54 protein-coding genes and 1 tRNA gene (1 of these 55 running past the window's edge) are annotated in these 57,671 nt (G+C 51.7%); 13 read left to right on the top strand and 42 right to left on the bottom strand.

Features of this window, described 5'->3' with window-relative positions:
• The 8 genes from A3844_RS27325 to hemE form a co-directional block, all read right to left on the bottom strand.
• Positions 1-481, bottom strand: the 5' portion of a protein-coding gene (locus tag A3844_RS27325; protein WP_074109099.1) for a TetR/AcrR family transcriptional regulator. Its footprint begins 125 nt before the window's first position; only the first 481 of its 606 coding nucleotides appear in the window; the start codon lies at positions 479-481; its stop codon lies off the left edge, out of view.
• A 74-nt stretch (positions 482-555) separates the two neighbouring features.
• Positions 556-1,356, bottom strand: a complete 801-nt coding sequence (locus tag A3844_RS27320; protein ID WP_074109144.1) for a DUF92 domain-containing protein — start codon at positions 1,354-1,356, stop codon at positions 556-558.
• A 24-nt stretch (positions 1,357-1,380) separates the two neighbouring features.
• Positions 1,381-2,004: a fumarylacetoacetate hydrolase family protein gene (locus A3844_RS27315; RefSeq protein WP_074109098.1), complete on the bottom strand. Its 624-nt coding sequence runs from the start codon at positions 2,002-2,004 to the stop codon at positions 1,381-1,383.
• 40 nt (positions 2,005-2,044) lie between these two features.
• The gene (locus tag A3844_RS27310) at positions 2,045-2,776 is read right to left on the bottom strand and encodes a glycerophosphodiester phosphodiesterase (protein WP_074109097.1); all 732 of its coding nucleotides are present in this window, start codon (positions 2,774-2,776) and stop codon (positions 2,045-2,047) included.
• 39 nt (positions 2,777-2,815) lie between these two features.
• The gene (locus A3844_RS27305) at positions 2,816-4,201 is read right to left on the bottom strand and encodes a CapA family protein (RefSeq protein ID WP_074109096.1); all 1,386 of its coding nucleotides are present in this window, start codon (positions 4,199-4,201) and stop codon (positions 2,816-2,818) included.
• 140 nt (positions 4,202-4,341) lie between these two features.
• Positions 4,342-5,832: a protoporphyrinogen oxidase gene (hemG, locus tag A3844_RS27300; RefSeq protein ID WP_074109095.1), complete on the bottom strand. Its 1,491-nt coding sequence runs from the start codon at positions 5,830-5,832 to the stop codon at positions 4,342-4,344.
• Positions 5,829-6,785, bottom strand: a complete 957-nt coding sequence (gene hemH / locus A3844_RS27295) for a ferrochelatase (RefSeq protein WP_074109094.1) — start codon at positions 6,783-6,785, stop codon at positions 5,829-5,831. The genes hemG and hemH overlap by 4 nt, the downstream gene beginning before the upstream one ends.
• A 46-nt stretch (positions 6,786-6,831) precedes the next feature.
• On the bottom strand, positions 6,832-7,899 hold the full coding sequence (gene hemE / locus A3844_RS27290) for a uroporphyrinogen decarboxylase (protein ID WP_074109093.1): 1,068 nt from the start codon (positions 7,897-7,899) through the stop codon (positions 6,832-6,834).
• A 223-nt stretch (positions 7,900-8,122) separates the two neighbouring features.
• Between hemE and A3844_RS27285 the strand changes: the two genes are divergently transcribed.
• Positions 8,123-9,340, top strand: coding sequence for an MFS transporter (locus tag A3844_RS27285; protein WP_074109092.1), 1,218 nt, complete (start codon positions 8,123-8,125; stop codon positions 9,338-9,340).
• A 19-nt stretch (positions 9,341-9,359) separates the two neighbouring features.
• Here A3844_RS27285 and A3844_RS27280 read toward each other — a convergent pair whose 3' ends face one another.
• Positions 9,360-9,989, bottom strand: a complete 630-nt coding sequence (locus A3844_RS27280; protein ID WP_074109091.1) for an O-methyltransferase — start codon at positions 9,987-9,989, stop codon at positions 9,360-9,362.
• A 193-nt stretch (positions 9,990-10,182) separates the two neighbouring features.
• Between A3844_RS27280 and A3844_RS27275 the strand changes: the two genes are divergently transcribed.
• Positions 10,183-11,322: a THUMP domain-containing class I SAM-dependent RNA methyltransferase gene (locus A3844_RS27275; protein WP_074109090.1), complete on the top strand. Its 1,140-nt coding sequence runs from the start codon at positions 10,183-10,185 to the stop codon at positions 11,320-11,322.
• An 82-nt stretch (positions 11,323-11,404) separates the two neighbouring features.
• Here A3844_RS27275 and A3844_RS27270 read toward each other — a convergent pair whose 3' ends face one another.
• The 10 genes from A3844_RS27270 to A3844_RS27225 all read right to left on the bottom strand — a co-directional run bounded on the left by A3844_RS27270 (position 11,405) and on the right by A3844_RS27225 (position 18,204).
• The gene (locus tag A3844_RS27270) at positions 11,405-12,229 is read right to left on the bottom strand and encodes an aldo/keto reductase (protein ID WP_074109089.1); all 825 of its coding nucleotides are present in this window, start codon (positions 12,227-12,229) and stop codon (positions 11,405-11,407) included.
• A 153-nt stretch (positions 12,230-12,382) separates the two neighbouring features.
• Complete coding sequence (locus A3844_RS27265) at positions 12,383-12,622, bottom strand: YuzB family protein (RefSeq protein WP_074086075.1); 240 nt, start codon at positions 12,620-12,622, stop codon at positions 12,383-12,385.
• A 41-nt stretch (positions 12,623-12,663) separates the two neighbouring features.
• A complete protein-coding gene (locus A3844_RS27260; protein ID WP_074086074.1) occupies positions 12,664-12,966 on the bottom strand; it encodes a HesB/IscA family protein in 303 nt (100 codons plus the stop codon).
• Between the two features lie 125 nt (positions 12,967-13,091).
• The gene (locus A3844_RS27255) at positions 13,092-13,343 is read right to left on the bottom strand and encodes a hypothetical protein (protein ID WP_074086073.1); all 252 of its coding nucleotides are present in this window, start codon (positions 13,341-13,343) and stop codon (positions 13,092-13,094) included.
• A 134-nt stretch (positions 13,344-13,477) separates the two neighbouring features.
• Positions 13,478-14,686 (bottom strand): M14 family metallopeptidase, encoded by a 1,209-nt coding sequence (locus A3844_RS27250; RefSeq protein WP_074109088.1) that lies wholly within the window; start codon positions 14,684-14,686, stop codon positions 13,478-13,480.
• 242 nt (positions 14,687-14,928) lie between these two features.
• Positions 14,929-15,735, bottom strand: coding sequence for a glutamate racemase (gene racE / locus A3844_RS27245; protein ID WP_074086071.1), 807 nt, complete (start codon positions 15,733-15,735; stop codon positions 14,929-14,931).
• A gap of 223 nt (positions 15,736-15,958) precedes the next feature.
• Positions 15,959-16,411 (bottom strand): YtxH domain-containing protein, encoded by a 453-nt coding sequence (locus A3844_RS27240; protein WP_074109087.1) that lies wholly within the window; start codon positions 16,409-16,411, stop codon positions 15,959-15,961.
• A 103-nt stretch (positions 16,412-16,514) separates the two neighbouring features.
• Positions 16,515-17,180, bottom strand: a complete 666-nt coding sequence (locus A3844_RS27235; protein WP_208619464.1) for a helix-turn-helix transcriptional regulator — start codon at positions 17,178-17,180, stop codon at positions 16,515-16,517.
• A 74-nt stretch (positions 17,181-17,254) separates the two neighbouring features.
• Positions 17,255-17,695, bottom strand: coding sequence for a DUF86 domain-containing protein (locus A3844_RS27230; RefSeq protein ID WP_074086069.1), 441 nt, complete (start codon positions 17,693-17,695; stop codon positions 17,255-17,257).
• 221 nt (positions 17,696-17,916) lie between these two features.
• The gene (locus A3844_RS27225) at positions 17,917-18,204 is read right to left on the bottom strand and encodes a Dabb family protein (protein ID WP_074086068.1); all 288 of its coding nucleotides are present in this window, start codon (positions 18,202-18,204) and stop codon (positions 17,917-17,919) included.
• Positions 18,205-18,405: 201 nt separating this feature from the next.
• On the opposite strand from A3844_RS27225, the gene A3844_RS27220 reads away from it, so the two are divergent.
• Positions 18,406-18,990 (top strand): helix-turn-helix domain-containing protein, encoded by a 585-nt coding sequence (locus A3844_RS27220; RefSeq protein WP_074086067.1) that lies wholly within the window; start codon positions 18,406-18,408, stop codon positions 18,988-18,990.
• Positions 18,991-19,286: 296 nt separating this feature from the next.
• A complete protein-coding gene (locus tag A3844_RS27215) occupies positions 19,287-20,093 on the top strand; it encodes an MBL fold metallo-hydrolase (RefSeq protein WP_143186202.1) in 807 nt (268 codons plus the stop codon).
• 59 nt (positions 20,094-20,152) lie between these two features.
• Here A3844_RS27215 and A3844_RS27210 read toward each other — a convergent pair whose 3' ends face one another.
• The 9 genes from A3844_RS27210 to rpmG all read right to left on the bottom strand — a co-directional run bounded on the left by A3844_RS27210 (position 20,153) and on the right by rpmG (position 26,787).
• A complete protein-coding gene (locus tag A3844_RS27210) occupies positions 20,153-20,779 on the bottom strand; it encodes a class I SAM-dependent methyltransferase (RefSeq protein WP_074101008.1) in 627 nt (208 codons plus the stop codon).
• Between the two features lie 14 nt (positions 20,780-20,793).
• Positions 20,794-21,552 carry a GNAT family N-acetyltransferase gene (locus tag A3844_RS27205; protein ID WP_074109086.1) on the bottom strand — a complete coding sequence of 253 codons (759 nt, stop codon included), beginning with the start codon at positions 21,550-21,552 and terminating at the stop codon, positions 20,794-20,796.
• Positions 21,553-21,570: 18 nt separating this feature from the next.
• The gene (locus tag A3844_RS27200) at positions 21,571-21,987 is read right to left on the bottom strand and encodes a DUF6157 family protein (protein ID WP_074109085.1); all 417 of its coding nucleotides are present in this window, start codon (positions 21,985-21,987) and stop codon (positions 21,571-21,573) included.
• A gap of 179 nt (positions 21,988-22,166) precedes the next feature.
• Positions 22,167-22,436 carry a 30S ribosomal protein S14 gene (rpsN, locus tag A3844_RS27195; RefSeq protein WP_074101006.1) on the bottom strand — a complete coding sequence of 90 codons (270 nt, stop codon included), beginning with the start codon at positions 22,434-22,436 and terminating at the stop codon, positions 22,167-22,169.
• A 42-nt stretch (positions 22,437-22,478) separates the two neighbouring features.
• Positions 22,479-23,552: a metal ABC transporter substrate-binding protein gene (locus A3844_RS27190; protein ID WP_074109084.1), complete on the bottom strand. Its 1,074-nt coding sequence runs from the start codon at positions 23,550-23,552 to the stop codon at positions 22,479-22,481.
• A gap of 20 nt (positions 23,553-23,572) precedes the next feature.
• Positions 23,573-24,406 carry a metal ABC transporter permease gene (locus A3844_RS27185; RefSeq protein ID WP_074109083.1) on the bottom strand — a complete coding sequence of 278 codons (834 nt, stop codon included), beginning with the start codon at positions 24,404-24,406 and terminating at the stop codon, positions 23,573-23,575.
• On the bottom strand, positions 24,352-25,059 hold the full coding sequence (locus A3844_RS27180) for a metal ABC transporter ATP-binding protein (protein WP_074109082.1): 708 nt from the start codon (positions 25,057-25,059) through the stop codon (positions 24,352-24,354). Before A3844_RS27180 ends, A3844_RS27185 begins: the two co-directional genes overlap by 55 nt.
• A gap of 306 nt (positions 25,060-25,365) precedes the next feature.
• The gene (locus A3844_RS27175; protein WP_074086059.1) at positions 25,366-26,571 is read right to left on the bottom strand and encodes a GTP-binding protein; all 1,206 of its coding nucleotides are present in this window, start codon (positions 26,569-26,571) and stop codon (positions 25,366-25,368) included.
• 66 nt (positions 26,572-26,637) lie between these two features.
• On the bottom strand, positions 26,638-26,787 hold the full coding sequence (gene rpmG / locus A3844_RS27170; RefSeq protein ID WP_074086058.1) for a 50S ribosomal protein L33: 150 nt from the start codon (positions 26,785-26,787) through the stop codon (positions 26,638-26,640).
• Positions 26,788-26,986: 199 nt separating this feature from the next.
• On the opposite strand from rpmG, the gene A3844_RS27165 reads away from it, so the two are divergent.
• The 3 genes from A3844_RS27165 to A3844_RS27155 are packed head-to-tail and all read left to right on the top strand — an operon-like array spanning position 26,987 to position 29,919.
• Positions 26,987-28,027, top strand: coding sequence for a CobW family GTP-binding protein (locus A3844_RS27165; RefSeq protein ID WP_074109081.1), 1,041 nt, complete (start codon positions 26,987-26,989; stop codon positions 28,025-28,027).
• Entirely contained in the window at positions 28,024-29,013 is a 990-nt protein-coding gene (locus A3844_RS27160; RefSeq protein ID WP_143192173.1) for a permease, read from the top strand. Before A3844_RS27165 ends, A3844_RS27160 begins: the two co-directional genes overlap by 4 nt.
• Before the next feature lie 30 nt (positions 29,014-29,043).
• Positions 29,044-29,919 carry a TIGR03943 family putative permease subunit gene (locus A3844_RS27155; protein ID WP_074109080.1) on the top strand — a complete coding sequence of 292 codons (876 nt, stop codon included), beginning with the start codon at positions 29,044-29,046 and terminating at the stop codon, positions 29,917-29,919.
• Between the two features lie 25 nt (positions 29,920-29,944).
• Here the strand turns inward: A3844_RS27155 and A3844_RS27150 are convergent, their stop codons facing one another.
• The 4 genes from A3844_RS27150 to A3844_RS27135 form a co-directional block, all read right to left on the bottom strand.
• A complete protein-coding gene (locus A3844_RS27150; protein WP_074100999.1) occupies positions 29,945-30,133 on the bottom strand; it encodes a DUF6954 family protein in 189 nt (62 codons plus the stop codon).
• Positions 30,134-30,162: 29 nt separating this feature from the next.
• Entirely contained in the window at positions 30,163-33,636 is a 3,474-nt protein-coding gene (locus tag A3844_RS27145) for a PAS domain S-box protein (RefSeq protein WP_074109079.1), read from the bottom strand.
• Between the two features lie 107 nt (positions 33,637-33,743).
• Positions 33,744-34,721, bottom strand: coding sequence for a HAMP domain-containing sensor histidine kinase (locus A3844_RS27140; protein ID WP_244169868.1), 978 nt, complete (start codon positions 34,719-34,721; stop codon positions 33,744-33,746).
• An 83-nt stretch (positions 34,722-34,804) separates the two neighbouring features.
• Positions 34,805-35,521, bottom strand: coding sequence for a response regulator transcription factor (locus A3844_RS27135; protein ID WP_074109077.1), 717 nt, complete (start codon positions 35,519-35,521; stop codon positions 34,805-34,807).
• A gap of 167 nt (positions 35,522-35,688) precedes the next feature.
• Here A3844_RS27135 and A3844_RS27130 point away from each other — a divergent pair, with 167 nt between their 5' ends.
• Positions 35,689-37,596 (top strand): serine hydrolase domain-containing protein, encoded by a 1,908-nt coding sequence (locus A3844_RS27130; protein WP_167374751.1) that lies wholly within the window; start codon positions 35,689-35,691, stop codon positions 37,594-37,596.
• 110 nt (positions 37,597-37,706) lie between these two features.
• Here A3844_RS27130 and A3844_RS27125 read toward each other — a convergent pair.
• The 3 genes from A3844_RS27125 to A3844_RS33225 form a co-directional block, all read right to left on the bottom strand.
• Positions 37,707-37,790: transfer RNA gene (locus A3844_RS27125), tRNA-Leu, on the bottom strand.
• Positions 37,791-38,007: 217 nt separating this feature from the next.
• Positions 38,008-39,237 carry a CynX/NimT family MFS transporter gene (locus A3844_RS27120; protein WP_074109076.1) on the bottom strand — a complete coding sequence of 410 codons (1,230 nt, stop codon included), beginning with the start codon at positions 39,235-39,237 and terminating at the stop codon, positions 38,008-38,010.
• Between the two features lie 202 nt (positions 39,238-39,439).
• Positions 39,440-39,541 carry a YjcZ family sporulation protein gene (locus tag A3844_RS33225; RefSeq protein ID WP_208619463.1) on the bottom strand — a complete coding sequence of 34 codons (102 nt, stop codon included), beginning with the start codon at positions 39,539-39,541 and terminating at the stop codon, positions 39,440-39,442.
• 221 nt (positions 39,542-39,762) lie between these two features.
• On the opposite strand from A3844_RS33225, the gene A3844_RS27115 reads away from it, so the two are divergent.
• The gene (locus tag A3844_RS27115) at positions 39,763-41,478 is read left to right on the top strand and encodes an ABC transporter ATP-binding protein (protein ID WP_074109075.1); all 1,716 of its coding nucleotides are present in this window, start codon (positions 39,763-39,765) and stop codon (positions 41,476-41,478) included.
• 311 nt (positions 41,479-41,789) lie between these two features.
• Here the strand turns inward: A3844_RS27115 and A3844_RS27110 are convergent, their stop codons facing one another.
• On the bottom strand, positions 41,790-42,542 hold the full coding sequence (locus tag A3844_RS27110; RefSeq protein ID WP_074109074.1) for an AraC family transcriptional regulator: 753 nt from the start codon (positions 42,540-42,542) through the stop codon (positions 41,790-41,792).
• Between the two features lie 130 nt (positions 42,543-42,672).
• Between A3844_RS27110 and A3844_RS27105 the strand changes: the two genes are divergently transcribed.
• Positions 42,673-44,934: an FAD-dependent oxidoreductase gene (locus tag A3844_RS27105; RefSeq protein ID WP_074109073.1), complete on the top strand. Its 2,262-nt coding sequence runs from the start codon at positions 42,673-42,675 to the stop codon at positions 44,932-44,934.
• Between the two features lie 699 nt (positions 44,935-45,633).
• On the opposite strand, the gene A3844_RS27100 is transcribed toward A3844_RS27105, so the two are convergent.
• Together A3844_RS27100 and A3844_RS27095 are read right to left on the bottom strand one after the other, a co-directional pair.
• Complete coding sequence (locus A3844_RS27100; RefSeq protein WP_074100991.1) at positions 45,634-47,079, bottom strand: DEAD/DEAH box helicase; 1,446 nt, start codon at positions 47,077-47,079, stop codon at positions 45,634-45,636.
• Positions 47,080-47,115: 36 nt separating this feature from the next.
• Positions 47,116-47,778 (bottom strand): HD domain-containing protein, encoded by a 663-nt coding sequence (locus A3844_RS27095; protein ID WP_074100990.1) that lies wholly within the window; start codon positions 47,776-47,778, stop codon positions 47,116-47,118.
• A gap of 274 nt (positions 47,779-48,052) precedes the next feature.
• Between A3844_RS27095 and A3844_RS27090 the strand changes: the two genes are divergently transcribed.
• A complete protein-coding gene (locus A3844_RS27090; RefSeq protein WP_074109072.1) occupies positions 48,053-49,327 on the top strand; it encodes a histidine--tRNA ligase in 1,275 nt (424 codons plus the stop codon).
• Entirely contained in the window at positions 49,324-49,467 is a 144-nt protein-coding gene (locus A3844_RS34075; RefSeq protein WP_371916095.1) for a GNAT family N-acetyltransferase, read from the top strand. Before A3844_RS27090 ends, A3844_RS34075 begins: the two co-directional genes overlap by 4 nt.
• A 20-nt stretch (positions 49,468-49,487) precedes the next feature.
• Here the strand turns inward: A3844_RS34075 and A3844_RS27085 are convergent, their stop codons facing one another.
• The 4 genes from A3844_RS27085 to A3844_RS27070 all read right to left on the bottom strand — a co-directional run bounded on the left by A3844_RS27085 (position 49,488) and on the right by A3844_RS27070 (position 54,936).
• Positions 49,488-50,636 (bottom strand): amidohydrolase family protein, encoded by a 1,149-nt coding sequence (locus A3844_RS27085; protein WP_074109071.1) that lies wholly within the window; start codon positions 50,634-50,636, stop codon positions 49,488-49,490.
• Between the two features lie 218 nt (positions 50,637-50,854).
• Positions 50,855-51,121 (bottom strand): CD3324 family protein, encoded by a 267-nt coding sequence (locus A3844_RS27080; RefSeq protein ID WP_074086043.1) that lies wholly within the window; start codon positions 51,119-51,121, stop codon positions 50,855-50,857.
• A 274-nt stretch (positions 51,122-51,395) separates the two neighbouring features.
• Positions 51,396-52,694, bottom strand: coding sequence for a helix-turn-helix domain-containing protein (locus A3844_RS27075; protein WP_074109070.1), 1,299 nt, complete (start codon positions 52,692-52,694; stop codon positions 51,396-51,398).
• A gap of 205 nt (positions 52,695-52,899) precedes the next feature.
• Positions 52,900-54,936, bottom strand: a complete 2,037-nt coding sequence (locus tag A3844_RS27070; protein WP_074100986.1) for a methyl-accepting chemotaxis protein — start codon at positions 54,934-54,936, stop codon at positions 52,900-52,902.
• Positions 54,937-55,733: 797 nt separating this feature from the next.
• On the opposite strand from A3844_RS27070, the gene A3844_RS27065 reads away from it, so the two are divergent.
• Complete coding sequence (locus A3844_RS27065) at positions 55,734-57,293, top strand: IS1182 family transposase (RefSeq protein WP_074100985.1); 1,560 nt, start codon at positions 55,734-55,736, stop codon at positions 57,291-57,293.
• Positions 57,294-57,671 lie beyond the last annotated feature (378 nt).

Genomic DNA, 57,671 nt, shown 5'->3' with positions numbered 1-57,671 from the left:
GAATATCCATTTTCAGCCGGTCCAGCATGCCGATGTACGACTTCGCCATCAGCTCCGGCTCGGACGCCCCGCCTTCCAGCAGCACCTTCACTACAGCCTGCATATACTCGTCCATAAAAAGCGCCATGTAGGCTACCAGCTCAGGATTGTTATTCGGCGCCCGAAAAAAAAGCTTCGTGTGCTGCTTGCGCTCGTAATAGTAAAATAAATGATGCGCTGCAATGACAGACAGCTTCCCGGTCAGACTGCCGCTGGCCCGCAGCTTGCCTTCCAATTGCTGAAGAAAACCTTCACAGTCCCGCCGGGTGACCGCCATGAACAAATCCTCTTTATTTTTGAAATATAAATACACCGTGCCCTTAGCAATCCCTGCACGTTCTGCCACTTCCGACATCTTCGTTTCGTAGAAGCCGCCTGAACCGAAGAGCTCGTAAGCGGCATCCAGAATGGCTGTATGTTTGTGAATGGACGCGCTGCTCACCGGTTCACCTCCTTCAATATTGCGAATATAGGTTTATAACTAATATGAAAAGCACAAAAATCTGCCGCTTCGCATCATAGCCCGCCGACCAGCAAGGCGGTAAGACCGCCCAGAATGGAGCTGACGGCATTGACTGCATCGTTGTCCATCCAGCGCCAGCCGCGGGCGTATACCGTGGGCTGACCGCAATGCCGCGAGGCTTCCACCTCGCGGCCGCATACGGTGCAGCGGTTCATGCGCTGCACCGTTGCCCCCAGGAACGAGTCGGCGAACGCGCCGACGAGCCCCCCTAGAAGTCCTGCCAGCGTAAGCAGCAGGACGGAGTGCTCAGGCATGCCGGAGGCTGCCCTCAGCAGCCACGAGGCAGCGCCGATCATGGCGCCGCCTGCAGCGGCAGCCAGGGTGCCCGGCAGCGAGACACCACCCGAGGTGCCGGGCGGCAGAATACGCCCCGTCAGCACAGAGCGGGGCGGCTTCTTGGCGAGGGTGCCAATCTCCGTCGCCCAAGTGTCGGACGTCACGGTCGCCATGACGCCAATGAACAGATATCCCCAGAGCTCCAGGGGAAATATGGCGTTCAAGAGCACCAGCAGCATGCCAAGCCCGCCGTTGGCGAATACCTGGCCGGCGTCCCGGCGTCCTGTTTTGTCATAGGTGGCTTCCAGTTCTGCCTTATTCTCATGGTGAAGCTTCGAGAGCAGGCTGGAAGAGATAAAAAACAGCAGCAAAATCCCAAACCAAAAGGCATTCCCTGCCCCAAAGTAGATCGTTCCCATCGCAACCGCAGCCAGCATCCCGGAAAAGCTGAGCGATTGCTTATAATAAGCCGCCCCAGCCACCAGCAAGGCGCCGCAGAAGCCGATCACCCATTGCAGCACTTCAAGTCCCGTTAGCATATGCTAACCGATGAGACAGGTGCCCAATAAGCGGTCGCCCCAAAACAATTCGAACGAATCGCCTGAAGCCACAGGGCCGACACCTGCCGGAGTACCGGTAAATATAATATCATCTTTGCCCAAACCATAACGGGCGGCAATGAACTCTACAATTTTTTGCAGTGAAAAAATCATGTTCTTGACGTTCCCGCGCTGCACCTCCACACCATTCTTGCGAACGGTGTAATCCGTCGCTTCCAGCTCATCCGTTTCCGGAAACGCAATATAGGGAGTCAACGGCGCCGCATTCTTGAAGCCTTTGGCGGGCGTCCAGGGCAGCCCCTTCTTTTGCAGATCGTTGTGCACATCGCGCAGGGTAAAATCCAGCCCCAGGGCCATAACATCCACCAGCTCCTGCACGCTCATGCCAGGTACATAGTCCCTAGCAATCCGCAGAACAATCTCACCTTCGTAATGAATCAGTCCGGCATCCTTCGGAAGCTGAATCATAGCCTTGTCGAGGGGAACCGCTGCATGAGAAGGCTTCAGAAAGATCAATGGCTCCACCGGCACCTTGTTGCCCAGCTCCTCCGCATGTTGCTTGTAGTTTCGCCCAACACAGTAGATATTGTTAACATCAGCGCACATTCATTCTTCAGCTCTCTTTCCCGTCAATTATAAGCTTAAGCTATATTTCCAGAAAGGTATCGCCCCAAATGTCGGGACGATTCGTACAGATCATGATATCGGAATGCATCGCAGCCAGACGGCGCATTTCTTTTGCCTTATTCACCGTCCAGGCCATCACCCGTACCCCGCGCTCGGCAAGCAGCTTCGCCAGACCCGGATTCAGCCGGTCAAAGCTGATGGACAGAAAGGAGCAGTCCAGCTCCTTCAGCTTCCTCGCCGGGTCACCGGATCTGGCATCATAGATCAATCCTGTGCGGAAACGCGGGTCCAGTTCCTTGATCCGCTGCAGCGAGCCGGCATCGAACGAGGTTAGAACTACCTCATCACGCATGCCGTGAGTGTTGACAAGATCAATCACAGCTTTTTCCAGCCCGGGATACATGTCACCGCTAGTCTTCAGCTCAATGTTCAATCGCAACCTGCCGGAGGCAAGCTGCAGCACCTCTTCCAGTGAAGGAACGCGTTCTCCGCGAAATGCACGGCCTTTCCAGCTCCCTGCATCCAGACGCCGGACATGTTCATAATCCATATTTTTGACTTTGCCGTGTCCGTTGGTGGTGCGGTCTAGCGAGAAGTCATGAATGACTACGGGGACACCATCTCTGGTAAGCTGAACATCAATCTCCATCCATCGTACAAAAGGGAGTGCAATGGCCATCCTTATGGCAGCAAGGGTGTTCTCCGGAGCTTTTCCGGAAAATCCGCGATGGGCTACACACATATTTTTCATCGTTAGCACCTCCGGCAGAAGTATGGTCTATGCCTGCGCCTACTTGGCAACCTCAACTACGCTTCCATCATTGCCGATCCTTACAAGTCCGGAGGACAGGGATTCCACTTTGTGCAGCAGCAACTGGCCGTCCACTTCATTCATCGGCACCGGCTGTGCCAGCTCCGCATTCATCGGTCTGAGCTTCATCGAACACTGCCCTTGTGCGCTGCACTCCGCCTGAAACACAGCGGTATCCCAGGTAGCCCGGGTTTGGGAACGAGTGAAAATAAAGTTGCCCGCGCTGTAGGCGATCCATTTGCCCTTATAGGGCTCAATCCCCTGCAGCACATGAGGATGCCCGCCCATGACCAGATCCGCTCCCGCATCTATGAAGCTGTGCCCGAGTGCCTGCTGGACGGAATCATATTGTTCCATCCGTTCTTTGCCCCAATGAACCATTACAATGACCAGATCTGCTTGGGTCCTGGCGGCAGCGATAGCCTTCAGCGCTTCCGCACTGTCATATACTGAAGCCACTCCGGGTTTGCCAGCCTCTGCCTTCCATTCCATCACAGGCATTACACGTGTGAATCCAAGCAAAGCGATACGAATGCCATTTCGCTCAAAATATTTTGCGCCGTATGCCTCGGCTGCGTCCACTCCGCCCCCTACATACGGAATGCCGCGTTTGCTCAAATGTTCAATAGTGTCCAGCAAGCCTTCCTCACCCTGGTCAAGCGTATGATTGTTCGCCAGATTCACCGCATCCACACCTGCAGCCTTCAAGGAATCCAATGCCTTGGGATCTCCCTTGAATACAAACTGCTTGTTAGCGGCACCAACCCCTCCGCTGGTGATTGGCGTTTCCAGATTTAGAACAGTCAGATCATCCTTCTTGAACATGCCATCCAGAGCGGTGTAAGAGTAGTCATAGCCTTTTTGCTGCAGGATCTCACCCGCTTTGCCTGAGAAAATGACATCTCCCGCAAAATTCAGCTTCACGGTCTTCCCGGCATTCTCTGGAAGGCCTGAAATTGGGCTGCTGCCGGAATTCTGATCGGAGCCCTTACCATCGGGATCATCTGTCCCTTCCGGTACCGTGCTTACTTCAGGAGCAAGCGAAGGAACGGGGTCCGTAGGTGCCGGAGTTGTCTGCACAGCCGGTTCAGATGAAGGCTCCAGTTCTGGTGAAGATTCCGGAGTCGGCTGAGAGGATACTGTAGCCTCGGGTACTGCGTCTCCCTGCTCCGGTGATGGAGAACTAAATATTGCTGCAGCCGGCGGGGGATTGTCGCTTGAATCTCGATCGCCCATAAAAGCATAAGTCAGCAGTGCAGCGATCATTAGAAGCAGGCTTGCGTTAATCCATGCCCAAACCATTCTGCGCCGGCGCTTACTGCTTTGCTTGTTATTTTTTCGGGTACGTGAACGCGGCGGATACATGAGTGCAAGTAATCTCCTTTGCCCTAAAATTGTTTCTATTATAGCATAAGTCCAGCCCCATCCTCCAAATAGAGAGGCTCACCCAAAGCGGACAAGTAAAAACGGTGAAGCGCGCCTTATGGTGCACTTCACCGTTACGATTAACTCATTACAGCAGCCTGCTCCGGCTGACTTTCGAGGCTTCCGGCAGCATTCTCCGCCGTCAGCTTGGCCTGCTTGATGCAATCCGGCATGCCAATGCCGTCATAACCTGCGCCAAAAGCATACACTCCAGGCAGCTTCTGTCCGAGCTCGCTGCGCAGTCCGGCAATCCTGGACGGATGTCCCACGGGATATTGCGGCATGGAATGTTTCAACCTTGTAATTTCCGTAAACAGCGGCTTGGCGGAAATACCCATAATCTCCCGCAGGTCCTTGCGCACCAGCTCAGCCAGTCCCTCATCCGGCAAGTCTACATTCTGCTCATCGCCAGACCGGCCGACATAGCATCGCAAAAGGACGCGGTCATCCGGGCTGGTGTGCAGCCATTTCGTGGAGGTCCAGGTGCAGGCCGTTATATTACGTCCTTCCTTACGCGGAACCAGAAAGCCGGAACCGTCATATTCAGTCACAATATCCTGCTTCGCAAAAGCCATGACTACATTCGCAACCGATACATAGTTAACATTGTCCAACGCTGACACATCCACATGCGGACGAAGCAGCTCCGCAGCAGCATAATTCTGCACGGTGACGTAGATATCATCCGCCGTCAGCCGCTCCCCGTTATCCAATACTACTTCATAACGAGGTGCAGGCACGGTTTCCGAAGTCTGTGAAGCCCAAACTGAGGACTCTGTTCCGCTTAAGGCCTTTATGGCTGTAACTCCCATTCCCGTCCGCTGCTCGACATCATGCAGTTCATGAATCAAGGCATGGACGAGACTCTGGAGACCTTTACGGAAGGTGAGAAAAGCGCTTTTTTTGGTGCCTGTATGCGTTTCAGCCGGTTTCCGTCCCGTCGTCATCCCGCGAATGAGGCTTCCGTACCGCTGCTCTACTTCACCGAATTGCGGAAACGTAGCCTGCAGGCTGATCTTGCGCATATCTCCGGCATAAATGCCGGCAAGCAGCGGCTCAGTCATATTCTCCAGAACTTCTGTCCCCAGCCGCCGTTCGATCAAATCACCTAACGATTCATCCTCAGAGCTGCGCCGCGGCGGAATGATGAAATCCATCATCGCCCTCATTTTGCCGCCAAAAGTGACGAGACCGCTCTTCAGGAACGGCTTGAGCTCTGTGGGAATACCCAACACAAGACCGGCTGGCATGGGATGCAGCTTGCCACGCTGCAGTATGTACGTCTTCTTGGCATTAGGGTTCGTGGTTACCAGCTCATGATCGATCCCCAATTCTTTCGCCAGCTCGCTCATAGCCGTCTTGCGGGCCAGAAAAGAGTCTGGTCCCTTCTCAATCACAAAACCCTCGCGGTGCAGCGTTTCTATCTTGCCGCCAAGGCTCCCTTCCTTCTCGACCAGAACGATATCCGGCTGTATCCCGGCTTCCCGGTAATATTTGCGGACATAAAAAGCGGCGCTGAGGCCGCTGAGGCCTCCGCCGATAATCACTACTTTACGGGCAGTGCCAGTCATGATCGGCCCACCTTCAGCCCTATGGTCTTGGTGCGCACTACATCACTCAGCACAGACATATACGCTGGGTCACTGTTGAGCGAATCAATACGCATCAGCCGCATATCCAGCTCAGAAGCCAAAGCCTGCGCTTCAATATCCAGGTCATACAGCACCTCCAAATGGTCGGAGACAAATCCAACCGGAGCAACCAGCACATATTTCACCTGCGCCTCACTAAGCTCATGCAGCGTCACCAGAATGTCCGGTCCAAGCCATGGCTCGGCTGTACGGCCGGCGCTTTGCCAGGTGAACTGCCAGGAGCTGACTCCCGCCAGCTTGGCGACAGCTTCGGAGGTGGCCAGCAGCTGATCACGGTAGGGATCTCCCATCGACAGAATACGCTCAGGCAGACTATGTGCGCTGAACAAGACTCGCACCTCTTCACGCACCGCACCTGCTTCCTCAAACAGGTCCAGCTTGGCCGACACTCTGCGGCTAAGAACATCGATCAGCTCCGGATGAAGGTGATAACTCTCCACGAACGCCATTTCGATTCCACTTGCCTCCGCCTTATCCTTGGCACGTTTGATATAGGTGCCTACACTCATGACGGAATAATGCGGCGCGAGCACAATGCCCACAGCATGGGTAATTCCATCCCGGACCATCGCTTCTACACCGTCCTCAATAAAAGGGTGTGCATGCTTGAGCCCCTGATAGCAGACATATTCTACTTCTTCACCGGTATGACCGCTGTTCAGCGCGGCTTGCAGCGCTTCCACTTGACGGTCCGTGTTCTCCCGCAGCGGAAAAACCCCGCCGACTATAGCTTCATAGCGGTCCTTCAATTCCTTCAATTGCTCCGGAGACGGCGCATTGCCCCGTCGGATATGCGTATAATAGGCTTCTACCCCTTCCAGACTTTCAGGAGTGCCGTAAGACATAACGAGTACACCAATTTTGGTAGTCATGGATTCCATCCCTTTCTGCGGATCATAGGCGCAACAGGTGATCTGATTATAATGAAAGACGAGGGGTTGGGGTTTTCTTCAGCGCCTCGCGGGAATAGTCGTGGATATATTCCGTCAATTCCTTTAGCGTGTCCAAAGATGCCTCGGGAAATAATCCATGCCCCAAATTAAAAATGTAACCCGGCTCAAGCATGCCTTCATCTATAATCGCCTTGGCCCGTTCCTTGAGCAGATCCATCGGAGCCGTCAGCAGATAAGGGTCCAAATTGCCTTGAACCGCAAACCCGCCGCCGGTGCGCTGTCTGCCTTCCGTAATGCTGACGCGCCAGTCGAGTCCGATTACATCCGCCTGAAGATTCCTCAGGCTTGACAGCAGCTCTCCTGAGCTGACACCAGGGAAATAAATCTTCGGCACATCAAGATCCGAAAGCCCGGCAAAAATACGGGAAATGGTCGGCAGCACGTAGTGCTCGAAATCAAGTGGTGCGAGTGCACCTACCCAGCTGTCGAATAGCTGAACGGCTTTGCCTCCGCTGGCTACATGGGCACGCAAATAAGCGATCACCATATCGCCAAGCTTATCCATCAGCTTGAACCATACCTTAGGCTGGCTGTACATTAGCTCCTTGGTGCGGTGGTAGCTCTTCGAAGGCCTGCCTTCGATCAAATAGCTGGCAATGGTGAAGGGTGCTCCCGCGAAAGTAATCAGCGGCACTTCCAGCTCTTTGTCCAGAATGGCAATGGTCTTCAGGATGTGGCTGAGGTCTCCTTCCACATCAATAGGCTTCAGGCGGTCTACATCGGCAGCACTGCGAATCGGGTTCTCAATAACGGGGCCGATGTTCTTCACGATATCGAACTTTATCCCCAGCGAAGCTACCGGATTCATAATATCAGAGTACAATATGGCGGCATCCACGCCCAGCTTGCGTACAGGCATCATAGTGACCTCCGCTGCCAGCTCCGGCTGCCCGCAAATTTCGAGCAGCGAGTAATTTTCTTTAATTTTACGGTATTCGGGATCATACCGGCCAGCTTGCCGCATGTACCATACGGGAATGTGCTCCGTGTCTTGCTTCCTGCAGGCGCGGATAAAAGTGTCATTGTAGGTCATGATAAGATCTCCATTTGTTGATAGAATGTGGTAACGCTTATCCTTTATTATGCTCTTTTTAAAAGTTCGGAACAACCGCCGAACCCGCGAGGTAATGACAATCCCATGACATTACTATGACAAGTGTTGCATCAACAATCCCTGAAACTATGATATACTGATTGAATGTCTTTTTTTGAGAGCTCGTGAATCTTTGAATCCCTTGAAAGGAAGTGAAAGCACTTTGAAGAATTGGGAGACCTGGAAAGTCAACCTCATTGTGCTTTGGTTCGGTCAATTTCTGGTTAATGCCGGTATGACCATGATTACCCCATTCCTGTCCCTGTATCTGGCTAAAGACCTGGGAGTTCATGGGGATGCGCTAGGGATGTGGGCCGGACTTATTTTTGCAGCTAACTTTATGACCTCATTCCTGTTTCAGCCGCTGTGGGGCAAGCTGGCCGACAAATACGGACGCAAAATCATGCTGTTGCGCTCCAGCTTTGGCATGGCGATAGTTATAGTGCTGATGGGCTTTGCCCAGACACCTATGCAACTGCTGCTGCTCCGTCTGCTCAACGGAACGATCTCCGGATTCAATCCGGCTTCCATCGCACTTGTTTCGGGCAATACCCCGAAAGCCCGCATGGGCTTTGCCATGGGGCTGATGCAGTCCGGCTCGGTGGCCGGAACCATTCTCGGTCCGCTGATCGGCGGGGCTCTGGCCGACTGGATCGGGTACCGCCCGATCTTTTATATCGTGGGCGCCTTATTATTTGCCGCATCCCTACTGGCATTATTTCTCGTGAAAGAGAAGTTCGACCGGGCCGAAGCTGCTCAGGTCCCGCAGATTTCTGTCTTTGCAGGCTTCAAGGAGCTGGCCAAGGTCCCGCAGCTTCCTGCATTGTTCGGTGTAACATTTCTCCTGCAGTTTGCCATGATCGCCCCGATGACCCTGCTTCCGCTCTATGTAGAGAAGCTGCATGGCACCGCCGTGGACATTGCCTTCTGGGCAGGAGTCGTCAGCGCGGTTACGGGCGTGTCTAACATGCTGGCATCACCTGTACTCGGCAAGCTGAGCGATAAGGTTGGCGCTCACCGGATTCTTACCTACGCCCTGATCGGCGCTGCATTGTTTATCATTCCGCAGGCTTTTGTGACAACCGTCTGGCAGCTGGTTGTCGTCCGTTTCCTCATGGGTGTCTTCATGGGCGGCCTGCTGCCGAGCGTCAACGCTCTCATCCGCTCCTATACGCCTGACGGCAAGGAGAGCCGGGCCTTCGGTTTCAACAGCAGCATGCTGGCTCTCGGGAACATGCTTGGAGCAGTTATCGGCGGCTTTCTGTCCGGCTATATCGGCATTGAAGGATTATTCCTCATCTCCGGCGGCTTCCTGCTGGTCAATACGGTATGGGTACGGCTGAAGCTGTACAAAGACACAGCGCCGCGATTATTCCGCTGATAAGTCCAGCGGCTGCATGCTATTTGACAATCGCCAGTGCCAGGCCATCGTAGGCGGGGAGCAGTGTACTTGTCAGCCGTTCATCACTGGCAATCATCTCATTGAAGCGGCGCATAGCCTGTACGGCAGGTCCGTTCTTCTCTGTATTCAAAGTGCGTCCGCGCAGAAAAATATTATCTCCGGCGATTACCGCACCCGGTGATGCGAGCTTGATGGCATATTCCAGATAATTCGGATAGTTCTCCTTATCGGCATCAATAAAGAAGAAATCAAAGGTCCGTCCCTCCGCTTCCAGCAGCTTCAGACTGTCCAGCGCAGGGCCGAGCTTGTATTCTACGGCTTCACCGAATCCGGCCTCTTCCAGGTGCCGTCCCGCAAGCTCCGCATATTCGGCTTTCAGTTCCAGCGAGGTCAGCCGCCCCCCGTTTTGGAGTCCGCGGCAGAGGCAGATACCGCTATACCCGCCGAGTGCCCCAATCTCCAAAATACGGGTAGAGCGGGACATCGCAACCAGCATGGTCAGCATTCGTCCATAACCCGGTGCGATGGACACCTCAGGCATGCCGCTCTCTTTAATAGCCTGCTTCACCTTAAGCAGGAGCGTGTCCTCTGTATATAAATGTTCACTATATTCTTCTTGATTGGGCATATGTATTCTCCTTTGTGGTTAGTACTGTTCCTAGAACATCAAGCGGGCAGAATACGGCAGGACGGGCATTGTGCTGCGTCCATCATTCCCCTATACTTGATAAGCAAGCCGTATGAGGACTACCGGAAGCACCGCTTCCCTTATTGTAAAGGTTATATGTATTCATCCACAAGTTAAACGGAGTTGAGCGAATTTGGGCAAATTACAATTGATTGCTACCGCCCCCATGGGGCTGGAAGCTGTTGTAGCACGTGAATTAAACGAACTGGGTTATGAGACTACGGTCGAGAATGGCCGGGTATTGTTCAGTGGAGATTACATCGATATCTGCCGCTGTAATCTTTGGCTCAGGACTTCTGACCGTGTTTTAGTGAAAATGGGCCAGTTCCCGACCAAAACCTTCGACGAGCTGTTTGAAGGCGTCAAAGCCATGGAGTGGCAGGACTGGATTCCCGAAAACGGAGAATTCCCTGTAGAAGGAAGGTCGCATAAATCCCAGCTTACCAGCGTACCTGCCTGTCAGGGCATTGTCAAGAAAGCTATTGTCGAAAAGCTGAAGCTATCCTATCGTACCGAATGGTTCCCGGAAAACGGCCCACGGTATGTGGTAGAAGTGATTCTTCTAAATGATACCGCTCTGATTACGCTGGATACCACCGGTCCTGCGCTGCACAAACGCGGATACCGCCGCCAGGCAACGGAAGCACCGCTGAAGGAAACCATGGCTGCCGCGCTGATCCAGATCAGCCGCTGGAACGGCCACCGTCCGCTGTATGATCCATGTTGCGGCTCCGGCACGCTCCTGATTGAAGCGGCGATGATTGCCTGGAATATTGCGCCAGGCCTGCGGCGCTCATTTCCATCCGAACATTGGCCGGAAATCCCGCAGCGTCTCTGGGAAGAAGCACGCGAGGAAGCCTTTGACGCTGTCCGCGACGACTATCCGCTGCAGCTGACCGGCACAGACATCGATCCCGCAGCGATTGAAATCGCCGAAGCCAATGCCAAGAGTGCCGGACTTGCCGGCGAGATCACATTTCAGGCTATAGCTGCCGCTAAGGCCAGACCGCAAGGCGAATACGGCTGCATCATCACCAATCCCCCTTATGGGGAACGGATCAGTAATGACAAGGAAGTGGAGAAGCTCACCCGCCAATTCGGTGAAATGATGCTGTATCTTCCGACATGGTCCTTTTTCGCCATCAGCCCCTATAAGGAATTCGAACAATTCTACGGACGCAAGGCGGACAAACGGCGCAAGCTGTACAACGGTCGTATCGAGTGCCAGTATTATCAATACCTGGGCCCCCTCCCTCCGCGCAATCCGCAATAAACCAGCATACAGGCAGGCAACACCACTCTGCAAAAATAAATAAACGGACATTTCCCAATAAGGAATATGTCCGTTTTTGTATTTAGAATAGCACCTTGTCCGGATCGGAGCCCACTCGCTCACCGGCATCCAGTCCGCTGATGGCAGCCAGCTCATCCGCCGACAGCTCGAAATCGAAGATTTCGCTGTTTTCCTTAATTCTCGATGCAGTTACCGATTTCGGGATGATCACGATTCCGTTCTGCAGCCCCCACCGTAAAATAACCTGGGATACCGCCTTGCTGTGCTTGCCTGCAATTCCTTGCAGCAGCTCATTATCCTGCAGTCTGCCCTTCATCAGAGGGGCCCAGGCTTCAATCTGAATGGAGCGGCTGGCGCAGTAGTCATGCAGCTCCTTTTGGATAAAACGCGGATGCAGCTCCACCTGGTTCACCGCAGGCACTGTTTCACTATCCTTACGCAATTCTTCCAGATGGTGAATCTGGAAATTGCTCACGCCTATTGCCCGGACGCGGCCTTCAGCATATAGCCGTTCCAGTGCACGCCAGGTAGCTTTATATTTATCCGTGCCCGGCCAGTGGATCAAATAGAGATCAATGATGTCCAGACCCAGCTTTTTGCTGCTGATTTCGAAGGCTCTTAATGTCTCATCGTAGCCTTGGTCGGAATTCCATACCTTTGTCGTGACGAAAAGATTATCCCGCGCAACGCCGCTGGCAGCTATCGAGCGGCCTACCTCTTCCTCATTGCCATAGACCGCAGCGGTATCAATACTCCGGTATCCCAGCTCCAGTGCAGTTGCAACAGCCTGGGCTACCTCTTCGCCCTCTGCCTTGTAAGTACCCAGTCCAAACCGGGGCATGACAATCCCGTTATTCAGAATCGTTCCATCGGCAATATGCTTCATTGGCTCCATTACCTCCTATGTATCTATCTGATTTTGAGAACCTCACCATTATATCATGGGCCTCCGCGCAAACCCAAACACGCAGGATAGGGGCGGAAAAAGCAAAAAACCCCCCGCTTCTCTCAGCGGAGGTGATGCTGCAACACTGTGTGCCTAGTCCTTAGTAACCGGCTGTTTCACAAATGCCTCGGCTTTGGCCAGCACCTCATCTTCAGTAGGGGCACTGACATACCGTCCGTTAATATAGACAAACGGCCGCTTGCCGCAAGGGCCGCAATAGGAGATACACCCGGTTTTAATCTCGGCGTCCGGCGCCATCTTGCGCAGCTTGGGGAGGATACTTTTCATCTTGATATGATTACATTCGTCACAAATACGTATATCGTTAGCCATGGAGCAACCCTTCTTTATGTCCGTAAAATACGGGCGAACACTTAGTGATCGCCATGATTTCCTTTAGACGGATTAGTGATAACAAAACCTTCTTCTGGGAAGTACAGATAATCGATCTTCACACCGTCCAGCAACGGCTGGTTCGGGTCAAGAATTACATCAATTTCTTTATCCGTGGATACGATAACATCGTTTTCCTTAGGCGTGTCCAGGTCAAGGCCGTAGTGAGCATGATCGCCGTGGGCATGTGTAATAGCTACGCGCAGCTTCAACTCGCTGTTGCCTTCAAGTTCCATCGTTTTCTTTATCACTTTAGCCGCATTGCGGGTAATTTTGACGTTCATTCTCATCCATCTCCCAGGCATCTATAGTTTAAATACTCAATAATTTATTTTAAGGAAATCAGCCCGTAAAAGCAACCATAATGGCGAAATAGATCCGGATGAGGCGGGGAAAATTCTCTAAACCTTCATCTTCCGGTCTCCAGAGCCGGGTATTTGCGTTCCATCCGCGAGACGAACCAGCCCATGAGCAGCATCGTTACACCAATATCATCAATCGGCAGAAATGGCATGAAATCAGGCAGCACCCAATATAAGATTACCGGTATTGTGAATAGCAGCTTGTCCGGCATTGCCACATTCGGGGAGATGACATACTGCCAGGAGCTGCGGAATATATGGGACCATTGCTTAAGCGACAGCAGTTTTCTCAGTTTCATATGGGTCCTCCTAAAAGTTTTGTATGTGGCAGCCTCATAAAAAAAAAGGATCCAGCCGCGAAGCGCATCTAGGAATGACTGCGGCCGTACCCTTTGCTGGTATATTACGCAAATTTGCAGGAATTGTTTCATTTTTATTTGAAATTTGAAAGAATGGCTGCTAAAACAAGACCGGTCTCCAGTGCCATATCCTCAAAATCAGCCAGCGGAAGCGGATTTTTGCCACTCCCCAGCTCCACGGTGAAGCCGGGCCGGCGAAAGCGCTGAATGAACCAATCCTTGTATCCGGCATCACTGCCGTTCAATTCAACCGCCCTATAGCCGCTGGCTGCCGCGAGCAGGGTTGCCAGTGCCTTGCTCTCCGGAGGCTCATAGCCCCGGTAATTCCAGTAAATCTCACCTCCCTGGCTGTGCAGTGATACGGCCGCATCGCCGGGAACCTTCTCCGCCAGCTGCGCCAGGGCAGCAGCTTCCGGTTCACTTAATGGAGCCCTTCCGCTGTAATCACGCGGTCCCGGACCTGACACGGCCCGCCGATTCCGCTCCTCCTCCCAATGGGCGGGAAACTGGTCTCCGAGATCCACACCGCGGATGTTGGCCTTCCAGTGACGGAAGCTGCGCCGTCCACAGTTCCATGTTCTCAGCTCATCGTAATAGGGATGACCAGGCCATCCCCCTTCCTGAACCAGCTCCACCCCGTCGGGATTAGCCATGGGCACAGCCCATAATGTCCAGTTGTTGTACCACGCTCCAGGATTATGGCCATTCCAGTCCTCGCCTGCAGCATAGGCCGCCGCATACTGCTCAACAAAAGACATAAGACAGGGCGATGTCAGCCATTCATTCGCATGCAGTGACGCATTGACGTGAAGATGGCGCGGCCCGCTGCCAATCCGCAGCAGATGGAGCGGCTTACCCAGAATGCTTGTGCCTATACTTTCAGCATGGAGAAAAGGATATCTAATGAGCAGCTTTCCAATATCCTCTTCCATGTCCGCAGGTCCGTACTCCCCGCGCAGAAACACAACCGTTTGAGGTGCTGCCTCAGGAATGACCAGCACTTTGCCGGGTGAACACCCGTAGGCCCAATTCACGCCCGGATTCAGCTTTTCAAGTTCCCCTACACCCACTCCAAACCAGGCGGAAATACTCAAGGCATCATCGCCCTCCTGCACAACATAGCGTTTGCGCGGAGCAGAAGGCAGATACAAAACCTGCCCCGGGTATAAATACGGCTGCTTCCCTGCCCATGGATTTCCTTGTATCACGTGCTCCGGTGTAAGTCCATGCCTCGCGGCAATCCGGTGAACAGTGTCTCCCTTGCGGGCAATATACTGCTGCATATGTCTCATCCTCCCGGCCCTCTAGTTAGTGTCATCCAATGCCATCAGCCGGAAAGTTCACGGGAGACATTCGGACACAGCCCACTAATCCATTCTATGCAGACTGTGCTGTCCACCATGAAATTTTTGATGAGCCAGATGCAGCAAAAGACCGGAACATTTGCTGTCCCGGCCTCAAGTTTCAGTTCTAAAATCACCCCTGAATCAGGGGTTTGTCCCTAATCAACTCACTGCTGCGATTCTTAGAGCGAAGACACCTGCCATACCACGGGCGTGCGCTTTATCTGCTCCCCGAGCCAATCCCGGGCGATCCGCTGGAACATCTCCGCATCTCCACTGCAGAAGAACTGGTGGATTGGGCTTTCGTCCCCGCTGGACAGCTTTCCTTTGTCATACAGGATCGTGCTAATCTCTCTTGCGGTCTCGTCCGCCGAGCTGATCAGCTTTACCCCCGGCCCCATCACCTTGCCTATGGGTTCTACCAGGAACGGGTAATGGGTACAGCCCAGAATCAGCGTGTCGATGGGCTCGTATTTGATGCCATTGAGCGATTCCGCCACTGCGATATGACTCTCCTCCGAACGGAACATCCCTTGCTCCACAAAGGGGACAAGCGCCGGACAGGCCTGGCTGACCACCTGAACGAACGGGGAGAGCTGCTTCAGAGCAGCGGTGTAGGCGCCACTCTTGATTGTGCCCACAGTGCCAATGACACCCACCTGACCTGTTTTACTTGCGCTTATGGCTGCACGTGCGCCGGGATGGATGACGCCGATAACGGGAATAGATACTTTCGCTGAGATATAGTCAAGTGCGGCCGCAGTTGCTGTATTGCAGGCAATAACAATCATTTTTGGATTAAATTGAATTAAATAGTCCACAATCTGTTCGGTGAACATTTTCACTTCTTCTGTCGAACGGGGTCCGTACGGGGCCCTTGCGGTGTCGCCAAAATAAATGATCTTCTCCCGCGGGAGCTGTCTCATCACTTCCTTGACAACTGTTAGTCCCCCTACACCTGAGTCTAGTATTGCGATAGCTTGCTGCACGAACACACCGCTTCCTTTTTACTTGTTTTGTGTAGCTTATGTAGAGCAAAAACAAAATGTACCTGGGCTTCAGCCCCAATTGCAGATAATACTCCAATTTGCGGGACAGTTCAAGAGCCGCCCTCCGCCGGAATGCGAAAAGCGGCTCATGGCCGGGAGGTACAAGTATGATTGATGGCGTGAACCATGTGAATTTTTTTTTGAAAAGGTGATATCCGCCCGCCTAGGCGATGCTGCTGCCATCTTTGTCATTTTCGGTGTCATCTTCCAAAGCCGCTTCGGCATCGGATTCAGCATCCAGCACATCCAGCTCTACCAGCTCATCAAGCTCTTCACCAGCTTCATCATAAATGATGCCAGTCTCTTCACCTTCAGCAACAATACCGCTTACCGCAGCCTTCTCCTCTTCATCGGCACAGGTATATTGCTTGCTCCATTCCTTGACTTCAGTGACGACAGTGAGGGCAGCGTCTTTGGTTTTGCTGTACAGCTCCGTGCTTTTTTCACTTACCGTTCCGGCAACTTCCTGCACTTTATCTATGGCTCCAGCAGTTCCTTCCGCAATGTCCTTGCGCAGCTCCTTGCCTGGCTTAGGGGCGAACAGCAAAGCCGTTACAGAACCTACCACAGTACCTGCCAGAATACCCCACAGCAAGCTTTTGTTGTCTTTTTTCATCTTTCATCTCTCCCTTGGAATCGTTTTGAGCCTCTGCCCGGCCATCCGGGCTATCGCCTAGTTCTGCTACATCATAAGCAAAGAGAGTTTGTCTTGTGACAGATTATCCGCTCATTTCCGAAGTTTTGTCTTTCTTAAGGGGCGCTATGGCATACCGGCAGCTCTGACCGCCTTCAGCCATACATTCCGTTCGGGTAACCTTCGCGCTCAGCAGTTCCTCGAACAGCCCCTGTTCACACTGGCATGCCTTGCGGTATTGGGTTGCCACCTGGCGGATCGGACAGTTGTACTCCTGCATCACAAATGTGCCGTCCTCTTCCCGGTTCCACTCGGCCATATAGCCGCCTGCATTCTGAATGGAGGATAGCTCGGCAACCCGTTCCTCCAGATCACGGTTCTCCATCATGGGTGAATACTGAGCTAGCATACGCTTTTTTCGGCCTTCAAACAGCACATTAACCGCATCCAGCCCACTTCCGTGATCCAGCTCACGCAGCAGCTCCAGTGCCAGATTATGATAGTTTTTGGGAAAATGGTCTTCCGCCCGCTCTGTCAGCGAATACACATGCAGCGGACGACCCATCGCCTGGCGGACGACCTTGGTTTTGGCCAGCGATTCCTGCTCCAGCTGCAGTACATGCCGCCGGACGCCCATTTCGGTTATTCCCAGTTCCTCCGCGAGCGCACCGATCGTCAGCGGGCCTTTCATCTTCAGGAGCGTCATAATCATGCGCCTCGTAGATCCGCTTTCCTGCCCCTTCTTCATCATCAAGGACCCCTTCCTTTCACAGCTGACGCCTGTGGTCACCTTTATATCGTTATATCCCTGTTGCCGCTGCAACGTTACACTGGAGCCTGTGCGCCCAGCTCCTGATCCAGATAGCTTCGCACCTCGGCCGCAAATTGCTCCAGTGCCTCCGGCAACAGCGCGGCAAGCGGGTGAAGTGCCGTACGGTCCCATACATAGTAATCCTGTACCAATGGCTTGCGGAGCGCCACAAGCTGGATGAGCAAATCATATAGGCCGCTGCCGGCAAAAACCTTTTCCTCATGGATGATGGAAATAATGTCCTCGTAGCTTCCGGCATCACGCATAATGAATCCGTCAATCAAAGAGCTGCCTACATCGGTAACAACCTCGATCGCCAGATGCAGACATCTTTCCTGAACTAATCCCATGAATGTTCCGCCATCCCACGAGGCTGACGCTCCCCGCAGTCCGGTATTGATATCGGGTATCTGCCCGAGTATAGTTTCGATCTGTTTCCGGTTAACATAGTACACAGTAGACCCTCCAAGTCAGGTGATGTGGCAATTGAGCGGCTAGCAGAGTCCGGACTATTTCCCCCGTTTGCCACGGCGTTTCAGCCAGAACAGCATAATGATGCACGCGGCCAGAAAAACGACCAAATAGGTTAACGCTTCCATCGGGTATTCAAGCTCTCGCATAGACGTCACACCTTCCGGTATTTGATGGCGGTTGCCGCCTTATTCTGCATTCTATCCTAGATTTCGTAATCCACGGCAAATGAGACTTCTTTGACCTCGTTGATGTGTGCTATGACTTCCTTATGGGCCGGATGCACTTGATACGCCTGTAAATCCTCCATAGAAGCGACTACCGTCACCAGCGCAATATCAAAAGAACGCTCAGAGTGAACGAGATCAGCCCCCACCTCGATGGAGATCAGCTGTGGAATCTTGCCTTCCATGTTCCGGAGCACCGCTACGGTTTCCTGGACTTTTTCCGGAGCACGGTCTTTTAATTTGAAGAATACAATGTGCTTAATCATCTATATCGCTCCCTGCGCCTTAAGTATTGTAAAATAGATTACTAAAAATATATCATACCAGCATCACTTCTGAAAGAAACTTAAGCACAGGCGGACCGCCAAGCATTTCACCCTGGACGAAAGTGTAACCGAAATGTTAAAGTCATATAAAGCCGAACCAGAAAATTTACTAAATTATTAAATCAGTATATCGGAGGAATTATGCCTAAGAATCAGCAAGAATCACATAAAATTCAGGCCTGGTCTCTGATCAACCGCAAATATCTTGGACAAGGTGTACGGGTCAAACGATTCCGCCGGCCGAAGCGCAGCCAGATCCGCAACCGCGTGCTGCTTGCCATTCTAATGGCTAAAGACATGAAGCTGTCCCGGCTTGCGGAAGAACTCTCCGTCTCTTCACGCAGCGTTAGCGCATGGGTCTATGAAGGACGTATTCCTTCCAGAACCAATCTGGAGAAGGTCTGCCGTATTCTAGGCTATCCGTCCCATATCTTGTTCAATGAGGCTCTTCTGCGGCAAAGTCCGATTGTATGCCAGCCGACGCCTTCACGCTTCATGAAAAGATCCAATGCCCATTCCCCCCAGAGTAATGTGATTCTTACGGGGCTGTGCATGGTATATGATTTTTCCGTTACGGATGTCAGCATTTGGATCGGGGTCCATCCCGGAACGTTCCGCAAATGGCTGCATCAATGCCACCTTCCTACACTGGCGCTGCAGGAAAAAGCCGAGAATTTCTTCCATATTCCGCGCCATATCCTGTTTGCTGACTGCGAACGGCGATAACAAGAAGAAAACGGCTTCGCCGTCTGTTAAAAAAGCTAATGCTCTCGAAGCAGGGATACTGCGATTCGCTTTCAGGTATCCGTTTCAGCGAGAAATCAAGAAAGCCGCAAGCTACATACTGCAACTGCGCATAACTGCTTATTATACCATCACCAGGCCCTGCTTCCTTTGGAAGAGGGCCTTTTGGTGTTACTCCTGCTTCCTCAGCGTGAAACCTTTAATGTATATGTTAATAAAAGGTCATACTACAAGAAGACGTCCAGATTAATCTTCATAAAAACACAGGAGGTGCGCGGGTGGAATTGAATGGAATATTGACGGCCGGCCTGACCGACACTTGGGATGTAGCAGAGGGTGTAGCCGGTCTTCGGACATTATTTGTCAACGTTGTCTATATAGGTCATTCTGCATCAGATTGGATCCTGGTTGACACCGGACTGGGCAATTTCGCAGGGAGCATTCTGCAAACTTCCTGGGAGCGGTTCGGCAAGCCGCCGGCAGCCATTATCCTGACACATGGTCACTTTGATCATGTTGGCAATCTAAAGGAGCTTTTGGAGGAATGGAAAGGGGTTCCGGTGTACGCACATCGCTTGGAGCTCCCTTATCTCACAGGCTCCCGGGATTATCCTCCGGCTGATCCTGCTGTGGGTGGAGGCCTCATGGCAACCGTATCGCCGCTATACCCGCACAGGGGGATTAATCTTGGGGATGCTGTTCATCCGCTTCCGCAAAATGGTACAGTCCCTTACGCGGAAGGCTGGACTTGGGTGCATACACCAGGCCACAGCCCTGGCCATATTTCACTTTTCCGGCCTGACGACAAGGTGCTAATTGCCGGGGATGCCGTGATCACTGTCAAGCAGGAGTCAGCTTTTGCAGTCATCACCCAGCACAAGGAGCTGCACGGTCCTCCGGCCTATTTCACAACAAACTGGGTAGAGGCGGAGAAGTCCGTCCGCAAGCTGGCTCTCCTTGACCCGCGGATCGTAATGACCGGGCATGGACTGCCCATGTCCGTGCCCGAGCTGTCCACGGAATTCGCCCATTTATGCAAGACATTCAAGGAGCTATCCGTCCCCTCTCAGGGGAAATTCGTCTGATTCCCGGCGCGGCCTGTAAATAATATAGGGCCGCGCCCTGCTATGATTTACCTTCATCCTTATTTTCTCTTACGCGCGAGGATAGACCTCAATATGTACTCATGCGTCCCGCTTCCGGGGCTTGGCAGCGATTCAGTAAAGGTTCCCGTCTCCACAATCTCCACTGCGGCAAAATGCTCCCGCAAATCCGCATCGCTGAAAAAGTGGGCGTACTTCCCTTCCTTATATTCATATGTGCCTGGCTCCAGCATTATCCCGTGGCCATGGTTTGGGTCTTCATCGGAAAAGCTGGTGAAATACATCAGGCCTCCGGGCCGGAGCTGCGCAAGACTGGCGTCTATGAGCCGTCGGCGCTCTGCGGCAAGAAATAAATGAAGAACATCATAGCAATATACTGCATCTACCGTAATGTCCAGTTGAGGCTTCAATGCCGATCCTTCAATAAATCGGGTTCCACCGTCCCACGCTGCGGCAAGTTCCAGGGCAGCATGGCTGAGTTCTACCCCATAAGTGTCCATATCAGAGGAGAACACCTTGGTGTTGCGTCCATATCCAGCACCGGGAACCAAAACGGATTTTACTCCATGCTCAAGAAACCATGCTTTGGCCTGAAAAGCCGATGGACTGGGCTGATTCCCCCAGATCATACCCTCGCGGGCAAATCTTGTACTCCAATACTCTGACATACGGTTTTCTCCTCCTAATGCCGGCTCTTCACTCTGTACCAGTATTGATAAATTTCCTGGAAGCCCAGCTTGTCATATAGTGCTGAAGCCCCTGCATTGGCCTGCACCACCTGAAGAAAAGAATGGGCCGCCCCCAGATTTTTGGCCCAGTTCAACAGGCTGCACAGCATTTCCTCCGCCATCCCCTGCCGGCGGAATGCAGGAGCTGTACATACATCATATAGTCCGATGTACCCGTGCTGGATAACACCGAGCCCGCAGGCCGCTGGCATCTCATCCTTTAGCAACAGGGCATATCCCTGCTTCAAAGAGGAAGCGGACAGCATTCTGCGCAGAGTATCCCGGCTTGCAGACGACAGATCTGTCATTCCCGCGAAAGCCTCCAGCCAGTCTTCTGTCAGTTCCTCCCAGATTCGGACATTGTACCTTCCAGCTGGAACGGGCAGATCCTGCAGATCCAGAGTTCTGACCGAAGAAGGCTCCACGATCTCGTAGCCCTGCTCAGCCAGACGTCCGTCCAGGTCTCCAGGCTGGATGAAGGGAGTGATTTTGAATACGGTGTTCAGCCCGGCTCCCGCATAATACTGCTCGGCGAGGCGGATTTTGTCCATGATTTCCAGTCCGCCCTGCTGGGCATCCAGTCCATATAGCGGATTTACTGAATTCGCACGTTTGGTGTAGCCTGCCGAGGTGCGGAGTATCCAGCCCTCCAGCAGCACACTTTGCTCTGCAGGCCAGGTATTTAGCGTGATCTCTTCAATATATTTATGCAAATTCGGTGCTCCTCTTTGTCATTTTTGGTTGCGCATCGCATTCAGCTGCCTGACGCAGCTCACGCTATCGGATGTGAAATGATCATACTCCGGGGACTCTTTGCCATACAGGGCGATTTTCCCCTCATGATTATAGTGGATACCCCAGCCATATCTTTTGGGCAGCATGGAGGCGCGCAAGCAAGGGTGGCTTTTGGAGAAAAGCTCAGTCCAGATCTCCTCCTTATGCTCCGCTCTCTCCTGGTCAGGAATCTCCTTATGGCGCACATGTACCTCGTACAGCAGTTCTTCATGGGTATAAGTATAAGGCGACCCTGAGAGCAGCTCATACTGTATGACATGGACCGGCGGGTGCAGGCGTGCAGACACAGGAATAATACCTGTCTCGACCGGACAATCGACAGCTACACGGATGAACGTATCGGTATAACTCATGATCTGGCCTCCTTCAAGGTCGGTTACATTTGTCTACTATCATAATTCACCCTGCTTCATCAGGCAAAGCCTAACCGCCCTATATTTGGTAAAACCTTGTATATACAGTAAAACGGCTATCTCTCCGCTTAAGCAGAGAAACAGCCGTTCTATCTGAAACGGGTATACAGTCGAACCGGTTACCAGCTTGATTTGGTAATGCCGGGGATTTGTCCTTTGAGCGCAAGCTCCCGGAAAATAATCCTTGAAACCTGAAACTTGCTTAGGTATCCCCGGGGTCTGCCGGAAACGGCACAACGGTTCTTTTGCCGGGTGGGTGACGAATCGCGCGGCAGCTTTTGCAGAGCCATATAATCCCCCTCTGCCTTCAGCGCTCTCCGTCTGTCAGCATATTCTGCTACAAGTTTCTGCCTCTTCATTTCTTTCACGATCTTCGATTTCTTGGCCATGCTGCTTCAACTTCCCCCTTCATAGGTGTATTGTATCTAACTCTATTCGTTCAACGCTGTCTTCAGCGCTTCGAGGTTCTTACGCATAATACTCAAGTAATCCAGATTGCTGCTGCGGTCCTCATCGGTCAAGCCTTCAATCGGATTGAGCACCGCGGTCTTGGCACCAATCTCCCGGGCGACCGTATCAGCGACACTGGATGATACCAGGGTTTCAAAAAAGATGGTTTTCACATCATGTGCCTTGGCGAACTCCACAATACCGGCCATTTGGGCGGCGGAAGGCTCCTGCTCTGGAGAAAGACCGGCGATTGGGACTTGCGTCAGGCCATACTCCTTCGCCAGATAGCCGAAGGCAGCATGCTGGGTGATGAAATCTTTGCGCTTTGTATCTTTCAGACCTTCCTTAAAATCCCGGTCAAGCTGCTCCAGCTTGGCGACATAGGCATCACTATTCGATTTGAAGGTTGAAGCATTCTCAGGAGACGCTGCGGACAAAGCGGCGGTGATCGTCTGAACCTCCTTGATGGCAAGGGAAGGTGCCAGCCAGACATGCGGATCAAGACCGCCATGGTCGTGGCCTTCATCGGTATGCCCGCCTTCTTCATCAGTATGTTCGCCTTCTTCAGGAGCATGATCATCTTCCGCTCCGGTGTGATCCTCTTCTTCCTCTTCCACACCTTCCATAATATTCAGCCCTTTACTGGCTTCAACAGCAATCAGCGGGGTGCCGGAAGCACTTCCGATCACCTGCTGCGCCCAGCCCTCCATACCGGCACCGTTGTATACAAGCATGTCGGCAGCAGATATTTCAGCCATATCCTGAGCCGTCGGCTCCCAGTCATGCGGCTCTACACCTGCTGGAATCAGCGTTTCCACATCGGCCAAATCGCCGGCAATATTTTTGGTGAACTCATACATCGGGTAAAAGCTGACCTTGATGTCCAGCTTGCCCGCCTTGACTTCGGTACCGGCGGCTGTCGGCTCTGTGCTTCCGGATGAAGCAGGGGCGGCACTTTCCGCATTGCTTGGGGTTTTGTTACTGTTGCAGCCCGCGGCAATCAGGGTTAGGGCTAGGGAAAGAACGGTAAGGTGGCGGATTTTAAAACTCAGCATAGTGGGATCAAGCTCCTTTTTTATGTAGACTTACGGACATTGCGGCGTCTTCGGATTGCCAACAGCTTCTGAAAGGAGATGGCACCCAAAAGAAAGCATAATAAAATGAGGGCTATCGTACCTCCGGGCGGTGTGTTGATGTAATAAGAAGCGGTCAGGCCGCTGAAAACACCCGCAAGGCCAACACTGACCGAAATCAGAATAGCGGCGGTAAAACCGGATGCAATCCGCAGAGCGATGGACGCCGGAAGGACAATCAGCGCGGATACGAGCAGTACGCCGACAACCGGCATTGCCGCTGCAACCGTCATACCGGTCAGTACAGCAAATGAAAATGACAACAAGCCGGTATGAACACCGCTGATCGAGGCGGTCTCTTCGTCAAAGGTCAGGCTATAGAGCGGACGTCGAAGAAGAATAAAATACAATAGACCCACTACAGCCACTATAGCTATCAGCCCCAGCTGGGTATTACTGACGGCGACGATGGAGCCAAACAGATAGGAGGTAAAGCTCCGGCTCAGGTTCTGTTTCAGACTCATCAGTACTACCGCCAGCGCAAGGCCTGAGGTCATAATGATCGCTACCGGAAGCTCACTGTATGTACGGTAAGAACGGCGGAGCTGCTCAATGACAAGGCCGCCGGCCACAGCCACTGCAAATCCGCTGAGCGCCGGATTCAGCTGCAGCACTGAACCCAGCGCTACGCCGGCAAGCGACACGTGAGATAGCGTATCGGCCATTAGCACCTGCCTGCGCAGCATCAGGTATACACCCAGCAGCGGACCGATAATGCCGATCAGGCCCCCGGCCCAAAATGCGCGCTGCATGAATTCGTAACCAAGCATGTCCAGCCCTCCTGCTCTTTTCGTTCCAGACTAATCGTGGTGTCCAGATAGGGACTAGTCTCTTCAAGACCGTGTGTGACCATAATGACCGTCCGGCCGTGGTTGCTCACATAATGGCGCATCAGCTTATAAAATCCGGTGCGGCTCCCGATATCCATGCCTGTTGCCGGTTCATCCAGCACCAGTACCTGCGGCTGCTGGGCCAGTGCCCGTGCGATGCAGATGCGCTGCTTCTGCCCGCCGGACAGCTCCCCGATCCTGCGGTTCCGGTATTCCCACATGTCCACCTGCCGCAAACTCCGCTCCACAAGCTCCTCCTGCTCCTTCGTAAAACGTCCGAACAACCCCAGCCGCGGATAGCAGCCGGACCGGACCAGCTCGATGACCTTGCTCGGAAATCCGGCGTTGAAGGATGCGACCTGCTGCGGAACATAGCCGATGACAAGCTTCCCTCCCTCCGTCATCTCCTTGTTAAGAGAAACGGTTCCGCTCCAAGGCCGAAGCAGACCGAGCAGAAGCTTGAGCAGTGTGGTTTTGGCTGCTCCGTTCGGACCGGTGATCCCGATGAACTGTCCGGCTTCAATATCGAGCGACAGGTTGTCAATGACCGGCTCATGTCCGTAGCCGAACACCACATTCTTCATGGATGATAAAATCACGGCGTATCCCCTCCCTTTATAACTTCGCGTCTGTTTCGGACGGGTTTATTCGTAATAATTACGTATTAACTCCAATGATATTATCGTAATAATTACGATTTGTAAATACAAAATGAATAATTAATCGTAATAATTATGATTAGAGTCACTAACCATTGATAAATCAACGTCATATTTCGCCCGCTCTACTGGTCAGGTTATTCTCATACAAAAGAGCCGGAATCACAGATTCATGATCCCGGCTCATTCTATGACTTCAAGCTCCAGCTCTAGATTCCGCTCCCATTGGGAGTGGTTCAAGTCTGCTTACTCCAAGGCTGCAACCCTTTCCCCGGCTGGCCAAGGCAGCGGGTTATTGAAGCTACTCCAATCCTGCTGCATCTCACTGGTGGTCAGCAGGCATCTGTCCAGCCGGGCTTCAATATTCGCCCGGTTCATACCGATGCCAATAAATACGACCTCATTCATGCGGTCGCCCCAGCGCTCGTCCCATCTGGCTGTCATATCGGGCTCCGTGGCAAGTACTTCAAGCTGCTGCTCCTCAGGCAGCGTTGCCAGCCAGTAGCCTGCAGGGCCGAACTGGATCGAGGGTCCCGCCTGGCTAATCGTTGCGGCAAGGTCACCTTTGGCCGCCAGCCATACCAGCCCCTTGGCCCGTACCACTTCTTCTGGCCAATTGCTGAAGAAGAAGCTTAGCCGCTGCGGATGAAAGGGCGCTCTGCGGCGGTACACAAAGGAACCAATACCGTATTCTTCCGTCTCCGGCGTATGCTCCTCCTTGTTCAGCTCCGCAATCCAGCCGGAGGACATGCTGGTTCGTTCGAAATCGAACCGTCCTGTATTCAGAATCTCTTCGGGATCAACCACACCATTAACCGTACGGATGATCTTCGCGGCAGGTTGTAGTCTCCGCAGCACAGATTCCAGCTTGTTCAGCTCCCGTTCCTCCACCAGATCACATTTATTCAAGAGCAGGACATCACAGGTTTCAATCTGATCGATAAGCAGATCGACAATATCGCGTGCATCTTCTTCGCCGGCAACAGTTCCACGGTCAATCAGGCTGTCGCCCGAAGCAAAATCATGCCAGAAGCGGTTGGCATCGACTACGGTAACCATAGTATCAAGTCTGGCCAGAGCAGTCAGATCAATATCTAACTCAGAATTGGCATAGGTAAACGTCTGGGCTACAGGCACAGGTTCACTGATGCCGGAGGACTCGATCAGAATATAATCGAAACGCCCCTCCGCCGCCAGACTCTGCACTTCACGCAGCAGGTCATCGCGCAGCGTGCAGCAAATGCACCCATTGGACATTTCAACCAGCTTCTCCTCCGTCCGGGAAAGAGTGTTGCCTGATTTCACCAGGCCCGCATCCACATTGACTTCACTCATGTCATTCACAATTACGGCCACCTTCAGGCCGTCCCGGTTGTGAAGGATGTGATTAAGCAATGTAGTCTTGCCTGAGCCCAGGTATCCGCTGAGCACGGTAACAGGAATGGGGTTCATAGGTTATCTCCTTAATCTCGCCTGAGATGTTATAGGTTTACAGCTTGTCTTACAACGATCCGTAGATCATCGGGTCTCACGGTGCAGCGTAACCCGTTTCAGACGGGGGCTGTATTTCTTCATCTCGATTCGGCCCGGCTGAGTCTTCTTATTCTTGGTGGTGGTGTAATTGCGGTCGCCGGTTTCTGTACAGGCCAGTGTCACGATAACTCTCACTAACATCAGCTCCTTTCTATTTAATCGTAATGTTTACGATTTAAACATTCTACAGGTTTGTTCTGCTCAATGTCAACAGCAATCCCAAAAAATTTCAACTCTCTTAGATTTGTGGTCTTTCTGGCAGATCCATTACGTATAGATGGAATTATGAAAATATGATTCTTGCAATAGCAGGAATGTAGCGGGAGGGAGAAACATGAAGATACCGGTAATCATCCTGAGCGGATTTCTGGGGAGCGGCAAAACAACTCTGCTGCTCACGCTGCTTAAGGCGAGTAAAGCAAGAGGTCTGAATCCCGGCGTTGTAATGAATGAACTGGGTAAAAAGGATGTCGATGGCTACATTCTGCAGGAGCATGGCGGCACCATTGTGGAAAAGCTCCTGGACGGCTGCGTCTGCTGCAGCCGCAAGGAGGAACTTCCAAAAACGCTGGGCCTGCTGCTCTCACGTCGGCCGGATGTGATCTTCATCGAGCTTACCGGCGTTGCCGATCCCGAGGAAATCGCCAAATCACTGCTGGAGCCTTCGCTTAGCGAGCGGCTGAAGCTGCACTACTCCATAACCGTGCTGGATGCGGAGAATGTGCTGGAATATGGCAGCCGCTTCTCCGCCGACAAGCAGCTTGTACGGACACTGCGCCGCCAGCTGTCCAGTGCTGATCTGATTATTGTCAACAGGAGCGATCTCGTGGAACCGGAAACCCTATGGCGGATTGAAAAAATGGCCAGCCGTCATAATGCAGAATCCGAGATCGTATTTACACATTACAGCGAAATCAATCTCACTCCGCTGCTGGCAGGGATCATCCCCCGTGAACAGCATACTTCAGGACCACAGCGCGGGCGCAGTGATATGAACGGCACCACACTTAAGCGGATGAATAGTCTCCACGGCGGACAAGGAGCAACCGCTGTGCAGGAACCGGAATCTGCCCAGCAGGCCTCGTATTCGCAAGTAGCTGCGGTGACACTGACCTTTCCACCAGAAGCGGCAAGCGGAATCCGGATGGAGCAGCTTGAGGGCTTTTTCCGTGAATGGGGAGACAGCCTGGTGAGAGCCAAGGGGCATGTCCGGCTCGCCGGGCAGGACGGGGTCCAACTGGTCCAATACGCAGGAAACCGCTGCACTTGGGAGTTCTCGCGCTATCCCGGCCAGCCTTATCTGGTATTCATCGGACTACATCTGGACGAGAAGCAGCTGACAGACCGCTGGTCCGCCTTGTTCCAGCAGCCTTGAGCACCCTTTCACCGCTCAAAATGCTGCCCCTGCTGATTCCTGCCGCTTTCCTGATTACAGCGGGTGTCCTCTGGCTTCCGGGTCACCCGCTGATGCTGGACAACGCCTATACCGTAGCCTTCAAAACCGGATTTATCGGCATTTTGCTGGAAGCATTGCCATTTGTCCTTCTGGGCGCGCTGCTCTCTTCACTCCTCCGTGTATTCGTACCGGATGAGATGATCTCACGCTGGATTCCGCGGCGGCCGGTCCCGGCGATCCTGTTCGGCTGCCTGCTTGGCATTCTTTTCCCTGTATGTGAATGCGGGATGATTCCGCTGGTCCGCCGCCTGATGCACAAAGGGATGCCGCTATACGTGGCCATCGTCTTCATCCTGTCGGGTCCAATCCTGAATCCAGTGGTCTACGGGGCCACATTGACGGCCTTCCGCGCCCATCCGGAGCTGGCTTATGCGCGGATGGGACTGGCCTTTCTCGTGGCCTCCGTGATCGGTTTGGTGGTGTATGCCACCGTCCGCAAATCACCGCTCCGGCTTTCGATCAGCCGGGAGGGCGGAGAAATCCATGAGCGCAGTACGCGCGGCGGCAAACTGGTTGCTGTATTCGTGCATACGTCGGAGGAGTTTTTTGAAATGGGCAAATATCTGATCATCGGGTGTCTGCTCACCTCCGGCATTCAGACCTTCATGGATCAAGGCAGCCTGGCCGCCATTGGCGGGAAGCCGCTGGGCTCCTATCTGTTCATGATGGGGCTGGCGTATGTGCTCTCGCTATGCTCTACCTCGGACGCCTTTGTGGCCTCTACTTTTCTGCATACATTTCCCAGCGGCTCCCTGCTTGCCTTTATGGTGCTGGGACCGATGCTCGATTTCAAAAACTCGCTGATGCTGCTCTCGCTATTCAAGACCAAATTTGCTTTTTATTTGTTTTTCCTGATCTTTTCAGCTGTGTTTATCGCTTCCGTTCTAGCCTCGCTGTGGCTATGATACCCTCAAGAACGTTCAGGAGGTCCGCATATGAATGACTCCCGGAGCATCCGGCTGCACTATGGATTCAGGTCGCTGGTCCTGCTGCTCTTCGCGCTCTATATCGGGCACCTGGTTCAGCAAGATGCGCTGCATTACTATGTCGCCCCCAAGCTGGCACGCTGGATTCGCCTTTGTCCGGTACCGCTGGCACTGATGGCGCTAAGTCTCGGAATCCAGGCGTTATTCGGCAAAAGCACGCTACTCTGCGACTGTGAGCACCGCCTGCCGCGATCCGGACTGGGCAGCGCTATGCTGTACAGCCTGTTTTTGTTCCCGCTGCTGTTAGGCTTCCTGCTTCCCGACCGTTCGCTAGGCAGCGAGGCAGCGGCCAAGAAAGGTATCGCCTTATCCTACATTGCCGAGGAAGCCGCTGAGCATGTGAAATTCAATGCCGCAAGTCCTTACCTGGAGGAGTTCGCTGAGCTCGCCGGGAAGCTGTATGCGCAGCCTGTAATCCAGGTGTATCCGGAGATTTTTTCGGAAACCCTGGGAGCTATCGACTTGTACAAACCGCAATTTGAGGGCAAATCGATAACTGTGACCGGATTTCTATACCAGGAGAACGGAAAAGGGGCCAAAAAGGCGTTCGCGGTTAGCCGCTTCCTGGTGCAGTGCTGTACGGCAGACGCAACTCCCTTGGGCATCCTCCTTGATCCCGCAACGCAAATAAGCCTGCCGGCCGATACCTGGATTGAGGTTCGGGGCAAGCTCCATATGTCGTTTTATCAGGGCAAGGAAGTCATAAAAATAATACCCGATAGCATTGTTCCGGTTCCGTCCCCCTCCACTCCCTATGTCTATACCAATGCTGACTCGGTGGCTGCCTGGGCTGAGATCCACGAATCCGGACACGTGGCTAAATAACCGCAGCCTTTAAAATCTTCACGTGTCAACGCCTGCGCAGCCTCTTCAGGATGATCCGCAGCCAGACTGTAATCGCCGCATAGATCACAAGAACCACGATTAGGGTGAGCGTCCGCTCTTTGGCGGAGCCGTCGGCGAACAGCACCGGACCGAGGCCGAAGAATGTGGTCAACAGATACAGTATTGCAAACAGCCCATACACAAGCCCTCTCATTCACAAGCCCCTTTTCAAAAAAACACTCCTTATCTGTGGATATGGGCGGACCATTCCCGCAGCACTCTATCTACTTCAGCCGGTGAGATCGGCTTGGAGATAAAGTCCTGCATACCCGCTCTAAGGCACAGCTCCTTGTCCTCTTTGCGGGCAAAAGCTGTTGCAGCAACAATAACCGGAGTCTGCCCCATTTCGTGGCGAATGATGCTGGTCGCTTCAATCCCGTCCATGAGCGGCATTTGAATATCCATGAATACCAGATCATAATGATGCGAGCGCACCGCTTCAACAGCCTTCTCCCCGTTCAACACCACATCGGCGCAATATCCGCGCTTTTTGAGGTAAGCCTGAAGCAATTGCAGATTCACCGGGTGATCTTCAGCAATCAAGATAGACAACGGACCGTATTCACCCTCCGAGGAGGTTCTGTCCCCTGCATTCTTCTCATTACTCGCACCAGCGGCACTTATGGAGAGTTGGTCATAGGAAAGTTCCGACAGCGGCAGGAAAACATGGATAGTGAAAAAGAATTCCGCCCCTTCTCCTTCGCTGCTGTCTACACCGATCATTCCGCCCAGCAGTTCCACCAGTCTTTTGCTGATCGCCAGGCCAAGTCCTGTGCCGCCATACTTGCGGTTGATCGAGGGGTGAAGCTGGGAAAAGGACTGAAACAGAAGGCCCTGGCTGCCCTGCGGAATGCCGATTCCTGTATCTTTCACAGTGAATTTAACAACCAGATCACCGGTATCAGCAATGGATTGCAGCTTCGCAGTAATGTGAATTTCGCCCTCTTCGGTAAATTTCACTGCATTGCCGAGGAGATTCACCAGAATCTGGCGCAACCTGGCCTCATCCGTCACCACAAGTAGCGGTAAATCCGGGTCCAGCTCAGTATGAAGCAGCAGGCCCTTTTCCTTGACTTTTGGATAAAACAGCTCGGTCACATTCTGAAGCACCTGGGACAGATCTACTGTCTGCAGATCCAGCGTCATCATCCCGGCTTCAATCTTGCTGAAATCCAGCACCTCGTTCAGAATATGCAGCAAGGTCTCGCTGCTTTTGTTGATAATTTGTGTATAGTATTCCTGCTCTTCATCAAGCTCAGTTCCAGCCAAAAGATCCGCCATGCCAATAATTCCGTTCATCGGCGTACGCAGCTCATGGCTCATGATTGCCAGGAATTCCGACTTGGCCCGGTCTGCCTGCTCCGCTGATTCCTTTGCCCTTACAATAGCCTTTTCTTCCGTAATGTCCCGGAAGACGACAACCGCCCCCTTCCGTTCCCCATGATCAAATAATGGAGACATGCGGTATTTCACCAGGAAGCTGGAACCGTCCTGTCTCCAGAACACCCCTTCCTTGTCCTCGTAAGAGAGATAGCTTGCGAGGGAGTCCGATAGTGACCTCCGTCCGTTGGTATACGGTTCGGCGTCCAGCCATGTCTGTTCCACGGTATGCAGCTTAATATTCCTCGCCAGTTCACCTGGCTCATACCCCAGCATCGTCGATGCAGCCGGATTAATAAACATCGTTTCGCCCTCAAGATTCATACCAAAGATACCTTCGGAGACCGAATTCAGAATCAGCGCATGCTCATAGCTGAGCTTCTCAATCTGCTGCAGATGGCGTTTGCGTTCTGTGATGTTGCTGGTAATACCGAACACACCCACGACTTGGCTGTTCACCATAATCGGCACATAGATCACGCTGACCTCAACCGGATAACCTCCCCTGTGGATCAGTCTGCTCTCAAAGGTCTGAGGTAATCCTTGCGCTGCCTGCTCAAAACGTTCCTGGGCAAAATCCAGCTCTTCCGGGTCAATAATCTCGCTGTAACTGGAATGCAGAAGACTCCCGCGCGGATAGCCGCTCAGTTGCTGGAGACTGGCATTCAGTGACTGGATATGCCCATCCAGATCCATCGCACTGATCGCGGACGGATTATACTCAAACAGGGATTTATAACGGTTCTCACTTTCCAGCAGCTTCAGTTCATATTGCTTGCGCTCGGACACATTGCGGGTGACACAGACCATTTCGGCCATGCCACCCGGGCCTGCACTGATATGGCGCAGCGTCGTTTCCACCCATAAGTAAGAGCCATCCTTGCACAAGAAGCGGAAATTGATTGGCTCCAGCTTGCTGCCCTCCATGCTCTTCTGCAGATAAGAATGAACTCTGTCAACATCATCCGGATGAACGTACTGCATGCCACTCGAGCCTTCCAGCTCCTCTGGTGTGTAACCTAGCATAGGCTGGCAAACTGGCGATGCATACAGGTAAGCAGCCTCGCTGTCCGTGGTATTCCGGGAGATAAAATCCAATGAATTCTCAGAAATCAGCCGGTAGTTCCGCTCACTCTCACGAAGCTGCTCCTCCATCCGGTAGCGTTCGGTGATATCCTGTACAATCCCATTCACCTGTAAGGTTTTACCTGCTGTATCCAGCACGACTTCCCAGTAGGTATAAATAACCCTGCGCTCGCCCTTCTCGTTCTCAATTCTAAACACATATTGACCATTAACCCCGGACTTCAATGTCTTGTGCAGCTCCACCCGCAGCTGCGCCAGGTCCTCTGGAACCACGCGGGCTAACAGCTGCAAATAATCAATATGGCTGTGCGTGCCAATTTCGCCATTTTCGCACATATCAAAAATTAACCGCAGCTGTTTCGAAACGGTCATTTGCCTGCTTGGGGAATCCCATTCCCATGAACCCATCTGGCCCAGCGCCTGGGCAGTTGCCAGCATATTCTCATATTTCTTGCGTTCTGTGATATCACGGGCAATAGTCAGTACCTGCTCTACATTCCCATCGCTGTCACGCATCACCTGAAATGAATTTTCGAGCCACAGATAATGCCCATCCTTATGCCGGGCCCGGCGGGTAAACACATCACTGTCAGAGTATGCCTTCCCGTGCTCAGTCATTTCTATCACATCTTCTTCATGATAGAAATCCGGTCTTTTCCTGCCGATCACCTCTTCCATCGGGTAACCAAGCAGCTTCTCAACGGATGGAGACACGTAGCGTACCGTTCCGTCCGCATCCGCAAAGGAAATCATATCCGGTGTATTCTGCGTAATCAGATTATAGAGCAGCCGGTCCTCCTCAATCTTTTTCTCGGCGAGCTTACGGCTTGTAATTTCCGTCAATTCGGCGATTAGGTGAAGAGGATCACCGGTAGTCTCATCAAACGTTAAGAAAATATGTAATGCAATCCAAATGATCCTGCCGTCCTTGCGCACAAAACGTCTCTCTTTATTTACAGCCGCACCGGGACTGCGCAGCAAATATTGCATGATCATATCATGATCAGCAGCAGGCTTATCCTCCGGGTACGCAATATCCAGGTAACGGAGATTCATCATTTCTGCTTCCGAATACCCGAACATACTGCAGAGCGCGGGATTCGCCATAATCATGGTACCGTCTTTCGTGGAGACTACTGCGAACCCTATAGAGGACCGCAAAAATAGATGCTTAAAGAGTATGTCGGTCAAGTGATAGAGCCTCCTCTGTGAAAGTGGGGACTGAAACTAATCCTAGTATACCTTTTTTTCGGAAAAGATGCTTCTGGTGTAACAGTCTCGTTTTTGACTCCCGGTGCTTACTCCCCGGCACTGAGCTTTTTGCAGACAACCAGCTCAAATACGGTCAAGCCGTTCCGGTTATCAAGTCTTAGCACACCTCTGTGCAGCTCCATGATTTGCTTGGTGATAGCCAGCCCCAATCCGGTTCCCCCATCTCCCGGCCGGGCCGCATCTCCACGTACAAAGGGCTCAAAAATTACATCCTTCAGCTCATCAGAGATCCCAACACCGTTATCCTGAACCGTTATCACTACTTCATCAGCCAATTCTTCAAGTGCGATAAAGACCTCTGTACCCTCAGGGTTATGCAGGAGAACGTTGGACAGCAGGTTACCTATGGCTCTACCCATGAGAGCAGAGTCATAATTGGCTAATACCTCACCCGGGGGTATATCCATTTCCATAGCCATACCCTTTTCTTCAAAGGGATCATAATAATCAGCCGCAATTTTTCTCAGCAATTCTGCTAGATCTCCCTGCTCCAACAACACAGGATAGTCCGGACGCTCCAGCTTGGAAAGTCTAAACAGATCATCAATCAGCTCAGTGACCAGAGTTGCCTTATTGTACATGAGCTGCAGATACCGCTCTTTCTTTTCCTCATTATCAACCAGCCCCAGCTGGAATGCCTTGGCATAACCCTGTATGGTTGTTATCGGTGTCTTGAGATCATGGGACAGATCGGCCAGCATCCGTTGCTTGCCTTCCTGCAGCCTGCGATTCTCCTTCTCCGCCTGTTCCAGGGACTCCGCCATTTCATTAAACCGGTGCTGAATTACCGAGAACTCATAATCCCCCGTTATAGGGAGACGCTCGTTATATTGTCCCTTGCCCATTCTCTCTATGGCTTCTGCGATATGCTCCAGTGGCCTGGTAACCCGTTTCGCCGTCCAGAGGCCGTATATGTAAATGCTCATGCCAAACAGCGCAAGCAGCAGAAGCAGCAGGGGTAATGTCAGCTCAATAGTCTGGCTGTTCAAGTCAATAACCAGCATCAGGAAGACTACAACAACCAGTCCCAAAGTAAGGGCAAAATAAACATAGGATCGGATCAGCTTGGAGATCAGCTTTGTTTTTTTCAGCGGAAATCATCCTTTTTGGCAAACTTGTACCCCAGTCCCCGGATCGTGCGAATGTACACGGGCTGCTTCGGAGCTTCCTCCACCTTATCGCGCAATCTGGAGATGTGGACCATAATGGTGTTGGCATCCTCATAGTATTGTTCCGACCAGACCTGCTCAAACAATTGCTTCTTGGTAAAAATGCGCCCCGGCGCGTTCATAAACGTGGACAGCAGCTTATATTCGATTGCGGTCAACGGTATCTCCCGCCCTGACTTGTATAACACGCAGTCCCCATGGTCAAGCGTCAGCTCACCGATACTGCTCTGCGCCGGAGGTTCCTGACCAAGTGCTACCGGTTCATTTAAGTCATATGTACGCCTAAGCATTGCATGAATCCGGGCCACAACCTCTAAGGGATTAAACGGTTTGGAGATGAAATCATCGGCTCCAAGACGAAGGCCAAGAATCTTGTCACTATCCTGATTCTTGGCAGACAGCAATATTACCGGCAGCTTGTATTCCGTGCGGAGCAACTGCAGCAATTGAACACCGCTAAGCTCAGGCATCATAATATCAAGCACGGCAAGATCAATGGGCTCCTGCTGAATGCATGCCCATGCTTGAGCGCCATTATAGGCTTCTATAACGCGCAGTCCTTCCTTTTCCAGAAAAAGTCTCAACAGCTCTACAATTTCCGGGTTGTCATCGACGAGCAGTACCGTTCGCTGCACATCCCAGCCTCCTCATTCATCCAGCTTCCATGACCATTAGTTTATCATATCCCGGGCTGTTTTCAGCGATTTAAGGTTATTGTAAGATTGGCGACATGGCTCTGAAAGAATGCTCCCTTATTCTTATTCCAGAAGACTTGCACATATCTGTCTGGGAGGTTCTGATAGTGAATTTGAAATCTGTAGTAAGTATTTCTGTTATGGTGTGGATGAGTATTTTCGGAGGGGTGTCTGCTGCGCAAGCAGCCAGCGGAGATGACGCAATGACGCAGGAACGACTGGAAGCGACTCTGACTCCGCTCCTCAGCGGAATCATGAAGGCCGATCATATTCCAGGCACTGCTGTCGTAGTGACGAAGGACAATCGCATTGTATTCAGCAAAGGCTATGGCTATGCCGATATGGAGAAGCAGATTCCTGTTAATCCCGCTCAGACAGTTATGCGGATCGGCTCGCTCACCAAGTCCATCACGGCAGCAGCAGTCATGCAGTTGCAAGAGCAAGGGAAGCTGTCCATGGATAAGAATATTAACACCTATCTGACCAGCTTCAAGGTGCCCCTCTACAAGAATCACCCCATTACCCTGCACCAGTTGTTGACTCACACGGCTGGCCTGGATGAAGCTATCTATCATCTGGCAGCGCAATCACCGGACAAGGTTATACCGGCTGGGAGTTTTTTGCGGCAATATCTCGACAAGCAACCTCCTGTTCGGGAGCCTGGGACAGAATATGCTTACAGTAATGCCGGAGTGGGGCTTGCCAGCTTCCTCATCGAACAGGTTACGGGAGGCACACTTGAGACTTATATGAAACATAGCTTATTCGATCCTCTTCAAATGCCAAGTGCCAGCCTGCTGCATCAGGAGAACGACAGGAACATGGCCAAATCCTATCAGTATCAGAAGGGAAAGTATCAGGAAATCCCCTATTCTTACTTGAATCTGCCGGGGGCGGGAGCCCTCAGTGTGATACCTGATGAATGGGCTCACTACATGATGGCTTTGTTGAACGAAGGAGGCTACCGGGAACAGCATATTCTAAAACGGACCAGCATAAATGAAATGCAGGCAAGGCAGTTTACAGAGCATCCGGATGTGGAGGGCGTAGGCTACGGCTTATTTCGAAACCGCTTAAAAAGTGGCCTGCTTTCACTGTCGCATACAGGCGACATCGATGGCTATTCTGCCAAGATGGAGCTTATACCCAAGTATCGACTTGGTATATTTGTTGTGAGCAACGCAGTCTCATCAGGAAAGCCTCTTCGCGATCAAGTGACAGATGCCATTGTCCGCCTGCTGCCGGAGGAACAAAAACAGGCTGCTCCAATTGTCTCTACCCCCTCCCCCGATCTGGAGCAATATGTGCGGACATACACCATCGGTCTGGGGCCTCAGCATGGCTGGGGCAAATGGTTTAGATGGCTGGGCGGAAGAAACTTTGAAGTGCAAAGCACCGGGAAGTCGCTGCTGGTTAATGGAGTCTTTCCCGAAGGAAGTGGATCGGAGCAAACCAAAACCTATATTCCTGCAGGAACAGGATTGTTTCGTGACAAGGACAGCGGAGACTTCATCTGGTTCCATCGACAGCACGGCCCCTGGAAGCTGACCTTTATCCAAGGGGTAACCATAAAGGAAGAGCCGCCGTTTGTACAGCAACCCTCCACCCTCCTTGCCGTCTACGCAGGTGTTGGCTTGTTGTGGATCTTCATCACAATTATTGCTCTGGCTCGAAGCCTGCTGCGATTGATGCTGCGCAAGAGACCACACGGTCCCGGACATGTGGGATGTATCGCGGCAGTCTTTTCAGTCTTCCTGATAGGCCAATTCCTGTATGGGAACTCACAAGTAATGACATTCGGATACCCGGCATGGTATGCCTGGGGCTTCTCCTCGCTGCCTTTTCTTGCTTCCGCCGCTGCGATCGCCCTTGTTGTTAGGACTGCGAGCCTCCATCGTTCGAATCCTGCTCAGCACCGGCTTGTTATGTACGGCCGTTATTTGCTGGCACTCCTGAGCTTTGGTTATACTTTTTTCTTATTCTATTGGAATATGCTCTCCATTCATTTTTCTTGAAGAACAAGATCATGCCCATGCTCAAGTCATGAGCAATAGCTTAAGTCTCCAATCCACGTAAAAAAGGTCCATAATTGCCTAAGCAACTACGAACCATATTTGTAAGGTGATGCGGTCAAGAGGACTCGAACCTCCACGATATTGCTATCACTGGCACCTGAAGCCAGCGCGTCTGCCAATTCCGCCATGACCGCACATTATGCATTTCAGCGTTTTGATCGCTGTATATAAGACTATACTCTCTTTGCCAATCAATTGCAAGAGAATTTTGTTGCAGCTTATGGAGCAAAGAACGAATATCTTACTAAGCTAATGTGGATTAGTGGATTCTTGACTGCATTACACAAAATATCACTTGGTCTTCATGGATGCCACTGATAATAAAATTATCACAGGTACACTTTACTGAGTTTATCTTTTATCACCCACAAAACGGCTACTGCCCGCTCCAAGTCCTACTATGAACAATAAAATGCTTGCCACAACGAGTAATGCCAGCGGCACGTTCCAGCTATGGGTCACGTCATGCAGCAGTCCGAACAGGGCGGGACCCATTGCAGCGAGCAGATATCCCACCGATTGGGCCATACCGGACAGCCCGCTGGCTTCCTGTGTGCTGCGGGTCCTCAGACTGAAAAACATCATGACGAGGCCGAAGGCAAACCCGCCGGCAATTCCGATGCAGATAGCCCAAACTGCCATCCAGCCACTGCTGCCCAGCCATACCCCGAGAATTCCAATCATAAAAAGAATGGATGTAATGAGCACCAGGCTGCGCTGGTTTTTCATTTTGCCCGCCCAAAGGGGCACGAAAAAAGTAAACGGCAGCTGGGCCAGCTGCATGAGAGATAGAACCCAGCCCGCATGGCTGGAGGTCATCCCCCGTTCAACCAATATCACGGAAAACCAGGCAATCAGCACGTAATACAGCAGCGATTGCAGCCCCATGAACAGGGTAACCTGCCAGGCTAGCGGAGACCGCCAGAGCTGAACGGAGGATTGCCGTTTACCCTCACTGCCGCCCCTCGTCATATTCCGCATCTGAGGAATCCAGAACAGGGTCGCCAGCGCGGCCACCACAAACCACATCGCCAGAGTCCCCCGCCAGCCGAATCCGGCATGCTGTGCCAGCGGGACGCTGATGCCTGAGGCAGCAGCCGCACAGATATTCATGGATAGGGTATAAACCCCGGTCATAAGTCCGATATTCTCCGGGAATCTTCCCTTGATCAGTCCCGGCAGCAGTACATTGCAGACGGCGATGGACAACCCGATTATCGCTGTGCCTGCGAACAGCATGGCCGTTCCCGAACCCGAGCGGATCAGAATGCCCATGGATAAGGCCAGCATGGCCAGCACAAGAACATTGGCGGTGCCAAACCGCAGGGCCAGCTGTGGCGCAAAAGGTGACAGCATAGCAAATGCCAGCAGCGGCAACGTGGTAATCGCTCCCGCCAGTGTATTTGACAATCCCAGATCATCACGGATCATGCCCAGCAAAGGTCCAACGGAGGTGAAGGGAGCCCGAAGAGCCGCAGCGACGCAGATAATCCCCACGATCAGCAGAATACGGCTGGCTTCCTTGTCCGGCCGGGCCTTGCCCAGTTCCGGTAATGCAGCATCTTGATGTTTTACTTTCATGTTGTCCTCCCGATTGCAGTCTATCACCCTTACACTCCAAAGGCTTGTCCAGGTAATAAGGCTGTTCTATGTAATAATCACATTGTTACATTATATCCCCTCCAAGAATGCTCTGCACAAATTTTCCGGCAAAGTTTCCGCCATACACAATAAAAAAAACCAGTCTGTGGGACTGGCTTTACATTTGGAGACACATCACTAATTATACCCAGAGGGATTTAGAAATGATAACGAGCAGGATGAACAGTACCAGAATTGCGCCAGTGGAAGTAAATGCACCGTATCCTCTTCCATTTTCACTCATGTAAATTCCTCCTTTATGCTTGTATACACTACACTATGTACATAAAGCAGCTGAGGATTGGGTGATTAGACAAAAATAAGCAGGTACTGTTTCGTTCTCCACTTAAAATATCTTTCCGTTGACAAAACACTTCACCCTCTTTAGTATCCTTAACATGAGGTTCTTATTGAGAATGACTCTCAACAGTGAAATATCACTATACAGAAATGAGTGAATAAGAGATGCTGCGTCGTTTTTTTTCCTATTACCGTCCATACAAAAAATTATTTATTCTCGACTTCACCTGTGCGGTGGGAGCCGGTCTGCTGGAGCTGGCATTTCCAGTGGCGGTTAATAAATTCATCGACAAATTGCTGCCCGGGCAGGACTGGCCGCTGATTCTGATCGCCTGCATCGCCCTGATGGCCATTTACGCGCTAAATACCGCAATGCAATATATTGTAACCTACTGGGGGCATATGCTGGGGATCAACATCGAGACCGATATGCGCAAAAAAATGTTCGATCATATTCAGAAATTATCCTTCCGGTTCTTTGACAACAACAAAACCGGTCATCTGATCGGCCGGATTACGAATGATCTGAACGATATCGGCGAGGTGGCGCATCATGGGCCGGAGGATGTGTTCATCGCCGTGATGACCCTCGTGGGCGCATTTATCCTGATGGCCGATATCAATCTCAAGCTGGCGGTTATTACCTTCATCATTGTTCCGCTTATGGCCTGGATCATTATCCATTTTGGCCGTAACATGACCTCCACGTATCACCAGCTTTTCGGCAATGTGGGTAATTTCAATGCCCGTATTGAGGACAATGTCGGGGGAATCCGCGTGGTTCAATCTTTTGCCAATGAGGAGTATGAGAAACAGCTGTTTGCCGTCGACAACCAGATGTTCCGCAAGACCAAGCTCATGGCGTATAAGCTGATGGCCAAAAGCTTGTCAGTCAGCTATATGATGACCCGTCTGATTACGATCGTCGTGATGGTCTGCGGTGCCTGGTTCTTCATTCAGGGTGAGCTTGAGATTGGCGAATTTGTTGCGTTTATTCTGCTGTCCAATATCTTTTTCCGGCCGATTGACAAGATCAATGCGGTCATTGAGAGCTATCCAAAAGGCATTGCCGGTTTCAAACGCTACCTTGAGGTCATTGATACAGAGCCCGATATCGCCGATCAGCCCGGCGCTGTGGATGTCCACGCCCTCCGCGGAGATATCGTCTTTGACCGTGTCAGCTTCGGTTATGATCCGGGCCGTCCGGTGCTGGATGGCATCAGTCTGAAGGTAAATGCCGGTGAGACCATTGCTTTCGACGGGCCCTCCGGCGCAGGTAAAACCACTATTTGCAGCCTGCTGCCCCGCTTCTATGATGTGACCGGCGGCTATATTTCCATTGACGGAACCGATATCCGCAGCATGAAGCTGAATGCGCTGCGGAAGCAAATCGGGATTGTGCAGCAGGATGTCTTCCTCTTCTCCGGCACGATCCGCGAGAATATCGCCTACGGCAAACTCGATGCCGAGCTGCCGGAAATCTGGGAGGCAGCGAGACGCGCGCATCTGGAGGAACTGATTAACGGCCTGCCTGCCGGAATGGATACCGTTATTGGCGAACGCGGTGTGAAGCTGTCCGGCGGGCAGAAGCAGCGGCTCGCCATCGCCCGGATGTTCCTGAAGAATCCGCCGATCCTGATTCTGGACGAAGCGACCTCGGCACTGGACACGGAGACGGAAGCCGCGATTCAGCAGTCGCTGGCGGACCTGTCTGTTGGACGGACAACCCTTGTGATTGCCCACCGTCTGACAACCATCAAAAATGCTGACCGGATCATCGTCGTGAACGAGGACGGCATCTCCGAGGAAGGCCGTCACGAGGAACTGGTAAATGCCGGAGGCACTTACAGCCGCCTGTATCAGGCGCAGTATAATGCATAGGCGAAAGACTTCATAAAGTCAAACGTCCTTACAGAATGTCTATCTCCAGCTCTTCATGAGCATGCTGAACAAGCAAAACCTTCCGCGAGACGCCTCAGCATAAAGGCGGATACGGAAGGTTTTTTGTGGTGTAATATCATATAAGTCTTAAACAGCTTATGGGCGCTACGCCCGAATAATGAGATGCGTAGCGCGGCAGCAGGTACAGCAGTTTATAGCTCCAGACCCGGCCCGACCCGATTACTTTTTTTTGAAATCTACGGTATTCCCCAAGGTTTTGCAGCCGAAAAAGTCACCTTCTGGCCTCTCCGCTATACCCTGTGCCGCTTCCGGTACTCTGCCGGACTCATTCCAGAGGCGTTCGTAAACACTCTGCTTAAATAAAATCCGTTCTCATAGCCGCAGCGTTCGGCGATCTGTGCCAGGGTTAGCTCACTGTCCTTCAGCAGCGTGCGTGCTTTGCTTAGACGTATGGATTTCAGGTACGAGGATGGCGTCTCCCCGAATGCTTCACGGAACCGCCTAGTCAGCTGCACAGGACTTAGTCCCAGGCTCCGCGCGGTGTCCAGCAGACTTAACGGTTCCCAGGCCTGTGCGGTGATGGCCGCTGCCGCATCCGCCATCAGGGCATCTTCCGTAAATTTGCCCACCCCTGCGGCCTCTCTGCTCTCCATGTGGTACAGCTGCCACAAATCCGCAACGAGGTGCGTTTTCCATCCCAACGACTCAGGGCTGCTGTCCTCGGCAAGCTGGCGCAGATAGGCATAAGTGGAGCTCAGCCGTTTCGTGTCATTCAAATGAAGCAGACCCGGAGGAAGCCGGCATCCGGCATCCGCAGTGAACTGGATATAATGAAAGGTCAGGGGCGTGACCGTTTCCCGAACGAAGGGGACTCCCGGCGGACAGACCACTAGATCTGCAAATCCCGCTTCCCCCGAGTGCCCGCCAATCTCAAAGCGGAACACACCCTCTTCAACAGCAAAAACCACCCATGCTACATAGCGGTCCCACGGCAGCGCAAACTCCCTCTTCTGCCTCCAGTAGATATGGTCCAACAGTTCCATGCCCCGCCTCCCCGCTCTGAAATAAAGTATATGCTAAATGATAAATACATGCATTTAAAAAGTAAAGTGGCAGCTTCATTATGAAACTATAGATATGTTCAAACATCAACCGATATGAGGTGCTGTAGGGATGAAGCAGGAGCTAGTGAACAATGACATTACGGTAATCGGGGGCGGATTGGCCGGGGTATGTGCAGCCATCGCAGCAGCCCGACTGGGGCAAAAAGTGGCGCTGGTGCAGAACCGCCCCGTGCTCGGTGGCAACTCCAGCAGTGAGGTGCGTGTCTGGGTCTGCGGAGCAACTGCACATGGTACGAACCGATATGCACGCGAAACCGGTATTATGGGCGAGCTGTTCATCGAGAACCAGTACCGGAACCCCGAAGGCAATCCTTATGTATGGGATTTGGTTGTGCTGGAGGCCGTCAAAGCTGAAGCGAATATTTCACTCTATCTAAATACAGATATTCATGAGGTAATGGCTGAAGGCCCGGAGCATGACCGGACGATCACCGCCGTGGTGGGCTGGATGATGGCCTCGGAGCGGCGGATCACGTTCAAGAGCAGCCTGTATCTGGACTGTACAGGCGATGGATTGATCGGCTTTCTGGCCGGGGCCACATTCGCCCTCGGCCGGGAAGCACGCAGTGAATACGGCGAGGAGTGGGCTCCTGAAATTGCGGACGGGATTACGCTTGGCAGTACCATTCTCTTTTATACGAAGGATACGGGGGTACCGGTAAACTTTGTTCCGCCTTCCTTTGCCAAGGATATCTCGGAGACCACGATTCCGCTCCGCCGGGTTATTAAAAGCGGCGACTCCGGCTGCCACTACTGGTGGATTGAGTGGGGCGGCGAGCACGACACGGTGCATGACAATGAAATGATCCGTGACGAGCTGTGGTCGGTCATCTACGGCATTTGGGACTATATCAAAAATTCCGGCAAGTTCGGCGCGGAGAACATGACGCTGGAATGGGTCGGCTCCCTGCCCGGCAAACGTGAATACCGGAGGTTCACCGGCGACTACGTGCTGAACCAGAATGATATTATCGCCCAGCGCGGGTTCGCGGATGGGGTGGCCTTTGGCGGCTGGTCGATCGACCTCCATCCCCCGCAGGGGATGTACGCCGATGCCAGCGGCTCAAAGCATATGCATGCGGACGGGGTGTACCACATCCCCTTCCGATCCCTGTATTCCGTAAATGTGCGGAATATGCTCATGGCCGGGCGCAATATCAGCGCCACCCATGTCGCCTTCGGCACGACGCGGGTGATGGCAACTTGCGCCGTCATCGGCGAAGCCGCCGGCACCGGGGCGGCGCTCGCCAGCCTCCTAGGCCTTACGCCGCGCGAGCTGCAAGCGCGGCACCTGCCGGAGCTGCGGCAGACGCTGCTGCGGCAGGACGCTTCGATCATCGGCCTGCAGAGCAGCGATGAAGCAGATCTGGCCCGGAAGGCGCGGGTAAGCGCCTCTAGCGCGCGCTGCGCGCTCGGGCTGACGCAGCCGGGCGAAGCCTGGCCGCTGCGCAGCGATGTTGCCGTGCTATTCCCGGCAGACCCGGGAATCCACGGCTTTGAGCTGCTGCTGGACGCGGAGCAGGCAGCGGAAGTGACAGCCGAGCTGTGGGACACCGGCCGCGGGGAGAATTACGTGCCGCATACCTTGCGGGCACGGGCAACGGCACCTGCCGGAACCGGGCGGCGGCAGTGGGTTGCCTTCGATCTGCAGTGGCAGCCGGAGGTGCCGCAGAACGCTTTTGTAATCATCAAGGCGAACCCTGCGGTCAGCCTTCATCATTCGCTGGAGCCGCACAGCGGCGTGCTGGTCTTCTTCAAGGATGAGCACCCGCAGATCTCGAAGGATCTGGAGGACCACTCGACGGATCAGCTCATCGTCCTCTGGAAGATGAAGGGCCAGGCCAGGCGGCCGTTCTGCTTCCGGATCAGCTCACCGACGGCGGCGTTCGCGGCGGACAAAGCGGTGAACGGCTATCACCGCCCGTTCGGCGGTCCGCAGCAGTGGATGTCGGAGCCGATCACGGCCGGTAAGCCGGAATGGCTGCAGCTGGAATGGGATACAGAGCAGAGTATTGCCGAGATTCATCTGACCTTCAACGATGATGTGAACGAAGATCTGGTGAATCTGCACCATCACCGCACCCCTTTTACGGTCATCCCCGAGCTGGTCCGTGATTACCGGGTGGAAGCCCAGGGTGCTGGCGGACAGTGGACGGAGATTGCTGGCGGCACCGGCAACCGCAAACGCAAAGTAATCCATCTGTTGCCGGAACCTGTGCAGGCACAGCGTATAAGAGTCCTCATAGACGCAACCAACGGAAGCCGGCACGCGGAGCTAATCGAGATCCGGGCGTATGAGGAAGCTCACTAAACCTTCAATCTGCGGCAGCTGCTAAGTAGTAACAGAAACATTGATTTACTGGAGCATGCTGAGCACGAGGGAAAGTCTAATTTACTGGAAACCAAGTACGCGGCTAATAGCTAGGTGGAAAAAGGATCACTAATTCTGAGGTATACATGCACTTCAGCATGCTAGGTGGAAAAAGGATCATTAATTCGCCTGTTGAACCCTCTTGCCGGGTATTTGGTTAAAACAGGTCTACTTTTTCCACATAAAAGTCCAAAAAAGTTTATTTTCAACATATTAAGTTTACTTTTTCCATCTATTTCTCCGTTACTAGGACGGGAGGCTTGAATACGTGAGATTCACTTTAAGAGTTTCGAGGGGCTTTCCGGGGGGCGGGGGGTGCAGGTCCTTAGTTTGATTAAGTAAACGGACCCACATCTACGGGAATACAGAACAGAACGTGAACTTGAGCATGTCAGGCTCATACATGAGGAAAGCCTTATTATTCCATGCGATTCCTCAAATATCGCTATGCCTTCTCAAGTTCATTGAAATAAAACGAAGCCTCCGCTTTGCCCATAAGGCTATGCGGAGGCTTTTTCATACGGCAATATATTAATGGTTCTGCGTAATTACCGGTGATATCTGTTAGCTTACACATCTACGTCCATACGGACATCAACTGTATACATTGGGTAGCTACTTAACGGATTGCCAGCTGCTCTACTTCTTCGCAAGATGCACCTTCAGCAGCTTGCCCTTCACTGTTGTGTCCTTCATCGCCTGCAATACCAGCGACCCTTTGCCGTTCAGAATATCCACGTAGGTAACATTATCCTGGATCGTGATGATCCCGATGTCTTCAGCGGTGATCCCTTCCAGCTTGGCAATGGTGCCGACGAAATCAACAGCTCTCAGCTTCTTTTTCTTGCCTCCGTTGAAATAGAGCTTCATGATGTCCTGGTTCATGACCTCAGTTTTGCCCTTCTTGCGGACCTGCTGTTTGCCCAGCTTCTCGTCAAAAGCAGGCTTGGCATAAGCCACGGCATCCTCCGAAGGAGCTTTCATCACCGGCAGGCTGAAGCCGATATAGCTCTCAATGTCTTTCACCCATTTGTGCTCGTTCGGTGTAGCGAGGGTGATGGCTTTGCCGCTTTTGCCTGCACGTGCGGTGCGTCCGGTACGGTGTACGTAGCTCTCTTTTTCCATCGGAATATCGTAGTTGATCACATGGGTGATGTTCTCAATATCAATGCCGCGTGCGGCTACGTCAGTAGCGATCAGATAGCGGAACTGGCCCCGTTTAAAAGCGTTCATCACCTCAAAGCGCTCGTCCTGCATCATGCCTCCGTGAATTTTGTCCACCGGGTACTCCAGATCGGCCATCCCCCGGAACAGCGCGTTCACCTGATCCTGTGTCCGGCAAAAAATAATGCAGCTGTCCGGGTTCTCCACCGTAAGCAAGTCGCATAAGAGGCCAAACTTCGCAGCTTGTCTCACTTCAATCAGTGCATGCTCAATCGTCGCTGTCGTGATGCCGCTGGCTTCAATCTCAATGTCCACCGGCTCCGTCATATATTTACGGCACAGGTTCTTCACTGCATCCGGCAATGTGGCGGAAAATAACATTGTAACGCGATCACGGGGCAGCTTCTGGATAATCTGCTCGATCTGCTCAATAAAGCCCATGCTCAGCATCTCATCCGCTTCATCGATCACCAGATATTTAATCCGGTTCAGCGGCAGCGTACCGCGCTCGATATGGTCAAACACCCGTCCCGGAGTGCCTACGACGACATGTGTTTTTTGCGTAAGTTCAATCTTCTGCGGCGCAAAGGGCTGCTTGCCAAACAATGCGACCGCCTTGATCCGCTTGAAGCGGCCAATATTGGTGATATCCTCTTTGACCTGTGCTGCCAGCTCGCGCGTCGGCGTCAGCACCAGAGCCTGGGGCTTGTTCTCCGCCCAATCCACCAGCTCGCAGAGCGGGATGCCGAACGATGCGGTTTTGCCGCTGCCGGTCTGTGATTTAACAATCAAATCCTGACCTTTCAGGGCTACAGGAATGACCTTACTCTGGACCTCAGTCGGCTCCAGATAGTTCAGTACGTCCAGCGCGCGGATAATCTCTTCATTCAAACCATAATCTCTAAATTGCAATTCACTCATGTAGTTGTTATTCCTTCCATATTGTGCATTCTATTATTATAACAGCTTCTGGCCCCCTTGATTCCATTCCTTATAAAATTGCTCTAAAAAGCTCAGCATGAACCCATGCCGTTCCTCCGCCAGCTTGCGTCCGTAGGCAGTATTCATCAAATCCTTCAATTTCAGCAGCTTTTCGTAGAAATGATTGACCGCCGTACCTTTGGAATAGTCGCGGTACTCCTTCTGGAGAGACTCATCACGCGGAGGAATCTCCGGATCATAGACCGGGCGGCCTTTAGCCCCTGAAAAAACCATCACCCGTGTAATCCCGATGGCACCCAGTGCATCCAGCCGGTCTGCATCCTGTACTACCTGTCCTTCGAGTGTGGACATGGGTTCGCCTCCGCCGCCGCTGAAGGACATCGTTTCAATAATCTGCATGATGTGCCCGCTCTGTTCCTCATCGTTCAAATGCTTCTTCAACCAGTTATGTACTTTATTTAGGCCCGCTTCTTTGGACGGGTTCAGCTTCTCATCCGCCACATCATGCAGCAGCGCGGCTACTGTGCAGATAAACACATCCGCATTCTCCATCTCCGCGATCAGCGCCGCCGTGTTGCGCACACGGTCCGTGTGGAACCAGTCATGGCCGGTTTTATCCTGTCCCAGCTGCTCTTTGGCAAAGTTCTCGGCCTCGGCAATGATTTGTGTATCCTCCATAAATGATTCTCCCTTGTTATTGAAGTTATTATTCGATATAATGTGCAGTAATCCAGCCTTGAAGGGACATGATTCGCATGAATAGCATAACCATCATACTGAATCAGCTTCATCATCACAAGCAGCGTTAGCACTCCTGAACATTTTTCAGGGAGGGCTGACGCTTTTCGCGTTTGGCCTCCCTGCCGCATATCAAGCGCGCGGGACCAAAAGGTCCGGCGCGTTTTTTGTTTACAATGGGCAATACACAAAAAATAATAAGGAGCTGCTAAACATGCAGAATGTTAAAGGTACCTATGATTATTTCGGCCGGGAGCAGTCCATCCGCCAAAAAGTCCGCTCCACGCTAACCGAACTGTTTGAGCTGTATGATTTTGAGTCGATGGATACAACCCTGCTCAATGAGCTGGAGCTGCTGACCTCCAAATATGCGGGAGGTGACGAGATTCTCCGCGAGATGTATCAGTTGACCGACCAGGGCGGCCGCCAGCTGGGGCTGCGCTACGATCTGACCATTCCCTTTGCCAAGGTGATCGCCCTGAATCCGGGCATGGAGTTCCCATATAAACGCTATGAGATCGGCAAGGTGTTCCGGGATGGACCGGTCAAAAAAGGCCGATTGCGCGAATTCCTGCAATGCGACGCCGATGTGGTGGGCATCGCCGGCCCGCAGGGAGAAGCAGAGCTGATGCAGCTCGCAGCGGAGGCCTTCCGCAGACTAGAGATTCCTGTCATCCTGAAATGGAACAACCGGCGCTTCCTTGGCGAGATACTGGAAGCAACTGGAGTTCCGCTTGAAGATCACCTGTCCGTGATGCTGACACTCGATAAGCTCGCCAAAATCGGCAGCACCGGGGTACTTGCGGAGCTTATGGAGAAAGGACTGACTCCGGCTGCTACAGGCAAGCTTAAAGAACTGCTGGACATGGATGCCCCTTCATTGGATGAGCTTGCGGTAAAATATGAGCTAGACGGACAGCCAGGCCTGCTGGAGGTGCTGGCCTTGCAGCAACTGATCGCAGGAATCGGACTTGCGGAGATCTGCGTCTTCGATCCTTTTCTGTCCCGCGGCCTGTCGTTCTACACGGGTACCGTTTATGAAATCTTCGACGCTTCCGGTGCCTATACTTCCAGTCTTGGCGGTGGAGGAAGGTATGACTCTATTATTGGCAAGCTTGTGGGACGAGATGACATCGAATATCCTACAGTGGGCATCTCCTTCGGCATGGAGTCGATTATGGCGTTGCTGGGAGAACGGCCTATCCGGGAAGAAGCTTCAGGGGTACTGGTTATACCGATCGGGGAAGTTATGCCGCAGGCGTTGACTGCCGCCGCAGCACTTCGCGCTGCAGGCATCCGCACTGCCGTGGATACCGGTAAACGCAAGCTGAAGAAAACACTGGCCGCAGCGAATACGAAGGGCATCCGCTACGTTATACTGATCGGAGAAAGCGAAGCTGCTGACGGCAAGCTCCGGCTTAAAGATATGTCGCAGCAAAGCGAAGAGCTGGTCACAGTAGAAGCGGCAATTGCACAGATTGCCGAATAACCGGAGCGTCCAGCGGACGATCTGGAGCGGCCGTACGTGAGGAATACCACCGCAAGGGCATTGGCAAGGAGCTGGTGAACGTGTTGAGCAGACAATTGGGTAGGAGGCAATGCTGTTGTTATCTGCCCCGAACGCGATGAATTATTATCCGAAGCTGGAGTTAGCAGAATCTAATATTGCCTTCTTTCATGACGAATTTAACCTTTCGAAGATTGTCTATATTGGCAAGTGGATCTCCTTCAATAACAAATAGATCAGCCTTCTTAGCAGTTTGGATAGTCCCAATCTCGTGAGACAGATTACATATCTTTGCACCGACTGAAGTTGCCGCTACAATTATTTGCATCGGTGTGAGACCAGCGTCGCCTAATAAGCGGATTTCTTCCCATGGCATTCCTAACCTATACCATGGTTTTTCTTCTTCAACAAAGTCATCACCCAAGCCGATCTCCCCACCCGCCTGGACAAACCTTCGGACATTGTCCAGCCCTTGTTTTAAAAGAGGGGCTCCAAATTTGTCTTGAAACATCTTTAATACAGTGAGTGTAGGTACTATTCGAACGTTTTTTTCTACCATCTGACGTATCAAGTCATCATCTAAACGGTCATAGATCATGTGTGCAGCATCGTGAATTCCCGAACTCACTAGAATCCGGAGATTTTTGGCGTTGGTTACATGAGCAGACACATGGGCTCCCATTTCCCTAGCTTCCTTACAAATGGTTTCCAGAATCTCCTGATTAAGCTTAGGCAGGCCGAACGTACTGGGGTCATATCCATCTTCAAGAGCGGTCTTTATAAAGTGAATCCCTTTTTCTAATACCTCGCGAACCTTAAGCCTGGCTTCTTCCACATTTCCAACACCGATGGGTTCTTGCCCTCCATATCCCCCGGGAGCCGTAAAAACTTTACCTGACGTGATAAGTCTGGGAAAAAGCACACTATCCAGCCTGTTCGAATGTGCTATAACATCATCAATCGTTGCATTTGTAGTCATTCCCTCGTCGCGGATCGTAGTAATTCCCTCTTCAAAACATGCAGTTAAATACTCTTTATGGTACCCATGAAAAGGCTCATTCCGCAAAAATTTAAAGCTGGTGTGCGCATGTGTATGAATAAATCCTGGTAACATCACAAGTCCATTCAGGTCTATTTCTTTTACCTTTCCATTCTTAAACTGGGTATCCCGATATTCTGTTATGGTACCGAATCTACCGTTTACAACTTCTATTGTTGCATTTTTTATCGGCTGCCTACCCGTTCCATCGATTAAAGTCACGTTTGTTAGTAACAATGTTTCGTTTCTCATGGTAGAGTAACTCCTCAGTGAAGATTGTTTGTCATCCAGAGAAAGTATATTACACAATAATTACTAGACGAAGATACTATTTCGTTATAATTCGTTTTTTACTTACTTTTAAATCTACTCTTTTCCATGTCCACGAATGAATTTAGTATCGACCGATACCACCTCATACTCACATAAACAAGCCGCATCGGCAGAAATCCGATGCGGCTGTTTGCTGTCTACTTTTTACCATAGACGATTTTTTTGATGCTGTCGCAGGACAGGCAGAACTGTTCTGCCAGCTCCTGGGTGGTGAGGCCTGAGGAATACTGCTTCCTAATTTCTTTATTACGGTTGGAGAGATACGTTCTGCCGCCGGAGTGCTCACCCCATTTGGCCCGTTGCCCTTCCGGTTTAGGCACATACAGCATTCCGCCGTGCATATATTTCTGGATTTCCTTCAGTAACTTTTCCGGTAGTACAATATCTGCATTTACATATTTCATGGTAGCTCCGCTCCTTAAAATTAATGAACTTTTTAAGGTAGCAAAGTCTACTGTACAAACAACGATTCCCTATCCATGAATCAAAGCGGCGTCTTACCTTCAGCTCTATACAAACAACCGCTGTTGTTGTTCATCCGTAGACTTTGCATAGAGCTGAACCCTAATCTTCTCATCCAATACCCTCCTCTCCTTAACCCTAGGCATTATAACTGAATACCTTTTCCTTATACTACCATTGATTGGGTTAAGAAAAAAAGGGTAGCGTCTCCTGCTTTCAGTTCCGGGCATGCCGCTTCACATAGCGCTCCCGGTAATCCTTGGGGCTTCTGCCGCTGTATTTCTTGAAGGCGCTGCAGAAACCGGTGAAGCTGGAATAGCCGGTAAACATGGCAATATCGGTCAGCTTCAGCTTATTTTCCTGCAGCAGCTGCTCGGCCTCGGCCATCCGCAGTCTTGTAACATAATCGTCCATGGGAATGCCGACATGCTGCTTGAACAGCCCCGACAAATACGTCTCATTGAAATGAAATCGCTCTGCCAGGGACGAAAGATCCTGCTCGCAGCAAAAGTGCTCCCCAATATCTTTTCGGACTGCCTCGATCATATGCCGGCCGCTGGATAAGCGGATCTTCTGCACTTCATCCATCACAAGCAGCGCCAGTTCTTCAATCTTCTCCCGTATCCCTTCACGCGACTGGTAATCGGCAATGCTAATCTGGCATTTCCATAAGTACTTCTGCACTGCAGAGCTGCCAAGCTCGAACTTTTGGGCAATCGAACTGAATACCAGAAGCAGACGCAGCGCCAGAAAGGTAAATACAAACATGGGTGCATCCCTTTCGCTGTTGAAAAGAGCATCAAGGTGCATTCGGAAGGCATTCATGTCCATATTTTCGATCACTCGGGCCAGCATCCTTTCCACCTCAGGCGTAAAAAACTGCATCAGCTCCCGTACCTGTCTGCTTTCACCTTCCGCTTCCCTGTAATTGGGACTCTGGTTCCAAGAGAGCATACATGAGGTATAAGCATTCTTTAACCGCTTCAGCCCCTTCACTTGCTCTCCAATCCCTGCTGCACATTCCAGCCTCAGATTACTGGCAGTACTCTGCTTCAGTTCCTCTATGAACCGATGTGTTTTATGGGACTGCTCCGGTCCTGATTTCAAAATAACGAGAAAGTACATCAGCGCAGAGTTAAATTCATCTCTGAACGGATAGATTCCCTTCCACCCGGAGGACGTCTCCCGGCAGAGCTTCTGAAACGCCAGCTTCAGCAGGGCCTTCCACTCCTGGCGGTCTGTCCCTTTTTCTGAGGGCACTTTGATCTCCAGGGCGGCAATCTGCAGATTCAAATCATTTGCTGTCAACGGATTCAGCTGCAGTTGCTGCAGACGTTCTCTAATAACGGCCATACTATTCCATTCATCCTTGATTAACTGCAGTAAAAAGCTCTCCTGCAACAGCTGCAGCGCTTCATTCCCGCTTGACGCTTCCGAGGCAATCCGGGGACCCAATACTTCCCAATCCACTTTGCCGTTGATGCTGCTGCGGATTCCTTCACCATCTACAAGCATGCTCTCAAATATGATCCTCACTCCTTGGTATCAGTATGGACCAATAACCTGAGATGTATTGCTGTTCCCTGTTCAAAAAAACAAAAAAAGGACCCCGCCGGAGACCGGCGGGGCCAAAGATTATATTAAAGGGGGGTTATGAAATCAATATATACCCGCAAGCTTAAATCCAGATGAAAGTAAGGTAAAGATTGCATTAAACCGCTTAAATCTTGAATTTCTCCACTAATCCCTGCAGTTCTTTTGCACTTTGCGTATTCTCATCGGCCATCGTTGCTTCATGCAAGGTTTTCTCTACGATATCTGCCGTTTTCTCAGCAATATCCTGCACGCCGATGGCCCCTTCATTTACAGTAGCCGCAACTTCATTAATCGCAATCGCTACACTGGACACGGTCTCACTCAAGTGGTCGGCGGCTTCTCCGAACTGATTCATCAGCTCGTCAATAGCAGAAGCGTCACTGTTATATTGCTCACTGACTTCTGCAAGACGCTCATAATCTCCCAAAACATTATGATCGATAAACTCAAGTATAGCCTCGGAATTGTCCTTCATTTGCTCGACAGAAGAATATACATTCTTGACAACTCCTTGAATACCTGCCGCTGTTTCGGAGGACTTCTCGGCCAGCTTGCGGATCTCGCCCGCTACCACAGCGAATCCCCGCCCTGCTTCTCCGGCCCGTGCCGCCTCAATCGCAGCATTAAGTGCTAGCAGATTGGTCTGGCTGGTAATAGAGAGAATGGTGTCCGCCAGTACGTTGATTTCATGAATCGAGCCTGACTGCTTAATGGCCTTCTCCATCTCCACACGCACGGATTCATAGATCCGTTTGGCATTGTCTATAGACTCAGTGGCGTCATGCTGCAGCGCAAGCGCCCGCTCGGTAATCTGACCGGACACACCGGCACCTTCCTTAACACGCCCCGAAATGCTGCGGACATTACTCTCGATCTCATGAATAGCTGCCGACATTTCCTGCGTAGAGGCTGCGGTTTCTTCCATCCCCGCCGACAACTGCTCTGTTGTAGCCGAATTATCATGGGCATTCTCCCGTACGTCATCGGACAGCTTCTCCAGCATCTCCGCATTGTCCAGCACCTTTGCGGAAATGGTAACCAGGCTGCCGGCCATTTCCCTCAGCACCGACCGGGTATGGAACATCGCTTTGGCGATGGTTCCGGTTTCGTCTTTATTTTTCAACAGATACTCGTATTGCGAGTCGTATTTAAGATCCAGCTCCGCGGTGCGGTTAATCATTTCTGTCAGCTTAATGATCGGCGAAGAGATCCGGGTAGCCACAGTGATTCCCACGAGCAAGGTCAGCAGCAGACACCCGATACCCAATAAGATAATATAGTTCGTCATGTTGTCAACAGGCTTCATAATCTCGCCAAGATCACCTGTCAGCACCAGTGTCCAATTCGTTACCGGCAGAACGGTAAAGGCAGCTTTTTTCTCAGCACCCTTGTAGGTATATTGAACGTTGCCGTCTGCAACCTTCTCACCAGCTTTGATCTTTTCTACCACTGCTTTGATCTGAGCATTCTCTATCGCTGTTCCGATCTTGGTTTCATCGGGATGAAACAGGATGTTCCCGGTCTCATCCACAAGGTAGGCGTAGGAGGAGGGCGCATTGGCCACCTTGGCATCAGACAAATATTTAATGATACTATTCGCATTCACTGCGGATGCCACGAAACCGATCATCTTGCCGCCACTCGTTACAGGATGTACAAATGCCAGAACATAGGCCCCTGTTGACTTGGATTTCAGCGTTTCACTGATTACAGGTCCGGCGGTCTTCATCACATTCTTGGTGTAGTTTCTTTCACTGAAGTCTGTTCCGACCAGCTTAGTATCACTATCTGCTATCCCGATCCCCTTCATGTTGGCCACGAACATATGCTCCAGATTGCCTGCATCCTTCACTATCTTTTGAAGTTTGGTATTCACCTCAGCCTGCAGCGGGTCCCCCGTACGGGCCAAATTGCCGTCTTCCGATTTCAGCAGCAGCTCAGCGATTTCCGATTCACCTGCAACGAGCTCCATATTTCGCTTTTCTTTGTCAATCATCGCTTCAATGGTCTGTGCTTTGTTTGTGTTCACCTGCGCCATTGCAGTATCGGTCAGATTCAGAATAGTCTTAGTAGATTTACTGTACGTAAAAACCCCCATTAATAACGTAGAAATCAGTGTAACGACGATCATCAAAACCGAAAGCTTCATCCGAATCTTCATTTTTCTCTACATCCTTTCGCCCTAATCTATATGACTATTTGTTTCCAACCCTGAAGCAGTAACATTTATTACAATAACTATCGGATTCAAGACACAAATAGTTAATATTTCTTGGAGATTAATAGGGAATAATCTCGAAATTTGTCGAATTTTTAGATAAAATTTTAGGTCTTTAGTCATAAGGATATAAAGCCTTGAGTATTAAAGACAGTGCATCTTACCTATTATCTCTGGTTGAACGCAAACAAGCACCTTGGACACGGAAGTTCTCCGGCTTAGAGGCTTATTGATCACGGGTATTCAAACCATACTGTTGGCTACCCCTACCACAACTCAGGATAGTATCAGGACAATATTCCCCCAAAGCAGTAATTTTTCCGGAGCAGCAAATCCTCTCCAATCCTTGTCCCTTCATCTGTACCGATACATTTGATGATTATACATGAAAACTTTCATTTTGGAATGAAAAAAATCAGAAAAACGAGGGTGTCCCAAAAGCCATGAAATGGCTGCTGGGACATCCCCCTTTGTTTTACGAGGATGTACGTAGACGCTCGTGTGGACGCTCCGCGAACGGACCGTTGTTCCAATCGCTGTTGTCTCCAGATTTTATTTATTCCCCTAAGCGGTGAAAATCCGGAGACAAAGGCGACCGCTGCCGCTTTTCCACAATCAGTCCGTCCTCTCCGCTGTTTAAGCGGAAAATGTTACTACAATCCTTCTAAAATCACAAAAAAAGAAATCGCTCTTTGGTAAAATGGAGGTACCACCCAACCATTTCAAAAGGAGCGATTTCTTTGTACATTCAATATACCATGGACCAACTTTGTCTGCCAATGGATTTAGAAGAGGACATTCCCCCTAACCACCTCGTTCGTGTCGTTAACTCAGCCGTCAATCGGCTGGACGACACCATCTTTGACGCAGCTTACCCTGGCGGTGGCCGCGACAGCTATCACCCTAAAATGCTCACCAAAGTCATCATCTACGCCTACACTCAGCGCATGTATTCTTCTCGCCAAATCGCCAAAGTGGTGCGGGAAAACATCCCGTTCATGTGGCTGGCCGGACGGCAGCGCCCGGACTTCCGCACCATAAACCGCTTCCGTTCACAGCGGATGAAAGATGTTCTTGAAACGCTATTCACCGCCGTCCTTCAATTTCTGGCGGACGAAAAATACGTCTCCCTGGACCATTATTTTGTGGACGGCACGAAGATTGAAGCGAATGCAAATCGCTATACTTTCGTGTGGGGCAAAGCCGTCAGTAAACATAAAGCTAAACTGCAAGAGAAAGTGCACGCGCTATTTGCCGACATTGAAGCCGCAGAGAAACAGGAAGAACAGGAAGACCACGGAAAAGACCTTGCCGAACTCGGCGAATGTTCAGAAATCAGCGGTGCGAAGCTCGAACAAGTGACCCGGGAGCTTGAAGCCCGGCTGCTGAACAAACCCAAAGACAAACCGCTGAAGAAAGCGATCCGGAAGCTTCGCAAGGACCTGCTTCCCCGGCTGCACAAGTACGAGCAGTACCAGAAGCAGCTCGGCGACCGAAACAGCTTCAGTAAGACCGATCCGGATGTAACCTTTATGCGAATGAAGGAAGATCACATGCGAAATGGTCAACTCAAACCCGGTTACAATGTACAGATCGGAACGGAAAACCAGTTTATCTTGGCATATAGCGTTCACCAAAGCAGGGCGGATACACGTTGCTTACAGCCGCATATGGAGAAGGTCAAACAGGTACTGGGAAGACTTCCACAAACGGTTATTGCGGACGCCGGCTACGGTAGTGAAGAAAACTATGCCTACTTGGAAAAAGAAGAAATCCAAGCCGTGGTGAAATACGGTAGCTATCATATAGAAAAGGGCAAGGCGTGGAGAGAAAACATCGGGAAATTCGAGAACTGGACATATGACGAAGTCGAAGATACGTGGACGTGTAAAGCCGGAACAAAACTTCGATTTCGTTATGAGAGTAAGAAAACATTAGATAGTGGATATGAACTCCGGCAACGCCATTACCGCAGTACCGGCTGTCAGGGTTGTCCCCTAAAAGCCGAATGTACAAAGGCTGCTGGAGATCGGGAAGTCACGGTGAGCCTCAAAGGGTTGAGGTATAAACACCAGGCTCGGCAACTTCTTCAAAGTGAAGAGGGATATCGATTGGCGGTTCGCCGAATGATTGAGCCCGAAAGTGTGTTTGGACAACTGAAAAACAACCGGGGATTCCGGCGATTTCTGCTTCGCGGCATGGAAAAAGTGACGCTTGAGGTCGGGTGGCTTTCGCTTGCTCATAATCTGCTAAAGCAAGCCGCTAATGACCAAAAACGTAGAGCAGCGATTCTCCAGTAACGGGAGAATCGCTGCTCTGCTGTCGTTTTACGGTTTTTTTTAAAAAAAGAACTGTCCCTTACGTAGAAAATTCTACTTATGAGACAGCCCCTTCGTATTATTAGGTCAACCAGAGATTACTGGTTGGCCTTTTTTAATGACCGCTTTACGATGGAAGTAGCCGGGAGAACGTGACAGCCCCTGGGGATAACCCCGAATAACAAACAGTTCTCCCACTACACCCTTCTACCATGTTTGAGCTGGTTGAGGCATCAGACCTCGTATCACACGCGAAGCTGTGGAGTAGGAACCATTGTGGGAATACCGGCGAATTCGAATGAGGAGGAGAAGATGAAACCCGTTATTGGCATGGATGTAGCCAAAGGAAAATCTGTTGCC

The organism is Paenibacillus helianthi, assembly GCF_001909055.1.
Taxonomy (GTDB): domain Bacteria; phylum Bacillota; class Bacilli; order Paenibacillales; family Paenibacillaceae; genus Paenibacillus_AQ; species Paenibacillus_AQ helianthi.
Note: the sequence above shows the minus strand (reverse complement) of the source record. Positions and strands in the feature narration are given on the sequence as shown.

Bases quoted from the DNA above. Each gene is read 5' to 3' on its own strand.
- A3844_RS27315 (WP_074109098.1), bottom strand. From the start codon at position 2,004: ATGTGCGCTGATGTTAACAATATCTACTGTGTTGGGCGAAACTACAAG.
- A3844_RS27310 (WP_074109097.1), bottom strand. From the start codon at position 2,776: ATGAAAAATATGTGTGTAGCCCATCGCGGATTTTCCGGAAAAGCTCCG.
- A3844_RS27305 (WP_074109096.1), bottom strand. From the start codon at position 4,201: ATGTATCCGCCGCGTTCACGTACCCGAAAAAATAACAAGCAAAGCAGT.
- hemG (WP_074109095.1), bottom strand. From the start codon at position 5,832: ATGACTGGCACTGCCCGTAAAGTAGTGATTATCGGCGGAGGCCTCAGC.
- hemH (WP_074109094.1), bottom strand. From the start codon at position 6,785: ATGACTACCAAAATTGGTGTACTCGTTATGTCTTACGGCACTCCTGAA.
- hemE (WP_074109093.1), bottom strand. From the start codon at position 7,899: ATGACCTACAATGACACTTTTATCCGCGCCTGCAGGAAGCAAGACACG.
- A3844_RS27280 (WP_074109091.1), bottom strand. From the start codon at position 9,989: ATGCCCAATCAAGAAGAATATAGTGAACATTTATATACAGAGGACACG.
- A3844_RS27270 (WP_074109089.1), bottom strand. From the start codon at position 12,229: ATGAAGCATATTGCCGATGGAACGATTCTGAATAACGGGATTGTCATG.
- A3844_RS27265 (WP_074086075.1), bottom strand. From the start codon at position 12,622: ATGGCTAACGATATACGTATTTGTGACGAATGTAATCATATCAAGATG.
- A3844_RS27260 (WP_074086074.1), bottom strand. From the start codon at position 12,966: ATGAACGTCAAAATTACCCGCAATGCGGCTAAAGTGATAAAGAAAACG.
- A3844_RS27255 (WP_074086073.1), bottom strand. From the start codon at position 13,343: ATGAAACTGAGAAAACTGCTGTCGCTTAAGCAATGGTCCCATATATTC.
- A3844_RS27250 (WP_074109088.1), bottom strand. From the start codon at position 14,686: ATGCAGCAGTATATTGCCCGCAAGGGAGACACTGTTCACCGGATTGCC.
- A3844_RS27240 (WP_074109087.1), bottom strand. From the start codon at position 16,411: ATGAAAAAAGACAACAAAAGCTTGCTGTGGGGTATTCTGGCAGGTACT.
- A3844_RS27235 (WP_208619464.1), bottom strand. From the start codon at position 17,180: ATGATGAAGAAGGGGCAGGAAAGCGGATCTACGAGGCGCATGATTATG.
- A3844_RS27225 (WP_074086068.1), bottom strand. From the start codon at position 18,204: ATGATTAAGCACATTGTATTCTTCAAATTAAAAGACCGTGCTCCGGAA.
- A3844_RS27220 (WP_074086067.1), top strand. From the start codon at position 18,406: ATGCCTAAGAATCAGCAAGAATCACATAAAATTCAGGCCTGGTCTCTG.
- A3844_RS27210 (WP_074101008.1), bottom strand. From the start codon at position 20,779: ATGTCAGAGTATTGGAGTACAAGATTTGCCCGCGAGGGTATGATCTGG.
- A3844_RS27200 (WP_074109085.1), bottom strand. From the start codon at position 21,987: ATGAGTTATACCGATACGTTCATCCGTGTAGCTGTCGATTGTCCGGTC.
- rpsN (WP_074101006.1), bottom strand. From the start codon at position 22,436: ATGGCCAAGAAATCGAAGATCGTGAAAGAAATGAAGAGGCAGAAACTT.
- A3844_RS27190 (WP_074109084.1), bottom strand. From the start codon at position 23,552: ATGCTGAGTTTTAAAATCCGCCACCTTACCGTTCTTTCCCTAGCCCTA.
- A3844_RS27175 (WP_074086059.1), bottom strand. From the start codon at position 26,571: ATGAACCCCATTCCTGTTACCGTGCTCAGCGGATACCTGGGCTCAGGC.
- A3844_RS27165 (WP_074109081.1), top strand. From the start codon at position 26,987: ATGAAGATACCGGTAATCATCCTGAGCGGATTTCTGGGGAGCGGCAAA.
- A3844_RS27155 (WP_074109080.1), top strand. From the start codon at position 29,044: ATGAATGACTCCCGGAGCATCCGGCTGCACTATGGATTCAGGTCGCTG.
- A3844_RS27150 (WP_074100999.1), bottom strand. From the start codon at position 30,133: ATGAGAGGGCTTGTGTATGGGCTGTTTGCAATACTGTATCTGTTGACC.
- A3844_RS27140 (WP_244169868.1), bottom strand. From the start codon at position 34,721: ATGCTGGTTATTGACTTGAACAGCCAGACTATTGAGCTGACATTACCC.
- A3844_RS27120 (WP_074109076.1), bottom strand. From the start codon at position 39,237: ATGAAAGTAAAACATCAAGATGCTGCATTACCGGAACTGGGCAAGGCC.
- A3844_RS33225 (WP_208619463.1), bottom strand. From the start codon at position 39,541: ATGAGTGAAAATGGAAGAGGATACGGTGCATTTACTTCCACTGGCGCA.
- A3844_RS27115 (WP_074109075.1), top strand. From the start codon at position 39,763: ATGCTGCGTCGTTTTTTTTCCTATTACCGTCCATACAAAAAATTATTT.
- A3844_RS27110 (WP_074109074.1), bottom strand. From the start codon at position 42,542: ATGGAACTGTTGGACCATATCTACTGGAGGCAGAAGAGGGAGTTTGCG.
- A3844_RS27105 (WP_074109073.1), top strand. From the start codon at position 42,673: ATGAAGCAGGAGCTAGTGAACAATGACATTACGGTAATCGGGGGCGGA.
- A3844_RS27100 (WP_074100991.1), bottom strand. From the start codon at position 47,079: ATGAGTGAATTGCAATTTAGAGATTATGGTTTGAATGAAGAGATTATC.
- A3844_RS27095 (WP_074100990.1), bottom strand. From the start codon at position 47,778: ATGGAGGATACACAAATCATTGCCGAGGCCGAGAACTTTGCCAAAGAG.
- A3844_RS27090 (WP_074109072.1), top strand. From the start codon at position 48,053: ATGCAGAATGTTAAAGGTACCTATGATTATTTCGGCCGGGAGCAGTCC.
- A3844_RS27085 (WP_074109071.1), bottom strand. From the start codon at position 50,636: ATGAGAAACGAAACATTGTTACTAACAAACGTGACTTTAATCGATGGA.
- A3844_RS27080 (WP_074086043.1), bottom strand. From the start codon at position 51,121: ATGAAATATGTAAATGCAGATATTGTACTACCGGAAAAGTTACTGAAG.
- A3844_RS27075 (WP_074109070.1), bottom strand. From the start codon at position 52,694: ATGCTTGTAGATGGTGAAGGAATCCGCAGCAGCATCAACGGCAAAGTG.
- A3844_RS27070 (WP_074100986.1), bottom strand. From the start codon at position 54,936: ATGAAGATTCGGATGAAGCTTTCGGTTTTGATGATCGTCGTTACACTG.